Origin of the sequence: Stenotrophomonas terrae, assembly GCF_001431465.1 — a bacterium.
Taxonomy (GTDB): Bacteria; Pseudomonadota; Gammaproteobacteria; order Xanthomonadales; family Xanthomonadaceae; genus Stenotrophomonas; species Stenotrophomonas terrae.
The window spans coordinates 57672-114448 of sequence record NZ_LDJJ01000004.1 but is presented as its reverse complement, the minus strand read 5'-3'; the positions used below and the strand labels follow the sequence as shown (position 1 = coordinate 114448).

53 protein-coding genes and 3 pseudogenes (1 of these 56 only partly in view) are annotated in these 56777 nt (G+C 62.4%); 21 read left to right on the top strand and 35 right to left on the bottom strand.

Translation table 11 applies throughout. The features are described from left to right. From ABB27_RS19530 to ABB27_RS01115, 6 genes are all read right to left on the bottom strand, one after another. A protein-coding gene (locus ABB27_RS19530) for a hypothetical protein (RefSeq protein WP_152984372.1) crosses the window boundary here: on the bottom strand, window positions 1–173 show its 5' portion. Its footprint begins 88 nt before the window's first position; the window shows 173 of its 261 coding nt (coding positions 1–173); it begins with the start codon at window positions 171–173; the stop codon falls past the left edge of the window. Between the two features lie 76 nt (window positions 174–249). Continuing rightward, window positions 250–1440, bottom strand: coding sequence for a methyl-accepting chemotaxis protein (locus ABB27_RS01135; RefSeq protein ID WP_057626382.1), 1191 nt, complete (start codon window positions 1438–1440; stop codon window positions 250–252). A 128-nt stretch (window positions 1441–1568) separates the two neighbouring features. Beyond that, window positions 1569–2183, bottom strand: coding sequence for a high frequency lysogenization protein HflD (gene hflD / locus ABB27_RS01130; protein WP_057626397.1), 615 nt, complete (start codon window positions 2181–2183; stop codon window positions 1569–1571). A gap of 9 nt (window positions 2184–2192) precedes the next feature. Further along, window positions 2193–3314, bottom strand: a complete 1122-nt coding sequence (gene mnmA, locus ABB27_RS01125; RefSeq protein ID WP_057626381.1) for a tRNA 2-thiouridine(34) synthase MnmA — start codon at window positions 3312–3314, stop codon at window positions 2193–2195. Further along, complete coding sequence (locus ABB27_RS01120) at window positions 3311–3775, bottom strand: NUDIX hydrolase (protein WP_057626380.1); 465 nt, start codon at window positions 3773–3775, stop codon at window positions 3311–3313. Before ABB27_RS01120 ends, mnmA begins: the two co-directional genes overlap by 4 nt. Before the next feature lie 2 nt (window positions 3776–3777). Continuing rightward, window positions 3778–4254 (bottom strand): type III secretion system chaperone family protein, encoded by a 477-nt coding sequence (locus tag ABB27_RS01115; RefSeq protein WP_057626379.1) that lies wholly within the window; start codon window positions 4252–4254, stop codon window positions 3778–3780. 104 nt (window positions 4255–4358) lie between these two features. Here ABB27_RS01115 and clpS point away from each other — a divergent pair, with 104 nt between their 5' ends. Both clpS and clpA read left to right on the top strand, forming a co-directional pair. Continuing rightward, a complete protein-coding gene (clpS, locus tag ABB27_RS01110) occupies window positions 4359–4679 on the top strand; it encodes an ATP-dependent Clp protease adapter ClpS (RefSeq protein ID WP_057626378.1) in 321 nt (106 codons plus the stop codon). A 318-nt stretch (window positions 4680–4997) separates the two neighbouring features. Beyond that, entirely contained in the window at window positions 4998–7277 is a 2280-nt protein-coding gene (clpA, locus tag ABB27_RS01105) for an ATP-dependent Clp protease ATP-binding subunit ClpA (RefSeq protein WP_057626377.1), read from the top strand. Window positions 7278–7510: 233 nt separating this feature from the next. Here clpA and infA read toward each other — a convergent pair whose 3' ends face one another. The 5 genes from infA to trxB form a co-directional block, all read right to left on the bottom strand. Then, the gene (gene infA, locus ABB27_RS01100) at window positions 7511–7729 is read right to left on the bottom strand and encodes a translation initiation factor IF-1 (protein WP_005409596.1); all 219 of its coding nucleotides are present in this window, start codon (window positions 7727–7729) and stop codon (window positions 7511–7513) included. A gap of 99 nt (window positions 7730–7828) precedes the next feature. Continuing rightward, window positions 7829–8563 (bottom strand): leucyl/phenylalanyl-tRNA--protein transferase, encoded by a 735-nt coding sequence (gene aat, locus ABB27_RS01095; protein ID WP_057626376.1) that lies wholly within the window; start codon window positions 8561–8563, stop codon window positions 7829–7831. Continuing rightward, window positions 8560–9702 carry a GNAT family N-acetyltransferase gene (locus tag ABB27_RS01090; protein ID WP_057626375.1) on the bottom strand — a complete coding sequence of 381 codons (1143 nt, stop codon included), beginning with the start codon at window positions 9700–9702 and terminating at the stop codon, window positions 8560–8562. Before ABB27_RS01090 ends, aat begins: the two co-directional genes overlap by 4 nt. Then, a complete protein-coding gene (locus ABB27_RS01085) occupies window positions 9699–10580 on the bottom strand; it encodes a metallophosphoesterase (RefSeq protein ID WP_161809590.1) in 882 nt (293 codons plus the stop codon). The genes ABB27_RS01090 and ABB27_RS01085 overlap by 4 nt, the downstream gene beginning before the upstream one ends. A 38-nt stretch (window positions 10581–10618) precedes the next feature. Next, on the bottom strand, window positions 10619–11587 hold the full coding sequence (trxB, locus tag ABB27_RS01080) for a thioredoxin-disulfide reductase (protein ID WP_057626373.1): 969 nt from the start codon (window positions 11585–11587) through the stop codon (window positions 10619–10621). Window positions 11588–11876: 289 nt separating this feature from the next. On the opposite strand from trxB, the gene ABB27_RS01075 reads away from it, so the two are divergent. From ABB27_RS01075 to ABB27_RS01045, 7 genes are all read left to right on the top strand, one after another. Next, a complete protein-coding gene (locus tag ABB27_RS01075) occupies window positions 11877–14243 on the top strand; it encodes a DNA translocase FtsK (RefSeq protein WP_057626372.1) in 2367 nt (788 codons plus the stop codon). 93 nt (window positions 14244–14336) lie between these two features. Beyond that, on the top strand, window positions 14337–14975 hold the full coding sequence (lolA, locus tag ABB27_RS01070) for an outer membrane lipoprotein periplasmic chaperone LolA (RefSeq protein ID WP_057626371.1): 639 nt from the start codon (window positions 14337–14339) through the stop codon (window positions 14973–14975). A 125-nt stretch (window positions 14976–15100) separates the two neighbouring features. Further along, window positions 15101–16396: a replication-associated recombination protein A gene (locus ABB27_RS01065; protein ID WP_083491081.1), complete on the top strand. Its 1296-nt coding sequence runs from the start codon at window positions 15101–15103 to the stop codon at window positions 16394–16396. 36 nt (window positions 16397–16432) lie between these two features. Next, a complete protein-coding gene (gene crcB, locus ABB27_RS01060; protein ID WP_057626370.1) occupies window positions 16433–16819 on the top strand; it encodes a fluoride efflux transporter CrcB in 387 nt (128 codons plus the stop codon). Window positions 16820–16908: 89 nt separating this feature from the next. Then, on the top strand, window positions 16909–17949 hold the full coding sequence (locus tag ABB27_RS01055) for a glucokinase (protein WP_057626369.1): 1041 nt from the start codon (window positions 16909–16911) through the stop codon (window positions 17947–17949). Between the two features lie 23 nt (window positions 17950–17972). Beyond that, complete coding sequence (locus ABB27_RS01050) at window positions 17973–18980, top strand: glycosylasparaginase (protein ID WP_057626368.1); 1008 nt, start codon at window positions 17973–17975, stop codon at window positions 18978–18980. Next, window positions 18977–19714 carry a copper homeostasis protein CutC gene (locus ABB27_RS01045; protein ID WP_057626367.1) on the top strand — a complete coding sequence of 246 codons (738 nt, stop codon included), beginning with the start codon at window positions 18977–18979 and terminating at the stop codon, window positions 19712–19714. The genes ABB27_RS01050 and ABB27_RS01045 overlap by 4 nt, the downstream gene beginning before the upstream one ends. A gap of 182 nt (window positions 19715–19896) precedes the next feature. Here ABB27_RS01045 and ABB27_RS01040 read toward each other — a convergent pair whose 3' ends face one another. Further along, window positions 19897–21984, bottom strand: a complete 2088-nt coding sequence (locus ABB27_RS01040) for a TonB-dependent siderophore receptor (protein WP_244479098.1) — start codon at window positions 21982–21984, stop codon at window positions 19897–19899. A gap of 869 nt (window positions 21985–22853) precedes the next feature. Between ABB27_RS01040 and ABB27_RS20255 the strand changes: the two are divergent. Continuing rightward, window positions 22854–23006 (top strand): annotated as a pseudogene (locus ABB27_RS20255) (DUF3653 domain-containing protein); the annotation flags it as partial. A 174-nt stretch (window positions 23007–23180) separates the two neighbouring features. On the opposite strand, the gene ABB27_RS01035 reads toward ABB27_RS20255, so the two are convergent. The 9 genes from ABB27_RS01035 to ABB27_RS19870 form a co-directional block, all read right to left on the bottom strand. After that, entirely contained in the window at window positions 23181–23882 is a 702-nt protein-coding gene (locus tag ABB27_RS01035; RefSeq protein WP_057626365.1) for a TraX family protein, read from the bottom strand. Further along, the gene (locus ABB27_RS01030) at window positions 23879–25066 is read right to left on the bottom strand and encodes a zonular occludens toxin domain-containing protein (RefSeq protein WP_057626364.1); all 1188 of its coding nucleotides are present in this window, start codon (window positions 25064–25066) and stop codon (window positions 23879–23881) included. Before ABB27_RS01030 ends, ABB27_RS01035 begins: the two co-directional genes overlap by 4 nt. Beyond that, a complete protein-coding gene (locus tag ABB27_RS01025) occupies window positions 25063–25389 on the bottom strand; it encodes a DUF2523 family protein (protein ID WP_057626363.1) in 327 nt (108 codons plus the stop codon). The genes ABB27_RS01030 and ABB27_RS01025 overlap by 4 nt, the downstream gene beginning before the upstream one ends. Beyond that, a complete protein-coding gene (locus ABB27_RS19525; protein WP_152984371.1) occupies window positions 25389–26378 on the bottom strand; it encodes a virulence factor TspB C-terminal domain-related protein in 990 nt (329 codons plus the stop codon). Before ABB27_RS19525 ends, ABB27_RS01025 begins: the two co-directional genes overlap by 1 nt. Before the next feature lie 621 nt (window positions 26379–26999). Beyond that, entirely contained in the window at window positions 27000–27236 is a 237-nt protein-coding gene (locus ABB27_RS01015) for a hypothetical protein (protein WP_057626361.1), read from the bottom strand. 241 nt (window positions 27237–27477) lie between these two features. Then, window positions 27478–27771, bottom strand: coding sequence for a hypothetical protein (locus tag ABB27_RS01005; RefSeq protein WP_057626359.1), 294 nt, complete (start codon window positions 27769–27771; stop codon window positions 27478–27480). Window positions 27772–27945: 174 nt separating this feature from the next. After that, on the bottom strand, window positions 27946–28572 hold the full coding sequence (locus tag ABB27_RS01000; protein WP_083491079.1) for a rolling circle replication-associated protein: 627 nt from the start codon (window positions 28570–28572) through the stop codon (window positions 27946–27948). Further along, the gene (locus tag ABB27_RS20410) at window positions 28562–28687 is read right to left on the bottom strand and encodes a hypothetical protein (protein WP_275452859.1); all 126 of its coding nucleotides are present in this window, start codon (window positions 28685–28687) and stop codon (window positions 28562–28564) included. The genes ABB27_RS01000 and ABB27_RS20410 overlap by 11 nt, the downstream gene beginning before the upstream one ends. A gap of 413 nt (window positions 28688–29100) precedes the next feature. Next, a complete protein-coding gene (locus tag ABB27_RS19870; protein ID WP_161809589.1) occupies window positions 29101–29268 on the bottom strand; it encodes a hypothetical protein in 168 nt (55 codons plus the stop codon). 140 nt (window positions 29269–29408) lie between these two features. Here ABB27_RS19870 and ABB27_RS20250 point away from each other — a divergent pair, with 140 nt between their 5' ends. Next, window positions 29409–30029: a DUF3693 domain-containing protein gene (locus ABB27_RS20250; RefSeq protein WP_057626358.1), complete on the top strand. Its 621-nt coding sequence runs from the start codon at window positions 29409–29411 to the stop codon at window positions 30027–30029. Here ABB27_RS20250 and ABB27_RS00990 read toward each other — a convergent pair. Next, window positions 30004–30309: an alpha/beta hydrolase gene (locus tag ABB27_RS00990; protein WP_057626357.1), complete on the bottom strand. Its 306-nt coding sequence runs from the start codon at window positions 30307–30309 to the stop codon at window positions 30004–30006. The two genes, ABB27_RS20250 and ABB27_RS00990, sit on opposite strands and share 26 nt — an antisense overlap. A 121-nt stretch (window positions 30310–30430) precedes the next feature. Here ABB27_RS00990 and ABB27_RS00985 point away from each other — a divergent pair, with 121 nt between their 5' ends. Continuing rightward, the gene (locus ABB27_RS00985; protein WP_057626356.1) at window positions 30431–31423 is read left to right on the top strand and encodes a LysR family transcriptional regulator; all 993 of its coding nucleotides are present in this window, start codon (window positions 30431–30433) and stop codon (window positions 31421–31423) included. A gap of 118 nt (window positions 31424–31541) precedes the next feature. Here ABB27_RS00985 and arsN2 read toward each other — a convergent pair whose 3' ends face one another. From arsN2 to arsH, 3 genes are read right to left on the bottom strand one after another with little or no spacing between them, the layout of a single operon-like run. Then, window positions 31542–31970, bottom strand: a complete 429-nt coding sequence (gene arsN2 / locus ABB27_RS00980; RefSeq protein WP_057626355.1) for an arsenic resistance N-acetyltransferase ArsN2 — start codon at window positions 31968–31970, stop codon at window positions 31542–31544. Window positions 31971–32006: 36 nt separating this feature from the next. Further along, window positions 32007–32429 (bottom strand): arsenate reductase (glutaredoxin), encoded by a 423-nt coding sequence (arsC, locus tag ABB27_RS00975; RefSeq protein ID WP_057626354.1) that lies wholly within the window; start codon window positions 32427–32429, stop codon window positions 32007–32009. Next, complete coding sequence (arsH, locus tag ABB27_RS00970; RefSeq protein WP_057626353.1) at window positions 32426–33166, bottom strand: arsenical resistance protein ArsH; 741 nt, start codon at window positions 33164–33166, stop codon at window positions 32426–32428. Before arsH ends, arsC begins: the two co-directional genes overlap by 4 nt. A gap of 38 nt (window positions 33167–33204) precedes the next feature. On the opposite strand from arsH, the gene ABB27_RS00965 reads away from it, so the two are divergent. The 3 genes from ABB27_RS00965 to ABB27_RS19515 all read left to right on the top strand — a co-directional run bounded on the left by ABB27_RS00965 (window position 33205) and on the right by ABB27_RS19515 (window position 35303). Then, on the top strand, window positions 33205–33519 hold the full coding sequence (locus ABB27_RS00965; protein WP_057626352.1) for an ArsR/SmtB family transcription factor: 315 nt from the start codon (window positions 33205–33207) through the stop codon (window positions 33517–33519). After that, window positions 33519–34571, top strand: coding sequence for an ACR3 family arsenite efflux transporter (gene arsB, locus ABB27_RS00960; protein ID WP_057626351.1), 1053 nt, complete (start codon window positions 33519–33521; stop codon window positions 34569–34571). The genes ABB27_RS00965 and arsB overlap by 1 nt, the downstream gene beginning before the upstream one ends. 360 nt (window positions 34572–34931) lie before the next feature. Further along, a complete protein-coding gene (locus ABB27_RS19515) occupies window positions 34932–35303 on the top strand; it encodes a hypothetical protein (protein ID WP_152984370.1) in 372 nt (123 codons plus the stop codon). A 320-nt stretch (window positions 35304–35623) separates the two neighbouring features. Here ABB27_RS19515 and ABB27_RS00955 read toward each other — a convergent pair whose 3' ends face one another. The 3 genes and pseudogenes from ABB27_RS00955 to ABB27_RS00950 all read right to left on the bottom strand — a co-directional run bounded on the left by ABB27_RS00955 (window position 35624) and on the right by ABB27_RS00950 (window position 43570). Then, window positions 35624–42235 carry an autotransporter domain-containing protein gene (locus ABB27_RS00955; RefSeq protein ID WP_057626350.1) on the bottom strand — a complete coding sequence of 2204 codons (6612 nt, stop codon included), beginning with the start codon at window positions 42233–42235 and terminating at the stop codon, window positions 35624–35626. A gap of 287 nt (window positions 42236–42522) precedes the next feature. Continuing rightward, window positions 42523–42700, bottom strand: a pseudogene (locus ABB27_RS20245) (IS5/IS1182 family transposase); the annotation flags it as partial. A gap of 66 nt (window positions 42701–42766) precedes the next feature. Continuing rightward, on the bottom strand, window positions 42767–43570 hold the full coding sequence (locus ABB27_RS00950) for a TOBE domain-containing protein (RefSeq protein ID WP_057626349.1): 804 nt from the start codon (window positions 43568–43570) through the stop codon (window positions 42767–42769). A 182-nt stretch (window positions 43571–43752) separates the two neighbouring features. On the opposite strand from ABB27_RS00950, the gene ABB27_RS00945 reads away from it, so the two are divergent. From ABB27_RS00945 to ABB27_RS00920, 6 genes are read left to right on the top strand one after another with little or no spacing between them, the layout of a single operon-like run. Beyond that, a complete protein-coding gene (locus ABB27_RS00945; protein ID WP_057626348.1) occupies window positions 43753–45738 on the top strand; it encodes a TonB-dependent receptor plug domain-containing protein in 1986 nt (661 codons plus the stop codon). 2 nt (window positions 45739–45740) lie between these two features. Further along, window positions 45741–46280, top strand: coding sequence for a DUF2478 domain-containing protein (locus ABB27_RS00940; RefSeq protein ID WP_057626347.1), 540 nt, complete (start codon window positions 45741–45743; stop codon window positions 46278–46280). Then, a complete protein-coding gene (locus tag ABB27_RS00935; protein ID WP_057626346.1) occupies window positions 46277–47314 on the top strand; it encodes an ABC transporter substrate-binding protein in 1038 nt (345 codons plus the stop codon). Before ABB27_RS00940 ends, ABB27_RS00935 begins: the two co-directional genes overlap by 4 nt. A 2-nt stretch (window positions 47315–47316) precedes the next feature. Next, window positions 47317–48330: a FecCD family ABC transporter permease gene (locus ABB27_RS00930; RefSeq protein ID WP_057626345.1), complete on the top strand. Its 1014-nt coding sequence runs from the start codon at window positions 47317–47319 to the stop codon at window positions 48328–48330. Then, window positions 48327–49103, top strand: a complete 777-nt coding sequence (locus tag ABB27_RS00925; protein ID WP_057626344.1) for an ABC transporter ATP-binding protein — start codon at window positions 48327–48329, stop codon at window positions 49101–49103. Before ABB27_RS00930 ends, ABB27_RS00925 begins: the two co-directional genes overlap by 4 nt. Continuing rightward, complete coding sequence (locus ABB27_RS00920; protein ID WP_057626343.1) at window positions 49100–49900, top strand: class I SAM-dependent methyltransferase; 801 nt, start codon at window positions 49100–49102, stop codon at window positions 49898–49900. The genes ABB27_RS00925 and ABB27_RS00920 overlap by 4 nt, the downstream gene beginning before the upstream one ends. Window positions 49901–50184: 284 nt before the next feature. Here ABB27_RS00920 and ABB27_RS00915 read toward each other — a convergent pair whose 3' ends face one another. The 7 genes and pseudogenes from ABB27_RS00915 to ABB27_RS19505 all read right to left on the bottom strand — a co-directional run bounded on the left by ABB27_RS00915 (window position 50185) and on the right by ABB27_RS19505 (window position 56610). After that, complete coding sequence (locus ABB27_RS00915; protein ID WP_057626342.1) at window positions 50185–51549, bottom strand: hypothetical protein; 1365 nt, start codon at window positions 51547–51549, stop codon at window positions 50185–50187. Continuing rightward, window positions 51546–52604 (bottom strand): hypothetical protein, encoded by a 1059-nt coding sequence (locus ABB27_RS00910; protein ID WP_152984369.1) that lies wholly within the window; start codon window positions 52602–52604, stop codon window positions 51546–51548. The genes ABB27_RS00915 and ABB27_RS00910 overlap by 4 nt, the downstream gene beginning before the upstream one ends. 616 nt (window positions 52605–53220) lie before the next feature. After that, window positions 53221–54195 carry a DUF2268 domain-containing putative Zn-dependent protease gene (locus tag ABB27_RS19165; RefSeq protein WP_083491077.1) on the bottom strand — a complete coding sequence of 325 codons (975 nt, stop codon included), beginning with the start codon at window positions 54193–54195 and terminating at the stop codon, window positions 53221–53223. 203 nt (window positions 54196–54398) lie between these two features. Beyond that, window positions 54399–54788, bottom strand: a complete 390-nt coding sequence (locus tag ABB27_RS19160; protein WP_083491076.1) for a hypothetical protein — start codon at window positions 54786–54788, stop codon at window positions 54399–54401. 158 nt (window positions 54789–54946) lie between these two features. Further along, a pseudogene (locus ABB27_RS00895) lies at window positions 54947–55282 on the bottom strand (methylenetetrahydrofolate reductase); the annotation flags it as partial. 48 nt (window positions 55283–55330) lie between these two features. After that, complete coding sequence (locus tag ABB27_RS19510) at window positions 55331–55798, bottom strand: hypothetical protein (RefSeq protein ID WP_161809588.1); 468 nt, start codon at window positions 55796–55798, stop codon at window positions 55331–55333. A gap of 2 nt (window positions 55799–55800) precedes the next feature. Beyond that, window positions 55801–56610 (bottom strand): hypothetical protein, encoded by an 810-nt coding sequence (locus ABB27_RS19505; protein ID WP_152984367.1) that lies wholly within the window; start codon window positions 56608–56610, stop codon window positions 55801–55803. Window positions 56611–56777: the final 167 nt, after the last annotated feature.

Sequence of the window (56777 nt, the reverse complement as noted above, 5' to 3'; positions counted from 1 at the left end):
CGCGTGATCCGCAGCTGCGCCAGCTCCTGTTGCGTGCAGGATTCAAGCTGGGCAAGTTGCTGGCGCCGACTCAAACCAGCGCCGGCGCACTGTGCCGACTGTGGGCGATCGCTGCCTGCCTGTAGCGACGAAAGCGCAGTGGACGAGCTGCTGGGGCGGGGTAGGCTGGGCATGGTCAGTGCGGAAAGAGCAACGGCAAAGCCCCGGTCAGAGACCGGGGCTGGTGTGCAGGCCGAACGCTGCGTGCAATCAGAACAGCTCCACCGTGCCTGCGCCCATGCTCTGCTGCGACACCGGCTTGTGCGGCGGGCGCTCCCATTCCACGCGCATTTCGCGCAGGCGGCTGCCGGTGCGTTGCAGGGCGGTGATCATCTCGCCGTCGAACACGCCGCCATTGCGATGCAGCAGTTCCTGCAGGGCGACCGCTTCGCGGTTGATCGCACCCAGGCGGTCAAGATGGGTATGCACACCACCCAATGCCTGGGTGGCGATGTCCTCGAACTGCAGAGCGCGCACGGCTTCGGCGACGCTGCCGTCGATGGCACGGCCGCACTCGGAAATCTCGCGCATGCCGTCGCCGAGCGAGGCGTTGATCGCTGCCACGCTGTCCAGCATCGAGGCGGCTTCCGAGCGCGCTTCACGTGACCGGTCCATATCGCGCGAGGCCATGTGGGTGACGGTTTCGCGCACCTTGGCAATGGCATCCTTGGAGCTGTGGGCCAGCTTGCGGATCTGCTCGTTGAAGGTGGTTGAGCGCTCGGAGAGGTTGCGCACTTCGTCGGCCACCACTGCAAAGCCACGACCGGCTTCACCGGCACGCGCTGCTTCAATGGCGGCGTTCAAGGCCAGCAGGTTGGTCTGGTCGGCAATCGACTTGACGTCTTCGAGCAGGGCAAAAATGCCATCCAGGTGCTGCGCCATCTGATCGATGTGCTGCACGGTGTTGCTGCTTTGGCCGCTGACCTGTTCCAGCGCTTCCACCAGCTGTTCCATCTGGTGGCTGGCGTTCTGGGCGAAACGTGCCACGTCAACGCCGCTGCCGCCTTCATCGCCGGCACGGTCGACAATGCGCGCCAATGCCTGGCTCTGCTGGCGCGACTTGCGGCTCATCGCATCGAAGCTGCCACCCAGGCCGCCGACGGCCTGACGGATCAGCTCACGTGCGCGTTCGATCTCGCTGCGCGAGCCGTCGATCTCGTTGCTGACGAAGCTGCGCAGCTCATTGAGCAGCTGGTCCTGCTCTTTCAGCACCTTGGCGTGTTCGGGTGAGCGCTGGGCTTGCGTATGCACGCTCCACCAGGCGAACACCAGCCAGCTCAGCACCATGGTGGTCAAAACGGCCCACAGCGCTGCCGAAGGCCAGGACAGGGCAGCAGCGACCACGACCAGAAGGGTGAGGACCAACGGGGCTGCCAAACGGATTGCAATACGTGAATACATGGACGTTCTCGGGAGAGTCACGAATGCAGTATCGGCAGTAGCCGTGGGGTCTTTAGCCCGCTGCGGTGAATCCCCGGAGGTTTTGCGATGCTGGGCCCGCGCGCCTGCTGGCGGCGGGCCGGCACGTTTCAGCGCAGGCGGCGCTCGATGGCTTCGAGCATGGCCTTGCGGGAGAACAGGAAATCCCAGTAGGCACCGCCCAGCTGGCGCCACAGCACCGCCGAGCGCACCGCTGCCAACAGCAGTGCACGGATCTCCGAGACCACCATTGCCTGGCCCAGGTAGTGCGGATTGCCCTGCACCATGATCTTCGGCTTGAGCTGGCTGATGGTGTCGGCATACAGCGCGCCCATCGCACTGAGTACGTCCGGATGGCTGCTGTCGCCGCGTTCCTGGGCGATGGCGGCGGCGCGCTGGATGCCGGCCTCGACCTTGTCGACGGTGGCGCCTTCACGCACGAAGCGGCGTTCCAGCTGCATCACCGACAGCGCCAGCCGCGGCAGCAGGTCGTCCTTGCCCTGGTTGCGGAAGTAGTCACGCAACAGGCGCAGGCCGGGCTCGACCTGGGTGGCGCTGCCGTATACGGACGCCGGCGAGCTGGCGTCAATACGCAGCACGCTGTCCATCGCGGTGCGCACGATGGCACTTTCCGAATGGCCGGTTTCGGCGATGCGGCGCACCTGCTGCAAGGCCTGGGCAATGCCGGCCAAGGCGAGTACGCGGTCGTCGATTGAAAAAGTCATGGTCATCTCTCAAGGGGTAACAGGAGCCGCCAGACGGCGCTCCAGGGGTGCATCGGTTGCGGCGATCACCGCGCCGCCCAGGCACTCCATGCCGTCATAAAGCACCAGCGATTGGCCCGGGGTGACGGCACGTTGCGGGCGCGCGAAGTGCACATCCAGGGTGCCATCATCGCGCACCGTCACCGTGCAGTCCTCGTCCGGCTGCCGGTAGCGGGTCTGCGCAGTGCATTCAAACTGGCGCGCCGGTGGGCTGCCGGCAATCCAGTGCATGGTCTCGCTGCGCAGCCATTGTGACTGCAGCCAAGGGCTGTCGTGGCCCTGGTCGACGTACAGGATGTTGCGGGCCACGTCCTTGCCCACCACGAACCAGGGCGCCGCCGGGCGCCCGCGCACGCCGCCGATGTTCAGGCCTTCGCGCTGGCCCAGGGTGAAATAGAACACACCCGGGTGGCGGGCGATGACCTGGCCGTCGGGGTCCTGGATCTCACCTTCGCGGGCTGGCAGGTACTGGCCCAGGAACTCGCGGAAATCGCGCTCGCCGATGAAGCAGATGCCGGTGGAATCCTTCTTGGCATGGGTTGGCAGGCCGGCATCGCGGGCGATGCGACGCAGCTCGCTCTTCTCCATGTGGCCAATCGGGAACAGGGTGGCCGCCAGCTGGGCCTGCCCGAGTTGATGCAGGAAATAGCTCTGGTCCTTGCCGCGGTCGGCGCCGCGCAGCAGCCGCCAGCGGCCAGCGGACTGGTCCACCTGGGCGTAGTGGCCGGTAGCGATGCGTTCGGCGCCCAGCTCGCGGGCGGCGTCCAGGAAGTGCTTGAACTTGACCTCGCGGTTGCACAGCACGTCCGGGTTGGGCGTGCGGCCGGCGGCGTATTCGGCCAGGAAGTGCTCGAACACACCCTGCCAGTACTCCGTCGAGAAATCGCGGAAGTGGAAGGGGATGTCGAGACGGCCGCAGACGGCCACCGCGTCGCGGCGGTCATCCTCGGCGCGGCAATGGCCGCTGCCGTCGTCGGCCCAGTTCTGCATGAACAGGCCGGCGACATCCAGACCTTGCTGGACCAGGGTGAGCGCGGCTACCGACGAGTCGACCCCGCCGGACACGCCCACCACGATATTCGGATTACTCATGGTGCCACCTGTCGCACGATGGAAAGCGGATAGCGCTGGCCGGCCAGCCAATCGGAGATCGTGTGCCAGACCAAGGGGCTGCGCAGCCGCGCCATGTCGGCCTGCAGGGCCACCGGGCTCATCCACAACGCCTGCACGATGCCTGCATCGAGTGCTTGTTCGGGGTGGTGCTGCAGCGGCTCGGCGGAGAAGGCGAAGCGCAGGAACGGCGTGCCATCGCCTGCGGTCCACTGGTAGCTGCCGATGAAGCCGGTGAGACGGACGTCCCAACCGGTTTCCTCGCGGGTTTCACGCACCGCCGCCTCAAGCAGGCTTTCGCCCGGCTCCAGATGGCCAGCCGGCTGGTTCAATACCCGCCGGCCGCCTTTTTCTTCTTCCACCAGCAGCAGCTGCCCTGCGCGGGAGACCACGGTGGCCACGGTCACATGTGGCGCCCATCGCTGGGACTGCAAAGCATTCACGCTCAGTACTCGTCCTTCGACGTCATTTCCAGCTCGATCGCGTCGGCGCTCTTGGCGGCCGCATCGATGGCATCGGAGACGACTTCGGCGCTGGCGTTGGCATCCACCTTGACCACGAACATCGCCACGTCGCCCTGCTTCACCCAACCGCCGAGCTTGGAATCGTTGGAGTCCTCCAGCAGACGGTTGGCTACCAGCGCCGGGAACTGCGGGCTGCTGGACTTGTAGCCCGGCGACCAGATTTCGCGGACGTTGTGGCTGCCATAGGTTTCGACGTTGGAACGCACGAACACCAGCTGGGTACGGTCGTCATCCATTTCAAAGACCAGCTGGTAGTCACCATCGCTGTCCACCTCGTATTTGTACTTGAGGGTGTCCAGGACGCGGCCGATGGCGGCGTCCGGCTCGCCGGCGAACGCGCTGCCAGCGGCGGCGGTAGCCAGGGCCAGCAAGGCGATGCTGATTACAGACTTCTTCATGTGTTCCCCGTTGCAAGGTTGGTTAGCCTGCAAATTGTGCGGGGGCAAGGGGGGCTGCGTCCAATGGTCGGAGGCCTGCCATACAGACCGGCTATAATTGGCGGATGTCCCAGAAGACCCAACACGATAGCGAACACGCCCTGCTGGTCGCCCCCGGCAAGCCCGAGGTTGCGCCCCCGCCGCAGTACCAGGTGATGCTGCTCAATGACGACTACACCCCGATGGACTTCGTGGTGACGGTCCTGCAGAGCTTTTTCTCCATGGACATGGACAAGGCCACTCAGGTGATGCTGCATGTCCATACCCGTGGCCGCGGTATCTGCGGCGTGTATACCCGCGAAGTGGCCGAGACCAAGGTCGCGCAGGTCAATGAGTTCTCGCGGATGAACCAGCACCCACTGCTGTGCACGATGGAGCGGGCCTGAGCCTGCTGCCGGCGCCTGCACGGTGCCGGCGATCACCGCTGCGTCAGGGTTGCGCCCGGCCTACCGCGCAGGGCCCGGATCTGCGATAAAACAGCTGTGTTGCCTTGGATCGGGTTCACCGGCAGTGGAACGATTCGTCCCGCAGATCGTCAACAAGATGGGTTACAGGCCCGTTCTGGCGTCGAAACTGAATGCCGAATTCACGACGCTGGCCGTTTTATAGTCATTACTGACGCAGCCTCTACATCTTCGTGGTTAGGGTGCTGGAAAAAGCGATGCAAGGCCGCATATTGTCTCCAACCGTAACCGGAGTGCCTTATGTTCAGTAAAGACCTCGAGCAGACCATTGGTCAGTGCTACAAGCGCGCCCGGGAAGCCCGTCACGAATACATGACGGTTGAACATCTATTGCTGGCCCTGTTGGAGAACGCCTCGGCGCAGGCTGTGCTGAAGGCGTGTGGCGCCGATCTTGAGCGCCTGGGAAGGGAGCTGGAAAAGGCGATCAACGCCTCGGTCTCGCTGTTGGCCGAAGACGACGGCCGCGACACGCAGCCCACGCTGGGCTTCCAGCGGGTATTGCAGCGGGCCGTCTACCACGTGCAGTCCTCCGGCAAGAAGGAGGTCACCGGTGCCAACGTGCTGGTGGCAATCTTCGGCGAGAAGGAATCGCATGCGGTCTACTACCTCAATCAGCAGGATGTGACCCGGCTGGATGTAGTCAATTACCTGTCCCATGGGGTGGGTAAGTCTGGCGAAGACCCGGAGATGTCCTCGCCGCTGGAAGGCGAGGGCCGTGCCGAAGGTGCCGATGGCGAAGGCAAGGGCGATTCGCTGACCGAGTTCGCCAGCAATCTCAACGAGTTGGCCAAGGCCGGGCGGATTGATCCGTTGGTCGGCCGCCGCGACGAGATCGAACGCACCATCCAGGTACTGTGCCGCCGCCGCAAGAACAACCCGCTGTACGTGGGTGAGGCCGGCGTGGGCAAAACTGCCATCGCTGAAGGCCTGGCCAAGCGCATCGTCGATGGCGAAGTGCCCGACGTACTGGCCGATGCGGTGATCTACTCGCTGGATCTGGGGGCGCTGGTAGCGGGCACCAAGTACCGTGGCGACTTCGAAAAGCGCCTCAAGGGCGTGATCACCGCGCTGAAGAAGATCCCCAACTCGGTGCTGTTCATCGACGAGATCCACACCATCATCGGTGCCGGTTCGGCCTCCGGTGGCACCATGGATGCGTCCAACCTGATCAAGCCGGCGCTGGCGTCGGGCGAGCTGCGCTGCATCGGCTCGACCACCTTCCAGGAGTACCGCGGCATCTTCGAGAAGGACCGTGCATTGGCACGGCGCTTCCAGAAGATCGACATCGTCGAGCCGACCGTTGGCGAGGCCTACGAGATCCTCAAGGGTCTGCGGCCCAAGTACGAAGCCCACCACAGCGTCACCTATGCAGATGATGCGTTGCAGGCAGCGGTGGACCTGTCGGTCAAGCACATTGCCGACCGTCTGTTGCCGGACAAGGCCATCGACGTGATCGACGAGGCCGGTGCGCGCCAGCGCCTGCTGCCGGAAGGGCAGCGCAAGGAGCGCATCGATATCGAGGAAATCGAGACCATCGTTGCCAAGATGGCGCGGATCCCGGCCAAGCAGGTCACTGCCAGCGACAAGGATGTGCTGCAGCACCTGGAGCGCAACCTGAAGATGGTGATCTTCGGCCAGGACCAGGGTATCGAGTCGTTGACCTCGGCGATCAAGCTGTCGCGCTCGGGGTTGGCCAGCCCGGACAAGCCCATCGGCAACTTCCTGTTCGCCGGCCCCACCGGTGTTGGCAAGACCGAGGTGACCCGTCAGCTGGCACTGCAGCTCGGTATCGAGCTGGTCCGCTTTGACATGTCCGAGTACATGGAACCGCATTCGATCAGCCGCCTGATCGGTGCCCCTCCGGGCTATGTCGGCTTCGACCAGGGCGGCCTGCTGACCGAAAAAATCGTCAAGACGCCGCACTGTGTGCTGTTGCTGGACGAGGTCGAGAAGGCGCACCCGGACATCTTCAACATCCTGTTGCAGGTGATGGACCGCGGCGTGCTCACCGATACCAACGGCCGTGAAGCCAACTTCAAGAACGTGATCCTGGTAATGACCACCAATGCCGGTGCCACCCAGGCGGCGCGTCGTTCGATTGGTTTCACCAAGCAGAACCACGCCACCGACGCGATGGAAGTGATCCGCAAGAGCTTCACCCCGGAGTTCCGCAACCGCCTGGATGCGGTGGTGCAGTTCCAGCCGCTGGGCTTCAGCCACATCCTGCGGGTGGTGGACAAGTTCCTGATCGAACTGGAGATGCTGCTGCAGGACAAGCATGTGTCGCTGTCGGCTACCCCGGCTGCACGCGAGTGGCTGGCCCAGCACGGTTTCGACGCGGACATGGGCGCACGCCCGATGCACCGGGTGATCCAGGACAAGGTGAAGCGCCCATTGGCCGACGAACTGCTGTTCGGCAAATTGGCCAATGGCGGCAAGGTCAGCATCGACGTCCGCGACGGCGAGCTGATCGTGGAAACCGAGTCCGAGCCGGAGCACCTGTTGCCGGCAACGGTGTAAGGCCGCGCGGCCGGGCCGCAATCTGTGCACACAAACCCCGCATCGAAAGGTGCGGGGTTTGTTTTTGCGCGGCCCGCTCGGCAGGGCAGGGGCCACATGTAATGCCGAGCCATGCTCGGCAAGGGGCTTTCCCGATAACGCCCCTGCCGAGCATGGCTCGGCACTACAAACCTTCAGGCACGCGAAAAAGCCAGCACGATGGCTGGCTTTCCTGCAACGCTCTACTTACCGCATTACTTCATGCGGTAGGTGATACGGCCCTTGGTCAGGTCGTACGGCGTCATCTCAACCTTGACGCGGTCGCCGGTCAGGATGCGGATGTAGTTCTTGCGCATGCGGCCGGAGATGTGGGCGATGATTTCATGCCCATTTTCCAGACGAACGCGGAAAGTGGTGTTCGGCAACGTCTCGCTGACGGTGCCTTCGAACTCAATGGAGTCGTCTTTCGACATGTAGTCCTGTGCGGTTCTGCGGACGGCCAATAGGGCCTAAGGGCGGGCATTTTACGCTTTCGCGGGCAAGGATGCAAAGTTTGCGTTAAGCACTGGTATTCAGGCCAGCGCCGAGGCCGCCAGCTCGCCGTATTGCCGGGTCCAGCTGCCTGTTTCGCCCGGCAACTGCACCAGTTCGCGCACCTGGGCCAGGAACTGGTCGCGCGGCAGGTGGGTGGCGCCCATCGTCAGCAGGTGCGGGTTCTCCACCTGTGCATCCATCAGCGGCCAGCCCCGATCCGCCAGGCTGCGCGCCAAGGCCGCAAGCGCCACCTTCGAGCCGCCGCTGCGGCCGCTGAACATGCTCTCGCCGAAGAACATCCGGCCGATGGCGACACCGTAGATGCCGCCAACCAGTTCCTCGTCATCAAATACTTCCAGCGAGTGCGCGTAACCTAGCTGGTGCAGCTGCAAGTAGGCGGCAAGCATGTCCGCGGTGATCCAGGTGCCGTCCTGGCCGGGCCGTGGCGCCTGCGCGCAGGCCTGCATGACCTCGGCGAAGGCGGTATCGGCGCGGATCTTCCAGCGGCTGTTGCGCAGGCTGCGGCGGAACCGCGAGGACAGGTGTACCTGATCGGTGCGAAACACCATGCGCGGGTCCGGCGACCACCACAGCAACGGCTGGCCCTGCGAAAACCACGGAAAGATGCCGCCGGCATAGGCATTGAGCAGGCGTGCCGGGCTCAGGTCGCCGCCGATGGCCAGCAGGCCATCCGGGTCCGTCAGTGCCAGCTCCGCAGGAGGGAAGGGCGCATCGCTGCCGGTGTCCAGCAGGAAGGGGCCTTTGTTGGTCATTGCGATGGATCTTCCTGTTTGAACGGCGAATGGCGCAGCAGGTCTGCCTCGTAGTGGGCAAGATCTTCGCGCTCGCGGCGGCACCAGTCGCGCGCAGCCTCGCGGAACTGCGGATGCGCAAGCCAATGATGGCTTTGCACCCGGGTTGGCAGGAAGCCACGCGCCAGTTTGTGCTCGCCCTGCGCGCCGGGTTCGAAGCGCTGCAGCCTCTCGCGCAGGCAGTAGTCGATGCCCTGGTAGTAGCAGGTTTCAAAGTGCAGGCCGGGCAGGGCGGCGCCGCCCCAGTAGCGCCCGTACAGCGTATCGGTGCCGCGCAGGCAGAGTGCGCCGGCGATGGGTTCGCCGCCCTGCAGGGCAAGGAACAGCACCAGCTGGCGCGGCATCTGCGCCGCCATGTGACGCAGGAAGGCCAACGTCAATGCAGGTGCATTGCCGTACTCGGCGAAGGTCTGCAGGTAGAAGCCGTGCATTGCCCGCAATTCGTCCGCACTGGCGTCGTCACCGTGACGCGTCACGAAAGTGATGCCGGCCTGCGCGACCTTGCCGCGCTCCTGGCGGATGTTCTTGCGCCGCTTGTGGTCCATCGCGGCAAGGAAGTCGTCAAAGCTGTTCCAGCCGGGACGGCGCTGCCATTGGAACTGCAGATCGTCGCGTTGCAGCCACTGCGCGCCGAACAGCGAGCTTTCATCCGCCAGATGGAAGTTGATGTGCGCCGAGGACAGCGCCTCGTCCTGCACATGCGCAACGATGGCCTGCAGCAAGGCCTGGCGATCTTCGTCGCAGCAGGCCAGCAGGCGCGGCCCGGTAACCGGCGAGTAGGGCACACCGCCCAGCCATTTCGGGAAGTACTCCAGTCCATGGCGTGCGTAGGCATTGGCCCAGGCGTGGTCGAACACGAACTCGCCGTGCGAGTTCTGCTTCAGATAACCCGGCGTAGCGGCGACAAGCGCATCGTCGCGCCACAGGCTCAGGTGCTGCGCCTGCCAGCCCCATTCCGGGCGCAGGCAGCCATGCTGTTCCAGCCCACTGAGGAAGGCATGGCTGATGAAGGGGTTGCTGCCGTCGTGCAGACCATCCCATTGCGAGGCGCTCAACTCGGCAAGGCTGTGCAGGACGCGCAGCTGCAATGGCAGACTCATGGCGACAGTTGCAGTATGTCGATGGTGGGCGGGTTGAACAGGCGCATTGGCAGTCCGATCTCTCCAGCACCACTCGTGGTGAAAACACGTATCGGGCCACAGGCGCCCTGCATCACCTGCTCTCCGCGGTCGAAACCATACGCGCTCGGGATGACCTTGCGATACAGCCAGGGGATGCGGATCTGTCCGCCATGGGTATGCCCGGCGAGCACGATGGCCACATTGCCCGCGCACACCTGCATGGCACTGTCGGGGTTGTGGGCGAGAATGATTGTCGGGCCTTGCAGCGCCTGGCCGCCTTGCAGGAACCGCGAATCATCCCGGCCTGCCCAGCGATCTCCGAGGCCGGCCCAATGCACGCCATTGGCGTCCCTGAGCAGGCGTCCTTCGATGACATGCACGCCGTGCGCGGCAAGTGCGGCACGCAATGGCTTGTCGATGTCTGGGCCGGGTTGCTGCTGGTCGTGGTTGCCGAGCACCGCAAAAGCCGGCGCACGCAGGTTCGCCAATGGTGCGAACAGGTCCTCCAGCGAACGTCCTTGCGGCTCGTATGTCAGGTCACCGGCGATCGCAACCGCGTGCACATCCTGCTCATTGATGCGCTCCACCAGCCGCTCAAGGAAGCGCCGGTCCTTGTAGACACCCAGATGGATGTCGCTGACCAGTGCGATACGGGCAGCGGTGCCGGTGCCTTCCAGCCCGGTGTACTTGATCACGATCATCTGCGGCTCGATGAAGCGTGCCCAGATGAACACCCCGCAGCCGAGCAGCAGCACCGCTATTGCTGCGCGATGCTGCCGTTTGCGCCAACGCCACAGCAGCCAGACGATGGCTGGGAATACCAGCCAGCTGCCATGGAACAGCAGCTGCTTGATCATTACCTTGTCCATTCGTGCTGGCTGGCAGGGAAGGGCGCTCAGGCGCCCTTTTCGTCCAGGAAGCGTTCGGCGTCCAGTGCGGCCATGCAGCCGAAGCCGGCCGAGGTGATGGCCTGGCGGTAGTGCTGGTCGGCCACGTCGCCGGCGGCGAATACGCCTTCGACCGAGGTCATGGTGGCGTTGCCGCCCAGGCCGGAGCGGATTTCCAGGTAGCCGTTGTTCATGGCCAGCTGGCCGGTGAACAGTTCGGTGTTGGGCTGGTGGCCGATGGCGACGAAGAAGCCATGGGCTTCGATATCGCGGGTGCTGCCGTCCAGCGTGGACTTCACGCGCACGCCGGTGACGCCAGCGTCATTGCCCAGCACTTCGTCCACCTGGTGGTGCCAGACGGTCTCGATCTTGCCGGCGGCAACCTTGGCGAACAGCTTGTCCTGCATGATCTTTTCCGCCTTCAACGTGTCGCGGCGGTGGACCAGGTAAACCTTGCGGGCGATGTTGGACAGGTACAGGGCCTCTTCGACCGCGGTATTGCCGCCGCCGACCACGACCACGTCCTGGTCCTTGTAGAAGAAGCCGTCGCAGGTGGCGCAGGCTGACACGCCGCGGCCCTTGAAGGCTTCCTCGGACGGAATGCCCAAGTACTTGGCAGTGGCACCGGTGGCGATGATCAGCGCATCGGCGGTGTACTGGGCACTGTCACCAGTGAGGGTGAACGGGCGCTTGGACAGGTCGGCGGTGTGGATGTGGTCGAACACCACTTCGGTGTCGAAGCGCTCGGCATGGGCCTGCATGCGCGCCATCAGGTCCGGACCCATCAGGCCGTGGGCATCGCCCGGCCAGTTGTCGACTTCGGTGGTGGTCATCAGCTGGCCACCCTGTTGCAGGCCGGTCACCACCAGCGGCTTCAGGTTGGCGCGCGCGCCATAGACAGCGGAGGTCCAGCCGGCGGGCCCGGAGCCCAGAATCAACAGACGGGTGTGCTTGGTCGGGAGGCTGGAAGTGCTCATGTATACTCGCGAAAGTCAGGATTGGTGGCCCGAACGCGACATTCCGCAACTGTCCGGGCAAGCCAATAGAGTGGCGGTCTGACCCCTGTGAATCAAGGCACGTGAATGGAAATGCGCGGCCCGTTGGATACACCTTCGCTGTTTCCTGCATTGCCGCTGCCAAGATCTGGCGGCTTTTTGGCGTTTTCTGTCTGTCAGCCGTACCGCAATGCGCTGCAAGCGGGTGAAACCCGGCGATCTGTCGTTTAATATCAATCACTAACCGTGCATTTTTAAGGTCTGGTCAAAGGTGGCGAAACAGGTCCCGGAACGCGACAAGAGCCCCAAGGCTGCCGCTGATGCGCGCAAGCAGGCGGCTGCAGCAGACAATCCGCGTCGACAGAAGTTATGGCGTGACCTGGCGTTGATCGCGATCGCGCCGGCCTTGCTGTACCTGCTGGCCAGTCTGTTTACCTATTCCCCGACCGATCCGGGCTGGTCACAGTCGGGCTCGGTGGTTGCGCCCGTGCACAACATGGGCGGCAAGGTCGGCGCATGGATTGCCGATGTGCTGCGCCAGCTGTTCGGCTATGTGGCCTACCTGATCCCGCTGATGCTGGCGGCGGTGGCGTGGATCGCCATGTTCGGCCTGAAGAAGAACGACGAGCGTGCCCAGGACGACCTGGGCCCGGCATTGCGCCTGGTCGGCATTGTCGGCTTCCTGATTGGTGCCACCGGTTTCCTGTACCTGCGCCTGCCGCCAGGCGACGTGGCCCGCGCGGGTGGCGGCTTGGGCGTGCTGGTGGGCAAATCGCTGCAGACCGGTTTTGGTCCGGTCGGCAGCAATCTGTTCCTGCTGGTGCTGCTGCTCACCTCGATCACGCTGGCCACCGGCCTGTCGTGGTTTGCGGTGATGGAGAAGATCGGCAAGTGGGTGCTGGCACTGGGTCCGGTGCTCAACAAGAAGAAAGAGCAGGCCAACGAATGGCAGCAGACCCGCGTGCTGCGCGAGGAGCGCGAAGAAGTGCGCAAGGTGGACGCCGAGGTGCGCGCCAAGCGCGAGCCGGTGAAGATCGAGCCACGCCCGGCACCGGTGATCGAGAAAAGCGACCGCGCCAAGCGCGAGACCCAGATTCCGATGTTCCAGGGCGTCAATGGTGATGGCTCGGACATCCCGCCGCTGGCGCTGCTGGACGATCCCAAGCCGCAGCCCAAGGGCTATGACGAACAGACCCTGGAAACCCTGTCGCGGCAGATCGAATTCAAGCTCAAGGATTTCCGCATCGATGCGCAGGTCGTCGGCGCCTATCCGGGCCCGGTGATCACCCGTTTCGAGATCGAGCCGGCGCCGGGCATCAAGGTCAGCCAGATCAGCTCGCTGGACAAGGACATCGCGCGCGGCCTGTCGGTCAAATCGGTGCGTGTGGTCGACGTGATTCCGGGCAAGTCGGTGATCGGCCTGGAAATCCCCAACGTCACCCGCGAGATGATCTTCCTCTCCGAGCTGCTGCGCTCCAAGGAATACGACAAGTCGGCCAGCCCGCTGACCCTGGCCTTGGGCAAGGACATCGCCGGCCGCCCGACCGTGGCCGATCTGGCGCGCATGCCGCACCTGCTGGTGGCCGGTACCACCGGCTCGGGCAAGTCCGTGGCGGTCAACGCGATGGTGCTGAGCCTGCTGTACAAGGCCAGCCCGAAAGACCTGCGCATGCTGATGATCGACCCGAAGATGCTGGAACTCAGCGTCTACCAGGGCATCCCGCATCTGCTGGCGCCGGTGGTTACCGACATGAAGGAGGCCGGCAACGGCCTGCGTTGGTGCGTGGCCGAAATGGAGCGCCGCTACAAGCTGATGAGCGCGGTGGGCGTGCGTAACCTGGCCGGCTTCAACAAGAAGGTGAAGGACGCCATCGACGCCGGCCAGCCGCTGATGGACCCGCTGTTCAAGCCCAACCCGGAGATGGGCGAGGCGCCGCGTCCGCTGGAACCGCTGCCGTTCATCGTCATCTTCATCGACGAATTCGCCGACATGATGATGATCGTCGGCAAGAAGGTCGAAGAGCTGATCGCGCGCCTGGCGCAGAAGGCGCGTGCGGCCGGCATCCACCTGATCCTGGCCACGCAGCGACCGTCGGTGGACGTGATCACCGGCCTGATCAAGGCCAATATTCCGACCCGTATCGCCTTCCAGGTGAGTTCGAAGATCGACTCGCGCACCATCCTGGACCAGTCCGGCGCCGAGGCGCTGCTGGGCAATGGCGACATGTTGTACCTGCCGCCGGGCACGGCCATGCCGGACCGCGTACACGGTGCCTTCGTCTCCGATGAAGAAGTGCACCGCGTGGTTGAACACCTGAAGGCCAGCGGTCCCACGGATTACATCTCCGGCGTGCTGGACGAAGTGCAGACCATGGGCGATGGCGTGGTGGTCGGCGCCAACGGCCTGCCGGAAAGCAGCGCCAGCGCCGGCGACGAATCCGATCCGCTGTACGACGAGGCGCTGCGCATCGTTACCGAAACCCGCCGCGCCTCCATCTCCGGTGTGCAGCGTCGCCTGAAGATCGGCTACAACCGCGCCGCGCGCCTGATCGAGGCGATGGAAGCCGCAGGCGTGGTCACCGCACCGGAACACAATGGCGACCGCACCGTGCTGGCACCGCCACCGCCCAAGCACTGAACGGAAGGGCGGCATTCAGCGACTGATTGCCGCCCATTCAGTTTAAAAGAGGCAGACTCTGCCTCACCACAGACACCACTATCTCAAGCCGCCATGACTGCATTTCTGCGCCACTTCGTTCTCGCTGTTGCCTTGGCTTGCGCCGGCCTTGCCGCGGATGCCCATGCCGGCGCCCGCGATGACCTGAAGTCCTTCACCAATGGCCTGCGTGGCCTCGATGGCCAGTTCGCGCAGCAGGTGGTGGACTCGCGCGGCCGGGTCAAGGAGTCGTCCAGCGGCCGCGTGGCGCTGTCGGCGCCGCGTCAGTTCCGCTGGGAATACACCCGCCCGCACCCGCAGCTGATCATCGCTGACGGCAGCAAGCTGTGGGTTTATGAGCCGGACCTGCAGCAGGCCCGGGTCAGCCCGCAGGGCGATGAAGAGCAGAACAACCCGCTCACCGCCCTGATCAACCCAGCCTTGCTGGAGCAGCAGTACGACATCAGCGAGGAAGCCGCGCCGCGCGATGGCATGCAGTGGCTCTCGCTCACCCCCAAGCGCGATACCCAGGCCAGCTTTGATGTGGCGGCGCTGGGCTTCTCCGGCGGTGGCCTGTCGCGGATGGAACTGGTGGATGCCGTCGGCCAGCGCACCATCATCACGTTCAGCGGCTGGAAGAAGAACCCCAGCTTCGCTGCCGGTACCTTCCGTTTCGTGCCGGGCAAGGACGTCGACGTCGTCGGCGAGCGCTGAACCCAAACCCCGCGTTTTGAGACGAGGGCAGGGGGCCACGCTGTTAGAATGCAGGCGTGGCCAGATCCCGAAATATCTTTCTTGATGAAGCTCCCGCCGACCTGCTGACAGCGGACCGGGACAGCATGCGTCCGCTCGCCGAGCGCATGCGCCCGCGCACCCTGGACGAAATGGTCGGCCAGAAGCGTCTGCTGGCGCCCAATACGGCGCTGCGCCGCGCGGTTGAATCCGGGCGCGTGCATTCGATGATCCTGTGGGGCCCGCCGGGTTGTGGCAAAACCACGCTGGCCTTGCTGCTGGCGCAGTACGCCGACGCCGAGTTCAAGGCGATATCTGCGGTGCTGTCCGGCCTGCCGGACGTGCGCCAGGTGCTGGCCGAAGCGGCGCATCGCTTCGCCGACGGCCGCCGCACGGTGTTGTTCGTCGACGAGGTGCACCGTTTCAACAAGGCACAGCAGGATGCCTTCCTGCCGCATATCGAGCGCGGCACGATCATCTTTGTCGGCGCCACCACCGAGAATCCGTCCTTCGAACTGAACTCGGCGCTGTTGTCGCGCTGCCGCGTGCATGTGCTGGAGTCGGTATCGCCCGAAGATGTGGTGGAAGCACTGCAGCGCGCACTGGCCGACACCGAGCGTGGCCTGGGCGAGCAGGAAATCACGGTCTCGCCCGAGTCATTGCTGGAAATCGCCCGCGCCGCCGATGGCGACGTGCGCCGCGCATTGACCCTGCTGGAAATCGCCGCCGAACTGGCAGCGGGCGAGGGCGGTGAAATCACCCCGGAAACCCTGCTGCAGGTGCTGGCCGACCGCACCCGCCGTTTCGACAAGAACGGTGAGCAGTTTTACGACCAGATATCAGCCCTGCACAAGTCGGTGCGCAGCTCCAACCCGGACGGCGCCATCTACTGGCTGGCACGCATGCTCGATGGCGGCTGCGATCCGTCCTATCTGCTGCGCCGGCTGACCATCATGGCGGTGGAAGACGTCGGCCTGGCCGATCCGCGGGCGCTGGAAATGGCGATCAATGTCTGGAACGCCTACGACCGCATCGGTGCCCCGGAAGGCGATATCGCACTGTCCAACCTGGTCGTTTATCTGGCCAGCACGGCCAAATCCAACGCCGCCTACATGTCCTTGCACGCCGCCCGTGCCGACATCGCCAAGTACGGCACCCAGCCGGTGCCCATGCACCTGCGCAACGCGCCCACCCGCTTGATGAAGACCCTGGGTTACGGGCAGGGCTACCAATACGACCATGACGTCGAAGGTGGTATTGCCCTGGATCAGACCGCGTTCCCCGATGACATGGGAGAGCAGGTCTATTACAAGCCGGTGGAACGCGGGTTGGAGATCAAGCTGAAAGACAAGCTTGACCGCCTGCGCATCGCCCGCGAACAGGCTCGCGCGCAACGCAAATGACCATTGCCGCCCAACCCGTGCCTGGAGCTTGAACCCATGTGGCTTTCCTTTCTGGCCATCGGCGTAGGCGCGGCACTTGGGGCATGGTTGCGGTACGGACTGAGCCTTTGGCTGAACCCGCTGCACAACACCGTGCCGCTGGGTACCTTGACCGCCAACCTGCTGGGCGGCTACGTGATCGGCTTGGCCCTGGCGTTTTTCGCCAGCAGGCCGGAGCTGTCACCGCAATGGCGGCTGTTTGTGGTCACCGGGCTATTGGGCGGCCTGACCACTTTTTCGACGTTTTCGGCTGAAGTTGTGTACCTGTTGCAGCGCCAACAGCTGGGCTGGGGCCTGCTCACCATAGGCCTGCATCTGATCGGCTCGTTGTCGATGACCGCCTTTGGCTGGTGGACCTGGCGTGTCCTGCGGCACCTGACTTGAAGCCGCTTTCAATGCCGCGGGTGATCGAGCATCATGCGCCCACCACAAATCGAGCGTTCCCCGGATATGCAGCAGAAACGGGCAAAAAAATGAGTACTCCGGCGTCGTCAGACGCAGCCCGCACCGATGCAGTCGCAGGTTCGCCCCCCGCAAGCACCATCATCGGCGCCGATGTCGGCGGCACTTACGCCCGCCTGGGTTGGACCCGGCTACAGCCCGATGGCAGCGTGAGCGTCAACGGCTTCCGCAAATACGCCTGTGCCGAGTATCCAAGCCTGGCCGCGATCCTGCGTGACTATGCCGATTGGCTGGCGCGCGAAACCGACGCGCCACCGATCGCGCACGCAGTGGTGGCGATCGCCGGCGTGATGGATGGCGACAACCTGCTCAATACCAATCTGGCCTGGCCGGTATCGCTGGCGGCAACCCAACGTGATTCCGGCCTGCAGTCGTTGGAGCTGATCAACGATTTCGTCGCCGTGGCCCAGGCCATGGCACATGCGGAAGCGGACGCGCTGCACCTGATCTGTGGCGAACCCGAACGGGTGACTGCAGGACCTGCGGTGGTGCTGGGCCCGGGTACCGGTCTGGGTGTTGCCGTCTACCTGCCGGGCGGCACCCCGTCGGTGCTGGCCAGCGAAGCCGGGCACGCCGCATTGGCCGGCTCCAATGCCTTGGAACACGATGTGCTGCGGCTGCTGTCGCAGCGCTACGAGCACATCGACAACGAGCGGGTTCTGTCCGGCCCCGGTTTGATCACCCTGTACACGGCGCTGTGCGAACTGCGCGGCAGCACGCCACGCTGGCAATCGCCGGCCGAGCTGGTGGATGCGGCGCGCAGCGGCAGTGACGTGCTTGCGAGCCAAAGCGTGGACGTTTTCTGTGCCTGGCTGGGCAGCCTGGCCGGCGATCTGGCGCTTACCTTTGGCGCGCGTGCCGTCTATCTGACCGGTGGCATCACCGGCCATTTGAGCGGGCCGCTGCATGCAGGCGGCTTCCAGCAGCGCTTCCTCGCCAAAGGCCGGCTGTCAGCGGCGCTCAAGCACGTTCCCGTCTGGCGCGTTGAGCATGGCGAGCTGGGAGTATTGGGTGCCCTGGCCTGGCACGTGGACAAGCGCACAACGCGCTGAGCGCAACCGAGGAGATTCCAGCGATGACGACCCGACGACAGTTCCTGCAGACGTCCACCTTGCTCGGCGCCTTGGGCACGACGGCGCCCGGGTTGCTCGCATCTCCCGCTGCGCACAACGGCGCGCGCGTGGTTTCGACCTGGGATTTCGGCGTGGGCGCCAACCAGGCCGCGTGGAAGGTATTGGCCGCAGGTGGCAGTGCACTGGATGCGGTGGAAGCCGGCGCACGCTGGGCCGAGAGCGAGCTGTGCAATTCCACGGTGGGCCACTGCGGCAACCCCGACCGTGACGGCGTGCTCAGCCTGGATGCCAGCATCATGTCTGGCGATGGCCGCTGCGGTTCGGTTGCGGCCATCGTCGACATCCTGCATCCCATCACCGTGGCCCGCGCGGTGATGGAGAAAACACCGCATGTGATGCTGGTGGGCGAGGGTGCGCAGCAGTTTGCGATACAGCAAGGCCATGAACGCCGGAATCTGCTGACGCCGGCAGCGGAAAAAGCCTGGCGCGAGTGGCTCAAGACCGAGCACTACGCACCGCAGATCAACGCCGAACGCCGCGGCATTCCCGGCGACAAGGACAACCACGACACGCTGGGCATGATCGCCATCGATCACAAGGGCGAAATGGCCGGTGCCTGCGCCACCAGCGGCATGGCCTTCAAGATGCACGGCCGCGTCGGCGACAGCCCGATCATCGGCGCCGGGCTATATGTGGACAACGAAGTGGGCGCCGCCACCGCATCCGGCATGGGCGAAGAGATGATCCGCAACGCGGCGTCATTCCTGGTGGTCGAGCTGATGCGGCAAGGCCGCTCACCGGCCGAAGCCTGCCGCGAAGCCATCCAGCGCGTGGTTCGCAAACGCCCCGAGGCCAGCCGCACCTTGCAGGTCTGTTTCCTGGCGATGAACCGCAGTGGGGAAGTGGGCGCCTATGCGCTGCATCGCGGCTTTGTGTATGCGGTATGCGACAGCAGCAAACAGGATGCCTTGCTTGAATCAGTCTCGGTGTACACGAGCACGCAGGCATGAGTTCGCCGTATCTGCTGGAAATCGCCTGCAATTCGGCGATGTCGGCGCTGGCCGCGCAACAAGGTGGCGCCAACCGCATTGAACTGTTCGAGAACCTGGAGCAGGGCGGCACGACACCGTCGTACGGCAGCATTGCGGTAGCGCGTGACCACGTGCAGATCCCGCTATACGTATTGATACGACCACGACCGGGTGATTTCCATTACGGACCGATGGAAACGGAGATCATGCTGCGCGACATTGCCCATTGTCGGCAGCTTGGCTGCGACGGTGTGGTGATTGGAGCATTGAATGCAGATGGCGAGATCGACGTAGCGTTGTGCCGCGAACTGGTGCGTGTTGCCGGGCCATTGGACATCACCTTCCATCGCGCCTTCGACGCCGCACGTGATCTGCCTGCAGCACTGGAACAGATAGCCGGCCTGGGCATCAAACGCATCCTCAGCTCGGGCGGCCATACCGGCGCCGCCGAAGGCAGCGCAACGCTTGCCACGCTGGTCAAACAAGCCGGATCACGGCTGCAGTTGATGGCCGGGGCAGGGTTGAACGCCGAAAATATTGCAGAAGTAGCGCGGCAATCGGGCTGCCTGCAGCTGCATGCCTCGGCCAAGGCCAGGCAGCGATCAGCGATGCGTTATCAGAACCCGGCGCTGAAGGGACTGGACAACGATTGGATTCAAACGGAAAGCGCCCAGGTCAGCGCTTTGCGTCAGGTCTTGGATCAGCTGCGCTGAGGCTGCTTTTCTTTGATGCCCATTAATTAAAGTGACGCGCCACTTTAATTAATAAAGTGCGGCCTGAAGCCCGACCGCGTGGTTCAAGGCCGACATCTCGGATCAGGCGCCACAGGCGGCAACCCGCGTCTGTCGGCAGACATCAGCGGATGCCTGGACCGCCGCAGGCATTGAACCTTGGCTTACCAGTCAATGCGCAGATCCAACGACGCGTTCCGTGCCTCGCCGAGCATGTCCAGGTTCCAATATTTACGATTGAACACGTTGTTGAGATTGCCCGTCAGCGTGGCATCGCGCCCCGCGAGCCTGGCGCGGTACTGGAAGCCGAGGTCGGTGACTGTGCGCCCTGGGATCAGGATGCGATTGGCATCTTCGTAGTACTGCTCTCCGGAATAGCGGACCGTGCCATGCAGACTGAAGCCCGTCAGCGGGGCAGGGCGGTACTCGAAGTTGCCGACGTAGCTTCGCGGCGCAGAACCTGCCGGGCGATTGCCGCGCAGCGCGGCGTTCTCCGGCGAGAGATCCTCAAGACTGGCATCCAGCCACAGGCCACCCATGCCAATATCCAGATTCTCTGTTAGGCCATAGCTGGCAATTGCTTCAAAACCGCGATACAGGGTGAGGCCGTCCTGCATCAGATAACGTTGGCCGTCACGCCATTGGTCGATCTGCGCGCCACGTTCGACGCGGAATGCAGCTGTGGTGAAGCCGAGCTTGCCGCTCTGGTACTTGGCGCCTATTTCGTATTGTTTGCTGATGGTGGCGTCCAGCACCTGACCGGCATTGGCGTAGGGTGGCTCACTGTCAACGCCCACGCGCCCTGCGGATTCCAGCGACTCCACGTAGCTGCCGTAGATCGATACCGCCTCCACTGGCTTGTAGATCAGCGCAAGTGTTGGGGTAAGTGCCGAGGTTGCGTAGCGTGAATCCACCGTCGGTTCGCCGTCCTTGTCGCGCTGTTCGTAGTCCACGTAGCGCGCGCCGAGTACCGCCTGCCATTTTTCACCGAAGTGCAGCGTGTCGCTGGCGAACACCGACTTCTGCCGCTCATCCGAACTCACTGCTGCAAAACTGAAGTCCGGAACGTGGTGGGAGATGAAATCCTGACGCCGGTAAAGATTGCCGGAGAAGTCATTGCTCCAATACCAATCGTTGCCCCATCGGTCCCAACTGCGCTGCATCGCGGCGCCAAACACCAGCTCATGACGGACCGTACCGGTTTCGACGCTAACGTTGACCAGGACCTGGGCGACGCTGCTGCGCAGATCGGCAGCAAAGTTGTAAACGCTGCCCTCGTAATCACCTGCTTCATTGAGCAGATTGCCGAACATCTTGTTCGAGTAGTGTTCGCGTCGGCTGCCACCAACGGTGAAGTCCACGTTCCAATCCTCACTCACACGCCATTGCAGGCCAGTGGTGGCGTTGGTGGTCTTTGCACGATAGTAGGAGTTGCGTACGCGAACATTCTCGTAATCGTAGGTGGGGCGTGGCAGGCGATCACCCGCGTAGCTGTCCCAGTAGAAGTACATCGGTTCGTGCTTCAGCTTGTTGTCCTCGCGTAGCACTTCGGCATGCCAAACCAGCGCGTCGCCGATCGGTTGCTCAACGGCTATCGCCAATACCTCGCGATCCAACCCGGCGCCGTTATAGGCATCACCACCATCCTTGCCCAGATTGACGCGTACGCCTAATGAATCCGGCCCATTGAAACGGGTACTGGCGTCCACGCGGGCGGACCAGGCGCTGTCATTGCGCCAGCCCAGCGTGGTGGAGAACATCGGGCTGGTGGTAGGCTGTTTGGTCCGGTAGCTGATGATGCCGCCAGGCGAACCAAAGCCGTACATGAAGCCACCGAGGCCCTTCAGTGCCTGCACCGATTCGACCGCTTCAAGCGGATACTCGCCGCCCCATTCCATCATCATCGGCACCCCATCCACATAGTGGTTGGTCACGCCGATACCGCGGATCTGCGTGCCCCACCAAGCGGTGGTGGCTGAAGGCTCTGCTGCATACACAGACGGATCATTGATGAAGACATCGCCCAACGTGGTTGCGGCGCGTTTTTCAATGTCTTCCTGTTCCACCACGGTTACCGAGAACGGCGTATCCAGGAGCCGCTTGGTGCCCAAGGCCCCCGCACTTGCATCGAGGTTGAGGTTCAACCCCAGGCGCTCGCCTTTGACCTGAATCGCGTCGAGTTCGGTTGCCTGCTTGGCAGTTTGGCCGGAGACGGCGCTCTCTGTGGACTGCGCCTGTGCGTTCAGGCACACAGCGCTAAGAAAGACGTACAGGGCAGAACGGCGCGGAAAACGCACGCGTAGGAGACGAGGCAGCAAGAAGGTGGCCTTGGCGAGAAACGCAGAATGGGGCAGGGCGGCGGCAGCCTGCCAGCAGAAGCACGGCAGCGATCCTATTGCGAACGCGTCTCAATAGCAATATTCCGCTGGAGGTGCGAGGTATCTTCCATAGAGACGCAGTGGGTGTTCGATTTGGAGGTTTTGGGTTGTTGATGCAGCTACCTGGTTCTAGCCGCACTGGGAGGCCTGGGTCGCCGCTTGCCATAAAAGTGACGAGTCACTAAATTAACGGCCGTCCATTTTGTCGATTTCCCGCAGCGCACGATCATCGGACCATTCACTGCATCTTCGAAGGCGTGACCCGGGCGCCTCAATCCGATTTCGATTCCGATTTCGGTGACCTGCAGCATCCGGGTTGCTGGAATATCAAGTAAGGCAGCCATGAACGGGCTGTGGCTTCATGTACGCCTTCGGGCTGTCAGTGCCGTGAGTCGTATCGGGCCGCCAACGAAATGCTTAGCTCTGGACTGACGAGATCTGAGGAGGAAGCCTGGTCCAAGTACGCCAGATCTGTCCAGAATCTGGCTCCAATCAATGCTGCTGCTGCGCACCGGGAATCCAAGACGGCTATTGCCCAAGCTAGCGCAGCAAGTAGTGAGCACACTAGATCACCAGGCAGAGCTACTGATAGGGATGAAGTTCTAGGCTCTACGGCAAGACGGTGCGCCTTTTTACATAATATACATTATGCGAAATAGAGTCATGTCCAGGCTGAGCTGGGTCTGGCTCTGGATCAGCTCTTGCCTGCCCCAGCGGAAACCCCGCAAGGATGAAGTACAGGCATGAAGCTTGACGGATACGACCGGCTTGAATTGACCGGGCAATGGGAAGGATTCGGATTCCAGGGCGGCCACTTCTGGACGCCCGAAGGCCACAGCATCTGTCCGGAAGATCTGCGGTGGCTCTCCCTGACCTGCAATATCGCCCGGGAATGGCGGTCGATGATGGCAGCTGGTCGACCAGGTGTTAGTCGATCGGTACTTTTTGAAAAGCCTTGCGGCACAAGCGATTCCAAGGTGATTTTCCTGCAGGACGTGCTCCGGCGCCGAAATGAAGAGCGGTCAGCAGGTAAAGACCTGGTCAACGCAGGGGCATCGCCCCTGCACCCCTCAGGCGACCACCACGGCGATGAGTGCCAGCAGCGCAAGGTGACCAACGTAGTAGCCGTAGAAGCCCCAGCGCGAGCGCCTGACGCCGTTCCAGAACCCAAGCTCCCGGGTAAACACATCAACGAAGCCGATAACCGGCAGAGCCAGCAGAGCCCAGCCACTCCCGTTGAAATAACACAGCCAGCCCAGGGCGAGCCAGATCCAGATAGGCACCATGGCGTAAAGACGTTCCCTACGCCAATCCCAAGAACCCAGCAGCCAGAACGCTCGGCCGTGCCGTCGGAAGAACAGCCACGCAGACAGCACCAGGGCGATGCCAGACCACTGGTAGTCCACCAGCATCGGCATTGGGCCACAAAGCACCACCAGCAGCCCCCAGCGGCGATTCTGGACCGCCCAGCAGCACGCTACAGCCAGCGCGAACGAGAACAGGACGTTGACCGGCAGCATGGTGTCGAACGTCCAGGCATAGACCGGTTGAGCGACCAGGCCCCAGATGGAAAGACGCCGAAACGATTTCGCATAATCGGCACGCGGCTGGGCCAAGTTGTAGGCCATTACCAACGCGAACAACGGGAACGCGATGCGGCCGAGTTCAGAGACGACCGGAACGTAACCGCCCGCCAACACTTTTACCGCGTGGTCTCCTGTCATCAGTACAAGGGCGAGCCATTTTAGGATTTCACGTGCCGAGCTGGTCATAGCTGGAAGTCCGTTGAAGGCACCGTTGTGGGTGTGTTGTACGACTGCACCTCGGGAAACGTGCCCTGCGAGCGCTGACCACGATTGATAACGACGCTCCCCTGCCCTCGTTCGGCAATAGATTCCTTATTGCGCTCAATCTGCGTAGGCCCATCGACGAACCGGTCGTTTCGCTCATCGCGATAAGGCTCGTATTGCCCACGTCGTGCGACAAAGCGACAGGTAGGTTCATCAACTACGTAATTGGTGCCCTGCTCTGTCAAGCAGGTGCACGAAGGCTCGGCGTTCTTGCCCTGGGCATTAGTGCCACCCATAGAAGACATGCAGAACAGCCGCGGCGCTTCACTCGGCAAAGAGAGACTGTCGTCGTAGGCAGGTGCGCTCCATGGTTCAGATGGAATGCGTGGAATGAAGCGCTTCGCATACTCGGCTGCTGTCATCGGAGAGCCCGCCGCAACACCGCCTCCCGCCGTCGCATTCGCTCCGTCGCGCGGCGTTGTCGCCGTGCCCACTTGATTGGCAGGCGGTAACGTTTGCTCGTCGCCACCAAGCCGCTTTCCCATTGAACCGAACGTGTAGTACATCATGAACAAACCAAGGGCAATGCCGATAGGAAACGCGATGTAGTACCAAGGAATTCTGCGCTCAGTCGTGTCGAGCTCAGTTGATTTATAGGTGCCCATAGGTCGCTTGGGCAACTTCTTGCGCCTGTTGACAAGCGGTATGGCCTTCTCGGCCTGCGCTTCAAACTTGTCGAACTCACGGAGCTGCACGAACTGCGTACCGAAGCGACGGCGCACGTGGATGTGGCGTTCAATCAGATCGTGTACGAACTGATCGCATTGCTTGTCAGGTGACTGGCTGACAAAGATGAAATCCAAACCACGGTGACGGTGCTTCGCCAATTGCTCAACGTGATTGGGGACCTTTGAGCCTGACGGGCGCTTCGGAAGCATGCCATGCTCATACGCTTCGTCCACCAGAGCAACAGCACCATCAGGCAAAAAATTCGGCCAGTCTCTGAACTGCTCGGGCGTCATTTCCAACACGCCGGTTTTCGCGTAGTCGAATTCGCGGATATTGCACGCGTAAACCATTCGGCCTTGATCCTTGAACTCAAGAAGCCGTTCGATTGCGTGTAGCGTCTTGCCGTGTCCAGGCTGACCCGTGAACCAGTAAATCATGACCCACCCCCGGCAAGCTGATCAGCAACCGATTTGGGGACTATGAAGACCTTCCAAGCGAGTCGTACGGTAAGCGCTGAAAGAATCATCGACATCACAGTTCCTACCTGCAAATAGCCAAGCACCTGTAAAGCGGGGCCGTCCAATCCATTGACCTGAGTCAAAACAAATGACTTCAAGTTCGGCAAGACAGCATTAAAAGTAACGGTCGTTAAGCCGAACGTTGCAAGCACCTTCCCAACAATTCCAGAGGCGGCCTCTTTCAGCTTGCCAAGAAGATGGGTGATGCCGCTTACGATCCAACCCCAAACCATGCCGCTCATTAGAACCCCCATCCCATCAGGATTTTTAATGCAGTGAACGCACCGAACAGAAGTATCAGTGCACGAAGAATTGACATCGCTTTGCACCAGTACGGGAAATCAGCACCGCTGATCGTTACGCCCATAAGCTGGAACGTAGGGGGCTGCGGACAGGAGCCACCGCCGAAAATGTTGTCCTGGTCGAGCATGTTTGTAGAGACGCCGAGGCCGAACTTCTTTGCACCTTCAACGTCACCGGTGCCGTCACCCGGTCCAGTCACCTCACCAGTGCCTTCCAGAACGTCAGGAACGCCGTTTCCGTTTGCATCAGATGAGTCACCAGCACCCTCACCCGTACCGTCCTTAGCGAGCTTCTCCAGCGCACAGGCTGACTTCCATTGCTGCAACAACGACGCATACTCCATTGCGTCGCATTTATCGCCTGTGCAAATCGGAACCGCTGTGCACGTGCCACCGGTAACATTACGGTTCTTTCGGGTATTGCAATCAATGCGCCATTGCACCTTGACCTGCATGCACTGAATGGCATTGCCGCTACAGCTCGGGGGCGCGTCACAGCTGTCACCACCTGACGCAGAATCTTTGTTGGGATCTTGCTCGCCGTCTTCTTCGTCGGGCTTTCCATCTCCGTTGCTATCCTTCTTGCAAGTACCGTCCTTGCCCTTAGCTTCACCTGCGGAACATTGACCATCACCGGGTAAGCACTTGCCAGCAGCAGATTTAACATTGCCTGCCGGGCACTCGCTTTTTTCAGGGCTGCAATACAAAGAACCCTGCTGGATAGCACCCGGAGTAGTACCAGGCGTGGCAACCATTCCTTCAGGGCACTCGCCATCAGGGACACACTGCCCGTCCTTCTTCTTCTGGCCTTCCGGGCAGGGTTTGTCTACCGGCTCGCAGACGCCCATATAGCCGTTCCAATAGCTACCACTCGGGCAGTTCTTTTTCAGATCCTCGTCTGAACAAACACCACCGGTTGCCGAGACCACACTAGTCTCATCAGCATTCTGAGCGTATTTGACAACGCAACCTCGGTTGCACCCTGTAGACCCGCTGACAGGCAAGAAAGAAGTTGTCTGAGAAGGTCGCTTGTCACATGTCAGGGTGCTCAACCAATAGAACTTGTTTGGCGACAATGTGCCCGAAAGATTTCCGAGCGTGCCGCCATCCGTCAAGAACGCCTCAAACGCGCCGTGACCACTAGCACCGGCAGCAGATGTAACCGTGCACGTTGAACCCGTCCAACGAGTGCCTGCGGACGTTGCATTTCGTTTAACCTCAGCAAGGCCCACTGCTGCTCCAGCCAAGCACATCGAAAATGCTGTGCCCTGGTCGCAACCGTCCCCAGCTCGGCACCCAGTAGGACCCTGCACAACTGCGTGTGCGGAACTCATAGCAATGAGCGACATGGCGATGTATGCGAGCACGGACGCTGAAAGGCTCGACAGTAGCTTGCGAAGAGTTGCGTTATTCAGAAGCATCACACGCCCTCAAATGCCAGCCAACACGCGCCGCATATGGCAACGATAATGAAGTAACCCATAACCCCTCCTTCAATAAAAAAGGGGCGACCATGACAGTGCGCCCCTCCCGATCCCCTGCCCCGCCCCTTAGCGGGCGCGCTTGATATAACCCCACAGGATGATCACACCGAGGATCACCGCAATGGCTGCGATAACCAGGTTGACATCGGCCTTACCACCGGCCATTTCACCGGCGATAGCTGCACCCGGGGAACCACCACCGCTTGCGAGAGCGGCACCGGAAGCCATCAGGGCAGTTGCACCGGCACTGACCTTGCCCGGAATCGAAGCGCCGAAACGACGCAGCTTGTTCATGTACTTCATATGCAACACCTCTCTTTCAATAGACCCCTAGACGCGCTGCACGGAACACCAGACGCGCTTTCAAGCCCATGGCCCACACACTGACAATCGCGAAGGCCACAATGCTTCCATCAGCCAGACTCAGGGGCGGCAAAACTGGCTGGTGGTACGGAACCCAAACCGGAACCGTGCACGTGCCGTCCTGCTGCACATTCGCAGCAGCGCAACCGACGACGTACAGGGCTTCCGGCTCGGCCATTCGTTACGCAGCCTTGGATTGCTGCTGCTGCGGCTTGGCCGGATCGACCAGGGTCATACGACGCGCCAGTTCGATACCGAAGCGACCCGGCACCAAATCCTTCACCACATCCCATTCCTTCACCGCGCCCACCGGATAACCCTTGTCCGGGCCATCCACCTCTACCTCGATCTGGATGCGCATTTCCTCGGTTTCCAACGTCGCCTGCTGGTTGTAAATCGACTTCGGCATGCCCTTGCTGGTGGTGACAGTGCGGCTCTGGACTTCGCTCTTGATCGTGATCTTCGGTGCGTTCATTTCGTTTCTCTCTGGTTGGTTGAAAAGCGTTCTTTAAAAGCTGCTGCGGCAAAATTCGGGCGGTACTGTGGGGTCAAGCCAGAGCCCCCCTACCCCCCACACGCGTGAGGTTCAGAGGCCGCTTGAATCCCCATAGCGCGTTGGATTTCCAACCGTCCGCCCGGTCATCCGGTGTTACTTGGTCGGCTGGATGAGGCCGTGTTGCTCTGGTCGGGCGGTGTAGTCGATTCGCGGGGGCTGCCATGCCCCAAAGTTCTTGCTGAAATCGACCGTGCCGCCCTTTGAAACGTATTTGCTCAAGTAACCGCTGATGTCGTGCTGGCTACGCGGTATCTCCAAGCGTGCTATGCCAAATTCCTGGTACCAAAACTCTTTCCACCGATGTCGGCTCATCCGTCTGGAAAGATCGTCATCTGGCGCGGCAACAATCGCGTGGAAGTGGATACGGCCGTCGCGGTGAAACTCTTGACCGCGCGCCCACTGAATTCCGCGATGCCAGTGCCTGCCCCATGACTTGCCGTAGAGCTCCGTGTTGATGCAACTGACGAAGAATCGGAACGCTTTATCAGCCTTCTCTTCGTGGACACCGCCGTTACGGCCGGTTTCGCTTCTGCGGAACGTGAGCGTCCAGAACTGATGCCATGGAATGCGCCCGAGGAACTCTGCATAGGCTTGCGCTTGCTGATCAACGAGCCGCACTGGATGCAGCAGGTCAGGTACGCATCCGATGCCGAGAGGCTCTGGAAGCTCCCCCCGCACTGATAGCAAGGGCTGTTCGGGAAGTGACTGTTCATGGCTCATCGACCTGCCCCGAGCCGATCCACCTGATTCGTTCCTCAATCAGTCGGTCGTACTCGCGGCGTTCTTCTTCGGTCGTGGCTTTCTTCTTCGCATCGATCAGCTCAAACAGCTTCATTGCAAGCCACCTTTCAGCGCGGTACGCGCTGCGCGGCATTCGTCCACTTGCTCCTGCGCCACACGCTTGATGCTGAGCCACAACTGACGCTGCTTAGGTGTGATTCGCAGCGGGAATAGGTCTGCACCTGGTGCGGCGGCGGCTAGAACTGCGCTCGCTTGTTTCAGCGCGATATGTGCGCCGCGCTCGGTGTCTGATGTGCGGCTCATAGGATGCACCGCTTACCGAATCTCGCTTCGTACACCCGGCATGCGTTCTCGTTGCCTTGGATGCAGAGCGTCTGAATCTTCTGTTCTTCGGTGGGCTCAGCAAGAAGCTTTAGGAAATCGTCGGTTACATTGGGAGGAAGCAGAAATAAAAACGCAGAGCCAACGATTACCGCAAAACACCCGCCAAGTAGCGCCAAGGAGGAATCAGACACGGCGCACCTCCGCTGCTGCACAAGCGGCGAATTTCTTTTCGCGGAAGGAACGATTGCGGGAAGCTCCCCGCATCTTGAGAACGGCACTTGAGATGCCGACTAAACCGAATGCCAGGGCCATTGCGGCACCTAGCAAGACCAGCTGAATGATTGTTGGCATTGCCAAACTCCCCTGCCCTAGCGCCCTAGAACCCGCTCACCCCGCCTAGGGCGGCGGGGGGCGGGGGCATGTCAAGACTCTGTTGACGTGCGGGGCGGAATGTATGCTGGGTGCTGACATGGTGTCAATAGGGTAAAGACATGAGCCAGAGCTACGATCTTTTCTGCCGCTGGAAACACGTACAAAAGATCCAAAGTGACAACGCCGGTGCCATTGCCCTGGGCGTTACGCGGGCTGCTGTTTCCAGCTGGAAACAAGGCAAAAATGCTGAAATCCAGTACATCGAGAAGATGGCGCTGGACATAGGCGACAGTCCGGAATCGTGGTCAGCGCTGGTGATGGCCGAACGCAGCAATTCAGAGGACGAGAAGGCTGCTTGGACGCGAATTGCGCGAAAGCTTGGCGCAGTTGCGATGGCCTTGGTGGTATCGGTTGGGCTCGCCTCCCCTGCCCCCGTGCAGGCATCGGAAAGCGGTCATAACGAGCACGGTTTATACATTATGCGAAATGGCGTAGGCGTCCCCGGAAGAGCCATCGCGGCCCCTATCTGCAGGCTGCATAGCCACCGCACGGCCCGGCTCACGAAACGGATTGTAAGCTGGACCATACCGTGCAATCCGCTGACACCGGGCCAGATCCAACCGATAGCGCGTGCCTTGTTCGGTCAGGCATGTGCAGCTTGCGTCCCGACCCTCGCCAGACGCCATGCAATACAGCTCCGGCTCAGCGCGCACCTCACGACCATCCAACGCCGGCATTGACCGCACTCACATCTTCGGTACTGACATACGGATTCTCCAGCTGACGAGGCTCGCCGGTGCTGGCACCCTGGTAGGAACGATCAAACGCGATCGTGACCAGGCTCGTTTCGGCCAGCTTCTTCGCATACAGGCCTGCCGTCTGTTCCTTTACGCCGCCACCCGGGTGGGACACCACAACTGCGGGGTACTTGCGGGATTCGTCGAACCCGTCGGGGAAGTACAGGGTGGCGGCCATGGTGACGCCCTGGCCGTTGAGATTCTTGAACGTGACGTTGCGCATGTGCGTGCTCCGCTATAGGTATGAGGTGGCCGGCGCTTGCGCCGACGAAGCCCATCCTATTGACCGCATTGGGCCTGATAAATAGTCTTCCGGATACATGAGCCGTAAGTTGAGCTAAACAATGCCCATCGAACCCTCTCTCGTCAGCTCCCTGACCTGGTTCGCCCACATCGCTCGGCACCGCAGCTTTACCAAGGCTGCCACCGAGATGGAGATCACCCGGGCCGCCCTCTCCCAGCACCTGAAAGCACTGGAAGAACGGCTGGAAGTCAGGCTGCTGCACCGCACCACGCGCAACATGTCGCTCACCGAGGAGGGGCAGCAGCTGCTGGACGTGCTGCTGCCGGCACTGACCGCGATCGAACGGGCGGTGGAAGAGTTGGGTGAAGTCCATGCGGAACCCTCCGGTGTGATCCGGATGAATTCTTCGCGGATCGCTTCACGCCTGCTGCTGGAACCGCACATGGGCGAGTTCCTGAAGCGCTACCCCAAGCTGCGGCTCGAACTGATCATGGATGACGGCTTCTCCAACCTGGTAGCCAACGGCCTCGACGCCGGTATTCGGCTGGGTGAGAGCCTGGAAGAGCACATGGTTGCGGTTCCCATCACGCCTCCTTTGGAGATGGCGATTGTCGGCTCTCCTGCCTACTTCCAGCAGCACGGTGTACCAGAGAGTCCTTCAGACCTGATCAGGCACAACTGCCTGGCTTACCGGTTCACGTCCAGCGGCACGATCGACCATTGGACGTTCGCGTCGCCCGATGGTCAGGAACGAAAGCTGGTGTTCGAGCCACATGGCAACGCTGTGTTCAACGACGATGACAGCATGCTGCGGGCCGCGCTGCAGGGCGTGGGATTGATTCGTCACATCGACCTGTGCGTCCGCGAGCACCTTGAGAGCGGTGCGCTTGTGCGCGTCCTGGCCCCGTGGTGCCGCCCCTTCCCGGGCTTCTTCCTTTACGTGCCGTCACGCGCGCAGATGCCAGCGAAGATCCGCGCGATGATGGACTTCCTGGTAGAGCGGCGCGAGCATTTGGCCTTATCCCAATCCCGGCATGTCGCCGCCGAGGATCGTCGCGTGAGGAAAAGGCACGGCAGCCGCCGCAAGCCATAACGGGCGACTGAGGAATGCCCGGCTTCGATCAGAAGGTAACACTCCCTACCCTCCCCCGATACAGATTCCTTCCGCTCCTCGCTCAATGTCCGCTCTCGGCCACAAGGAGACATTGACGCTATAAATGCTTCATCATGAATTCCGCAGTTCCAGGACATAAGCCAGCGAACTGCTGAGACTTGCGGATTGATTCCGGCGCTGCCGCCCGGGGCAGACATCTGTAGCCGCAGCGCTCGAACAAGGCAGCTGCCGTGGTCGTCATTAGAAACAGTTCGGTTATGCCGGCATTGATTGCTAGCTGTTCTGCATGGCGCACCAGCACCGAGCCGTAGCCGAGTCCTCGATGACACTGCGCGACCGCCAAGGAACGTAGCAAGCCTGCCGGTGGGTGCAGCTCTACACCCACTACACCGATGAGTTCATCTTCTTCGTAGAGACCACCGAAAACCCTATGCACACTGTCCTCAAGGTCGCTTACAGGCAGCGCGGCGTCCTTCAGCAAGGACAAGACAGCAACGTTCACGGAAATTGTCTTGAAAGTTTTCATCGTCTGCTCCGCAGCGGCTGCGCCTATCAGTGAAGATCAAAATGCGGGTCTGTTCCCGTTCGCATCGATGACCACCTCGCCGTCTTCCTTTACGAAGGGAGTGGCTACCGCCGGAAGGATTGCAAGGACGGCCTCTGACGGGCGAGCAAGCCGCACACCCAGGTCAGTTTCCACGAACGGTCTGTTGATCAGGACGGGATGCGCCAGCATGGCATCGATCAACTGATCGTCGGTAAGTTCCGCATCGTCCAGGCCGAGGTCCGCGTAGGGCGTTCCTTTCTGGCGGATTGCTTCTCTCACGGTCAATCCAGCCTTGCTGATGAGCTCAGCCAATCGCGCTTTGGATGGCGTGTCGGTCAAATAGTCGACAATCACCGGCTCGATGCCCGCATGCCTGATCAGTGCCAGCACGTTCCTGGAGGTTCCGCAGCTGGGGTTGTGGTAGATGGTTGCCTTCATGCTCCGGCTCCTGCGGCCGTTTGGGGAGAATCGGCGCCAGAGGCCGCCGCAAGAACCGCCACCGCGGCATCACCCTTGCGCTCACTGTAGCGATCAACCAGATAGTCACTGCGATCTCTGACCAGCAGGGTGAACTTCACCAATTCCTCCATCACGTCGACGACCCGGTCGTAGTACGCCGATGGCTTCATCCGGCCCTGCTCATCAAACTCCTGCCAGGCCTTCGGTACCGACGACTGTTTGGGGATGGTGACCATGCGCATCCAACGCCCCAGCACGCGCAATGCGTTCACCACATTGAAGGATTGCGAACCCCCGCTGACCTGCATCACCGCCAGCGTGCGGCCTTGGGTGGGACGAATGCCAGCCTCCTCCAGCGGCAGCCAGTCGATCTGGTTTTTCAGCACAGCGGTCAATGTCCCGTGCCGTTCCGGGCTGATCCAGACCTGACCTTCGGACCACAGCGAGGCCTCGCGCAATTCGCGCACCTTGGGGTGATCGGCCGGCACCGCGTCCAGCATCGGCAGCTCATGCGGATCGAACAACCGGGTCTCGGCACCGAAGTGTTGCAGCAGGCGCTGTGCCTCCAGGGCCAGCTTGCGGCTATAGGACTGGGGACGGAGCGAGCCGTAAAGGATAAGGATGCGCGGCCGGTGGGTGCTCGGGCTGATGACGTCCAGAGCGGAGCGGGCGGGTTGCTGCAGGGAGCCGGCGTGGATATTAGGAAGGTCGAGCATGGGTTGTCCCTGGAAATCATTTCCATTATTCTAGTTTTATGGAACATAAGTCTGCAACACTAGCTCTGGCCGCGCTTGGTCATGGGACGCGGCTGTCGATCTACCGTCTATTGGTAGAGGCAGGTCGCGGTGGCAAGTTGGCCGGCGAGATCGCCCAGGCACTGACTCTCCCCGGCGCCACCCTATCCTTCCACTTGAAGGACCTGGCTGGCGCTGGCTTGGTCACTTCCGAGCAGCGTGGCCGCACCGTTTGCTATCGCGCCAACTTCGACGTGATGACCAGCCTGGTCGACTACCTGACCGAGAACTGCTGCGCGGGCGATCAAACCTGCGGCACACCGACACGCTGCTGATGAAGGACAAGGCAGAGGTGCCTGCCGAGCGCCTGTCATTCCTTGATCGCTTCCTGACGGTCTGGATCTTCCTGGCAATGACGGTCGGCGTGGGCCTCGGCGTCGCCTTCCCAGGCCTGCAGCACCGAATAGACGCACTGACCGTCGGCACCACCAATTTGCCAATCGCCATCGGCTTGATCCTGATGATGTTCCCGCCGCTCGCCAAAGTGGATTACGGGCAACTAGGCGTGGTGTTCAAGGACAGGCGTGTGCTGGCGTTATCCCTGGTCCAGAACTGGCTGATAGGCCCGGCGTTGATGTTTGTCTTGGCGGTGATCTTTTTGCGCGACCAACCGGGGTACATGACCGGGCTCATTCTGATCGGTCTAGCCCGCTGCATCGCGATGGTACTGGTCTGGAACCAGCTGGCAAAAGGTGACAATCAATACGTCGCCGGATTGGTCGCATTCAATTCACTGTTCCAGATCGCGTTGTTCAGCGTCTATGCCTGGTTCTTTCTCTCCTGGCTGCCGGCTGCGCTGGGGTTGCAGGGAGTCGTACTCAATGTTGGATTCTGGCCAGTTGCCGAGGCCGTCCTGATCTACCTGGGCATCCCGTTCGCTGCCGGGTATCTGGTGCGCCGGGCGTTGACCAGATCGAAGGGGCTTCATTGGTATGAGCAGACATTCCTGCCTGCCATCAGCCCGATAACCCTGGTCGCCCTGTTGTTTACGATCACGGTGATGTTCGCCATGAAGGGCGGCGATGTGGTCAAACTCCCATGGGACGTTTTGCGAATCGCTGTTCCGCTGGCGATCTACTTCCTGGTCCAGTTCGCCGTCAGCTTCTTCATGGGAAAACTGATAGCCAAAGACTATCCGCGCACTACTGCAATCGCTTTCACAGCTGCCGGCAACAACTTCGAGCTTGCGATCGCTGTGGCGGTAGCTGCGTTCGGCATCAGCTCGCCCGTCGCATTCGCCGCCGTCATTGGCCCTCTGATCGAAGTTCCGGTCCTGATCATCCTGGTGAACGTCGCGCTCCGGCTGAAGCAACGCTGTTTCGCGTAGAAATCCCTCAAAGAGATGCGCGTAATTTGAGCGCCCGCTTTCGGCCAGAAGCGGACATTCGCCCTACCCCCGATAAACATCCCTAATCCCCACTAAGCCTTATGGCATATGCCAGTCCTCCCGTGATCTGGATAGAGCACTGTTTCTTAGGAACGACCAAGACGACGTCTTGACCTGTTCTGGGCGCATGCCCCCCCGCATTAAGTGACGAAACACGTAAATCGTCAAAGTCGTTGCCGTAGACTCGGGCGAATGGCGGGAACGCCCCTTCGGAACCCGCGCAGGTCGAAGGCGCATCATCCGTAGGGGTTGGCCTCTACACCGCTTGGTATCGGCGCGGGATGAAACTCAGGGGGATTCATGGAACGGGAACGACCGGATTACCTGCCGCCTATAGAAAAGCCACGATGGAGTTTCCCTTGGCTAACTGCCATCGGAATCACAGTGCTGGTACTAGCCGTTTTTGGTGTGAAGCAGCACTTGGACACTCAGGCCGCGTGGAATAAGCGCTTCACGAAGGCCCCCGCCACGCAAGATGCCACACCAACGCGGGCACCGATTGACCTGAAAGCACAAGCGAGGCGCGACGCGGAAGTAGCGGAAGCAAGACTTCGGCGCGTAGTTGAAGATCGCGAGATCGAGAAAGAACGCGAAAGTTGGCGCTGCATAAATCACATACCCTTCCGCAAGATAGACGGCGGATGGGAAAACGTTGTGGGAGAGAGCTGCTGATTCAAAGCGTGCTGGTCGGTGGCGTGAAGCTGCAAATTGTCTTGGAGGGTAGACGGGAACTGACTGCACATCCGCTCGATGTCCTGGCGCGTAGCAGAGCCAGATCCGCCACGAGCAACAGGCTGTGCATCGATATGATTTGCCTGCTGCCCCCCCCTATCCGCCCCCGAACGTCAGTGCCTGGGTCGTTGTTGCGGCGTGTGAAGCCTTGTATTGCTCACCATCCCAGGCTACGTCCCAGCAAACCCCATCACGCAGCACAACACGCATGTTGTGCTGCGTTCTCATTGAGGCGGCCAGGGTCGGGGTGATGTCTGCGATCAGAATCGATAGCGCACATCCAGCGCGCCCGAGTGCTGCTTATTGCCGTCGCCGAACTGTCCGCCGTAGGTCACCCCCACCGTGGTGCGTCTGCTGACCTCCATGTTCACTCCCAGCTCGACCAGCGCGGCGTCGCGCGCGATTGGCACGCCGTTGGTGGTGAACGACTGGCCGCCCTGCACGAACGACATCCTGCTGGCCGGATCGACATCGCCAAAGGCATGATGCCACCCGAGCGTGCCAAACAACTGCCCTTGGGTGCCGGGGCGCTTGAAGGCGCTGCGGGCGTGCAGGCCAAGTGTGGAGGTGGTGACGTTGTTGCGGCCGACATCGCCGCGTAACGCAGCGTCGCCGCCGGATTCGGTGAAAGCGCGCGTGCGCAGGCTGCTGAAGCCGGCGCCGACAAAAGGCTCCAGCGTGAGGCCATCGTTCAGCGGCATGGCATATCCGAGCTCACCGAACACCTGGGTGGTATTGCCGCCGTAGTCAGCCTTCAGCGTCTGCGGCAGCCCTGCCGCGTCGGCGTAGCGCTGCGTATTGATGTCGTGCCAGGTGTAGGACGCACCCAAGCTTAGATTGAGCTTGCCGCGGCCGGCATCGAACGCCTTGCCGCCATACACCGTCATGCTGTAGCTGTCTGCCTGCGCGCTGGACGCACGGGCGCCGGTGCGACTGCGGCTATTGGAATGGCCGAGCGCGCCACCCAGGCGCCAGCCGCCACTGATCGCCACGTCGCCACCCACTGCCAGATCGCTGTGGCTCTGCGTGCTGCGGGCGGCGTTGCCGTTGCCGCCCAGCGAGCTCCGGTTGCCAAGAACTTGTATCCACAAAGGTTGCTCGTCCGATTGCGGCAACGCGGCTAAGCCTGGGCCGAGCTGCGCCGTCAGCACGCGGGGCAGCATATGCGCTGCAAGATTGGCACGCAGGCGGTTCATTGGGGCCTGCACAAACCTGTTGGCCACGCTTTGCGTCACCGATACCGCAGTGGCGTGCATTTCGCCGGACAAGCCATTGAACACCTCGCCCGGCGCGCCGTTGGGCAGGTTCAATACCCGGCGGAACAATGGACTGTCGGTGGGCAGGCTTTGCAACGCCCGCGCGACCGAACGCTGATTGCCCGTGGAAGCGGCGTCAACGAATTCGATCGGACGCTCGCCGCCGTTGCCGTCATCGGGCACGTCCTTGAGCTGTACGCTCAGGTCCACCTTGTTGCTGCTATACGTCAGCGATGGCGTCAGGAACGCCAGGTTGCTGGAGACATCATCAAACCGCCCCTGCACCCCGCCACCCGCGGTGACGATGGTGTAGGTCGTGGACGGCGCGTAGGTGCCGTTCTGGCCCATGTGCAGCACCGAACCCGCCAGATTGGCGACGCCGCTGACATTGACGCTGCTGTGCCCGCCATCGGCCGCTGCCGCGACGCGATACGACGCACCCTGCAACAGATTCAAGTCACCCAGCACATTCAAGCGGCCGAACGGCGTGACGCTGTTGCCTGGCGACAAGGTGGCGCCCGAGCCCACGGTCAACTGGTTCAGGGTGCCGACGCCCGAAACCGTGCTGCCTGCCATCGCAAGCACCGTACCGCCCAGCTTGCCATCCACTTCCAGCTCGCCGAGCGACACGGAGGTCATGCCCGTATAGCCGCTGCTATCGCCCTTCAGCACCAGCGTGCCGTTGCCTTCTTGGCGCAGGTTGCCCGAACCGGAGATCGCGCCGCTGTAGACAATCTGGTCGCTGCGCTTGAACGCCAGCGTTGCACCGGCCTGGATGTCGGCATCGCCGGCGATGCTGCCACCCATGGCGCCATCGCCCACCTGCAACCTGCCACCAGCCACCGTGGTGGTGCCCAGATAGGTGTTGGCGCCGGTCAGCACCAGCGTGCCTGCACCCAGCTTGGCCAGGCCGCCATTGCCGGTCAGGGATTGCGCCAGCGTGAAGGTGTTGCCGGCATCGGCGATGTCCAACCCGCCGCCTGCCGCGCCCAGCGTGATCGTGCGCGCTGTGTTCTGGAAGGCGGTGCCGGTGACCCGCAACGTGCCGCCTTGGAAGTCCAGGCCGCCCGAGGCCGCGCCCAGGTTTGCATCGGACGACACCGACAGCGTGCCCGCGGAGAGGCGCGTCTGTGCATAGGTGTTGGCGCCGGTCAGCACCAATGTGCCCAGCCCCGTCTTGTCGACGCCGTTGCCGGCCACGACATTGTCCAGCGTGGCGTTCCAGCCGGCCGATGCGGTGCTGCCGTCACCCACCCGCAACTCGCTCAGCACACCGGTCGCTGGCGCCACCAGATTGAGCGTGTCGCCATTCAAACGGTAGCCATCGCTGGCGAACTGCACGCCGCTGGCGCTGACGTTGCCGGCGCCGCTATCTACCGCGACCGTACCCGCCGTGCCGCCGAAGATGGCGAATGCATTGTCGGGCGAGAACGCCGACGTCACAGAGGCGCCAGCGTCCGTCCAGTTGGCGCTGTTCCTGGACCAGATGCCGGAACCGCCACCCAGTTGATTGGGCGTCGCGGTGCGATCGGCGTTCCAGAGATTGAGCGTCAGTCCCGCCGCGTTGATCAGGTTGATCTGCTTGGACCCGCCGAGCATCTGCAAGGTCTGTCCGGCCGCCAGGCCGGTGATGCCTCCGTTGCTCGTCGTCAACGAACCGGTGTAATCGAACAGCCGGTACAGGCCGATGCCGAAGCCACCCGCGTCGTTGACGTTGAGCTGCGCGCCGTTCAACGCCAGGTCGCCGTTGACCTGCACGCTGTGGCCAGCGCCCGCAGCACCCGAGCTACCGGGCGCACCGAAGAAGAAGTCCATCTGGCTGCCCTGCGCCAGCGCCAGGTTGCCATTGACCGTGAATATGCCGCCTGGCGCCCCGGGCGCCAAGCGGCCACCCGTCTGCACGGCTACATTGCCGTTCACCTGGCCGAAGCCGCCAATCGAGGCGCCGTTGGCCACCGTCACCACGCTGTTCAAGCGGGCGCCGACATTGCCGGCGGACCCGCCAACCAGCAACGCGCCCGCGCTTACCTGGGTTGCCCCCGTGTAGGTATTGACGCCATTGAGCGTCAAGTTGCCCGTCGTGTTCTTGCTGATCCCGCCGGTGCCAGCGATCACACCGTCATAGGTGCCCGCCCCCAGCGTAAGGGTGTTGGCACCCAACGCAACGTTGCCGCCCGCGCCATTGAGCGCGGCCAGTGTCGTGTTGGATGCCGCTGAGATATCAAACGTAGCCTGCGCGTCGACCGTCACCATCGAGCCGACGGCCAGGCTGCCGCCCGCGCCCAGAGCCAGCTTGCCACCGGCCACCGTGGTGGTGCCCAGATAGGTGTTGGCGTCGGTCAGCACCAGGGTGCCTGCGCCCAGCTTGGCCAGGCCGCCGTTGCCGGACAGCCATTGCGCCAGCGTGAAGGTGTTGTTGGCATCGGCGATGTCCAGCCCGCCGCCTGCCGCGCCCAGCGTGATCGTGCGCGCCGTGCTCTGGAAGGCGGTGCCGGTGACCCGCAACGTGCCGCCTTGGAAGTCCAGGCCGCCCGAGGCCGCGCCCAGGTTTGCATCGGACGACACCGACAGCGTGCCCGCGGAGAGGCGCGTCTGCGCATAGGTGTTGGCGCCGGTCAGCACCAGGGTGCCCAGCCCCGTCTTGTTGATACCGTTGCCAGCCACGACGTTGTCCAGCGTGGTGGTCCAGCCGGCCGATGCGGTGCTGCCGTCACCCACGCGCAACTCGCTCAGCACACCGGCCGCCTGCGCCACCAGGTTGAGCGCGTCACCGTTCAAACGGTAGCCATCGCTGGCGAACTGCACGCCGCCGGCGCTGACGTTGCCAGCGCCGCCATCCACTGTGACCGTACCCGCAGTGCCGCCGAAGATGGCGAATGCATTGACCGGCGAGAACGCCGACGTCACGGAGGCGCCAGCGTCCGTCCAGTTTGCAGTGGTCTTGGACCAGATGCCGGAACCGCCACCCAGTTGATTGGGCCTCGCGGTGCGATCGGCGTTCCAGAGATTGAGCGTCAGTCCCGCTGCGTTGATCAGGTTGATCTGCTTGGACCCGTTGAGCATCTGCAAGGTCTGTCCAGCCGTCAGCCCGTTGATGCCGCCGTTGCTCGTCGCCAGCGAACCGGTGTAGTCAAACAGCCGGTACAGGCCGATGCCGAAGCCGCCCGCATCGTTGACGTTGAGCTGCGCGCCGTTCAACGCTAGGTCGCCGTTGACCTGCACGCTGTGGCCAGCGCCCGGGGCGCTCGAGCTGCCGGGCGCGCCGAAGAAAAAGTCCATCTGGCTGCCCTGCGCCAGCCCCAGGTTGCCATTGACGGTGAAGACGCCGCCTGGCGCCCCGGGGGCCAGGCGGCCACCCGCCTGCACGGCCACATTGCCGCTCACCTGGCCGAAGCCGCCGATCGAGGCGCCGTTGGCCACCGTCACCGCGCTGTTCAAGCGGGCGCCGGAATTGCCGGCGGACCCGCCAACCAGGAGCTTGCCGGCGTTCACCTGGGTCGCCCCCGTGTAGGTATTGACGCCATCGAGCGTCAGGCTGTCCGCCGTGTTCTTGCTGATGCCGCCGGTGCCGGTGATCACGCCGGCGTAGGTGCCCGCTCCCAGCGTAAGGTTGTTTGCACCCAACGCAACGTTGCCGCCCGCGCCATTGAGCGCCGCCAACGTCGTATCGGAGGCCGCCGAGATATCGAACGCGCCCTGCGCCCCCACCGTCATCACCGAGCCCGCGGCCAGGCTGCCCCCCGCGCCTAACGCCAGCTTGCCTCCCGTGATGTTGACGCCGCCGGTGAAGATGTTGGCGCCCGTCAGGGTCTGCGTCTGGAGTCCGCTTTTGACCAGGCCGCCACTGCCTTGGATCACGCCGTTGAACGTCGTAGCGTTTGTATTGAACAGGCTCAGCGTATTCCCGCCCAACACGACCGTGCCGCCCATGCCGGCCAGTCCGTTGATGCTCTGATTCGCGGCTCCCGACAGGTCCAGCGCGGCGCCGGTGCTCAAGCTCACCGTCGCCGTTGGACTCAGCGATCCGCCTGTGCCCAGCCGCAGGGTGCCGGCTTGGATGGCCGTACTACCCTGATGGCCCAGCAGGCTGTTGACCGTCAGTGTGCCGCTGCCTTCCTTGAACAGGCTACCGCTGCCCGACACGATGCCGCCGTAGCTGCCATTGACCGCGTTGGAAAAGGTCACCGTGCCGTTGTTGACGATATTGCCCTGCAGGCTGGTGGTGTTTCCCCTGAGCGCGGCCCCCGCATTGACGACCGTGCCACCCGTGTAGTCGTTGGCACCCGTCAAAGTGACCGCCTGGGTGCCGCTCACCCGCAGCCCCCCGGTGCCCGTCAACAGGCCCGACACCGTGAATGCCTGGGTGCCGTCCAACGTCAGACCGCCCGAGCCCAGCAGGAAGGTATTGCCCACCGACACGCCCATCGCGGATGCGCCGACGGCGCCGCCCGCTGCATCGATCGCCCCCATGCCCAGCGCGCCGCTGCCATCGACGCGCACCGTACCGCCATTGAGCGCGATGCTGCTGCCCGTGGGCAGCAACGGACCGCCCGACAGCTCCCAGGTGCCCCCGGTGACGGTCAGGCTGTTGAAATTCAGATAGGTGCCGGCGGCCACGCCGGTGGTCAGGCCACGGCTGAAGGTGTCGGCGAACACCAGGGAATTGTTGCCGCCGGCGCCGCCATCCACCGTGCCCGGCTGGGCGAACAGCAGGCCAGGCACGGACGTGACGCCGATGGTTCCGGTCGTCAGGCCCGCCGCGCTGATCGAGGAGCCGGACTCGGCGATGAACGTATTCCTGCTACCCGCCCCCAGCGACACGCTGCCACTGATGAGGCCGCCGTTCCTGAAGTAGTTGCCGATGGGGTTGCCCGACTCGAAAGCCACCCGGCCGGCAATGGTGCCGGTGCTGTTGTTGGTAAAATTTGTCACACCGCCGCCATAGATCGCGACGGCCGCGATGTCCGCGCCGGGCCGGCTGCCGCCGTTCAGCGACGTGGCGCGGATGATGCCGTTGTTGGTGACGTTGGTCACGCCGCCCGTGCCGTTGTGGATGGACAGCGCCATCCCGGTCAGATCTGCCAGCTGCGCTTCGTAGGTATCTCGGCCCGAGCCGCCGATAAGGCCGGAGGCCCCGTTATGGACGGTGTACGTGCCGACCGTGGGCGTGCTCCCTTCCGGCTTGCCCAGAACCAGGCCCGACGACAACACGGCCAGGCCGCTGCCCAACGCAAACACGTCGACACTACCGTTGTTGGTCACCGACCCGCTGTTGCCCTGCAGCAGCATCGCTGTGCCGCCCACGCCCAGCAGTACGCCCACGCCGCCGTTCGGCCCTACCGTGACGCTCAGGCTGTCACTCGAGTTGACGTAGTGGGGCGTCAGCGGATAGACGGCCGTGTTGCAGGTCACCGTCACACCAGCAGCGGTGCAGGCCGCCATGGCAGCCGGTCCCCAAGCGGCTAGTCCCAGCCCCACGGCCACGGACATCACGTTCAAGCGCCACCGCATCGGCGCGTAGACCGCCGTGCGCGCCGCTCCGCCACGCGCCTGGGTCGCCAGCTCCGAGACGGGCTGCCACATGCGCATGGCGCGGTTCCATACCAAACGGTACACGTGATTCAAGGCCTACTTCTCCAGGATGAGCAGTGATTGCTGCCTTGCGCCCACGGCGCGGAACAGCCAGGGACGGCAGCAGATTAGGACACGGACGATTTCCACCAGGGGCGAGACTATACCGCTGCCCAACGTTTTTCTTACAAAGATGGAACGTAAGAGTTGATTGTTTCGCAGCGATTCAAGCGAAACAGCTGATAGGCGGATGAAAACCCGCAGTCTTCAGTTGAAACTTCGCACCCAGGACGGATTCTCCAGTCCTGCAGGCATGATTTCCTTATTGTCAGCAGCAGTTGCCGCCGCGCCATCCGCAAATCGATAGCGCAAACAGTGCCATGACCTGCGCTGTGTTCTTCGCCATGCCGCGAGAGCGACCTTGGTGTAACCAGACGGTCATTTCACCATTCGGAAAGGCTGTTCGAAGTTCGCGTGCACACTTGCCTTGAAGTGCTCCCGACGACGCGCCCGCTTCCAGCTGCGCTTGTCCTTGATGGGATGAGCGAAGGCGCGTCAGTTGCGGATTCCGCCAAATCAGGGGGCGATGCCCACGATCACAGACGATGCTTTGAACAGCATCGTCGCCCTGCCGCCCTCGCGCAGTTCCAGCGCTGCGGTACTGGCGCGGGTGATCACCGCCACCACGCTACAACCATGGCCGATATCCACCACTACTTCGTCATTCACCGCTCCCTCGGTGATTCGTTGCACGGTGCCGCTGAACTGGTTGCGTGCCGAATAGCGCCCCTCGCCTTGCGCCACGATCACCGACGACGCCTTCACCAATGCATAGGCTGGTACGCCCACCGCCAACCCCAATGACTCCACGCTGCCATGGGTGATCGTTGCCACCAGCGCCAGGCCTGGGGCCACTTCGATCTGCACTTCATCGTTGACCGCGCCGATGGCCAGCGCGCTGACCCGGCCATGGAACTGGTTGCGTGCACTGGTGATCATGCCGATTCTCCGGATCAGGGCCAGATCCTCGTCCAGCCCAGGGGTGGCCTGCAGCGACTGCAGGAAAACACGGTGCGCACGCTCGACCTCCTCGAAACGGGTGATCAACTGGCGGCCACGCTCGGTCAGGCGTGCACCACCACCGCCACGGCCGCCCACACTGCGCGCGACCAGCGGCTCGCCGGCGGCAGTGTTCATGGCGTCCACTGCATCCCAGGCGTTCTTGTAGGTCATGCCCATGCGTTTGGCGGCCTGGCTGATCGAGCCACAGGCGTCGATCAGGCCCAGCAGCGCGAAGCGGCCGTGACCGCCCACACTCTGTCCGGCAACGCTAAGCCATAGGTTGCCCTGCAGTTCCAGCGGCGGCCCGGCCTCACTCATCGTGCTTCGATCCCTGTGTTCACGCGAGCCGCCAGTGTACGGCGTAGCCATCCTGCACCGGGCTTGATATCGATCAAGGTGGCCGTACCGGCCAGCGTCGAGAATCTCCCTGTCGGTCATCAAGTTGACCCCTGCCAATCGTTATATCATCTTGGATATAACGAACCCGAGGAATCGCGAGGATGCGTACCTGTCGTTTCGTTCTACCCCTGTCGGCTCTATTGCTGCCGTTGACCGCCGCTGCGGCCGACGTTGCCTCGCCACCGCCCGTGTTCACCTTGGGCACGATCGACGTGCATGCCGAGCGTGGCACCTCGCCCGCCGTAGCCGAACGCAGCCTTGATGCCGAACGCATCCAGCAACTCGACCGCAACACCGTCGGAGATGCGGTCAGCGTATTGCCGGGCGTGAGCCTGGCGCGCAATTCGCGCAACGAGGACATGGTCTATCTGCGAGGTTTCGACGCACGCCAGGTGCCCGTGTTCCTCGACGGCATCCCGCTATATGTGCCTTATGACGGTTACGTGGATTTCGGTCGCTTCACCACCTTCGACCTGGCCGAGATCCAGGTTGCCAGCGGCGGGGCCTCGCTGCTATACGGACCGAACATCCTGGGTGGTGCGATCAACCTGATCAGCCGCCGCCCGGAGCGGCCGCTGGAAGGCGACATGCGGCTTGGCATCGCCGATGGTGGCGAGCGCAAAGCCGCATTCAACCTCGGCGGCCGCCGCGGCGATTGGTACTTCCAGCTGGGCGCGTCGATTCTGAAGGCAGATGAGTTCCCGCTGCCGGATGGCTTCGTCGACTACAAGCGCGTGCCCACCGATACCGGCAAGAACCGCCGCAACGCCTCGCGCGACGACCGCCGCCTGTCCCTCAAGCTCGGCTATACCCCGCGCGAGGGCGACGAGTACGCAATCGGCTACGCGCGCCAGGACGGCGAGAAGGACAACCCGGTCTACACCGGTACCGCACGCAGCGGTATCCGCTACTGGCGTTGGCCGTGGTGGGACAAGGACAGCCTGTACTTCATCGGCAACACCCGCCTGGGCGAGCACACCACACTGCGCACCCGCGCCTACCGCGATACCTACGGCAACGGCCTGGACGCCTATACCGACGGCACCTACCAGGTGGCGATCGACAACAGCAGCTTCCCCAGCATCTACGACGACAGCACCGTTGGCGGCTCGGTGACCCTGGCCACGACGGCCCTGCCCCGCCAGGAACTGCAGTTCGCTATCCACTACAAGCAAGACCAGCACAGCGAGCGCAACCCGCACTCGCCCAGCAAGGACTTCCGTGATGTCACCACCTCGGTGGCGATCGAAGACCGTATTGCGCTGACCGATACCTCGCACCTGCGCGTGGGCATCGGCCATGACCGTCGCGATGCCAAACGCGTGTACTTCTGGCCGACCGGCAGCACCGATGCCACCAATGCGGTGCTGGAGTACGTACAGCAGCTGGCGCCGGACCAGCAGTGGTATGCAAGCGCCGCGCAGCGCACCCGCTTCCCCACCATCAAGGACCGCTATTCGGCGCGCATGGGTGCGGCCCTGCCCAACCCGGACCTGAAAGCCGAACATGCCCTGCACTTCGAGGTGGGCGTGCGCGGCCGCTGGTGGGAAGGCGGCCAGCTGCAGGCGGCACTGTTCCAGAGCCGCATCGATGACCTGATCCAGAACGCCGTGGTGGCCTCGCGCGAATGTGGCGGCAGCACCTGCAACCAGGCGCAGAACATTGGCAAGGCCCGCCACCAGGGTGTGGAACTGGGCTTGCGTCAGCGCCTCGGTGACGACTGGGACCTGCAGACCAGCTACACCTGGTTGCGCCGTACCAACCTCGAAGACCGCAGCGTGGCCCTGCTCGACAGCCCGCGCCAGCGCCTGTTCTTGGCCGTGGGTTGGCAGCTGCTGCCGCAGCTCAAGCTGCAGGCCACGTTGGAAGCCGAGCAGGGCCGCAAGGTCAGCTATGCCGACGCAGCGCGACCGGTTCGCGACCTGCCCGGCTATGGCAGCGCCGGTTTCAAGGCCAGTTGGAGCCCGCACGAGGCCTGGGACTTCGATCTCGGTGTGCGCAATATCGGTGACAAGTGGTACGAGCTGGCCGACGGCTACCCGATGCCGGGCCGCACCTGGTTCGCCAATGCCAACTGGAGGTTCTGAACATGATCCCGTCCTCGCCACCGCGCATCGCGGCGATCGTGCATGACCACAGCGGCGCGCCCGATGGCCTGCTGGCGGCATTCGCCGCACGCCAGCTGGCCGCCGGCCAGCGTGTGCGCGGTCTCGTGCACTTGCCACACGAATCCACTTCCAATGGCAAGCGCATGGTGCTGATGGACGTGACCGACCCTGCCTCGCGCTATCCGATCAGCCAGGCGCTGGGCCCGGCATCCTGCGGCTGCAACCTGGACCCGGGTGGCATCGCCGATGCCAGCGTGGTGTTGCGTCGCGCGTTACAGGAACATGCCGAACTGGTCATCGCCAACCGCTTCGGCACACTGGAATCGACAGGCAGCGGAATGGCCGATGAGCTGCTGGCACTGATGCTGGCCGGCATCCCGTTGTTGACGGCAGTGAAGCTGCCCTACCTCGACGCCTGGCGCCAGTTCACCGGCGGCATGGCCATCGAGCTGCCCGCCGAGGATGCGGCAGTGCAGGCATGGTGGGACGCCTGCCGCAACGCACCGGAGGCTGCCGCATGAGGCGGCGCACCCTGCTGCAGGCGTTCGCCCTGGCGCCACTGCTGGCCGCCAATGCCAAGTTGCTGGCCATGCCGGCGCAGCGCGTACTGCGGCTGGGTGCACCCAAGGCCACGCCCCAGCGTGTGTTCGCGGCAGGTCCACCGGCGGCGGTGCTGCTCGCTGCGGTGGCACCCGAGCGCCTGTTGGGTTGGCCAATGAAAATCTCACCCGAAGCGCTGGCGCAGCTGCCAATGGCGGTGCGCGCCCTGCCGGTGGTCGGCCGCCTGGCTGGGCGCGGCAGCACGGTCAGCCTCGAGCGCCTGCTCGCGATGCAGCCAGACCTGGTTCTGGATGCAGGCGACTTTGATGCCAATTACCGCGACTCGGCCGAGCGGACCTGGAAGCAGACCTCAATTCCCTTCGAGCTGATTGCCGGCCGCCTGCCTGATCATCCGGCGCAGTTGCGCCATGTTGGCAGGCTGCTCGGTGTTGCCGCACGCGGCGAGGCGTTGGCGCAGGCCGCCGAGGCGCAACTGGCGTTGGTACGCGAAGTGTTGGCGGTGCGGCCGGCAGCGACGCGTCCCAGCGTGTACTACGGGCGTGGCAGCGACGGCCTGGAAAGCGGCCTGTCCGGCTCGATCAACACCGAAGTGATCGAGTTCTGCGGCGGACGCAATGTGGCCGCAAGTGTCGGCGCCGGCGGCTTGGCCCGCGTGTCGTTCGAACAGCTGCTGGCTTGGGATCCGGACGTGATCCTGACCCAGGATGCCGGGTTCGCCGCCAGCGCGGCACAGGATCCGCGCTGGCGCGCCCTGCGTGCCGTGCGCGAGCGCCGTCTGCATTGCGCACCGGTACTGCCGTTCGGTTGGCTGGATGGTCCACCCGGCATCAACCGCCTGCCTGGCCTCCCGTGGCTGTTGTCCAGACTGCATCCCGGCACGACACCCGTCTTGGCTCCCGCCGCCCTGCGCGGCCGCATCAGCGCGCTGCATCAGCTGTTGTGGGGCCAGCCACTGCCCGCCGCGCTTTCGCGCAGCCTGGATGCGAACGTCTGAGCATGCGCGCGCTTCCACGTTGGGCCCTGCATGTTGGTGGCTGGAGCCTGTTGCTGGCGATGCTGCTGCTGGCGTTCTCGGTCGGCCAGTTCCCGGTACGACCGACGCAGCTGCTGCAGGCCATCGGCTGGCAGCTGCTCGGCATCGGTGAACCCAGTTCCCCTGCGCTGCATGCCGCGCTCTGGCACATCCGTCTGCCGCGCGTGCTCGCCGCCGTGCTGATTGGCGCGGTGTTGTCGGCGGCCGGTGCGGCCTACCAGGCAATGTTCCGCAATCCATTGGTATCGCCGGATATCCTGGGCGTCTCCGCCGGCGCCGGCCTTGGCGCCTCCTTGGCCCTGTTCCTCGGCCTGCCGATGCTGCTGGTGCAAGGCATCGCCTTTGCAGGCGGACTGGCTGCCGTGGGGCTGGTATGCCTGGTAGCAGCACTGGTGCGGCGGCACGATCCGGTGCTAATCCTGGTGTTGGCCGGCGTCGCGGTATCGGCGCTGCTTGGCGCAGGCATCTCGCTGCTGAAGCTACTGGCCGACCCGTACACGCAGCTGCCGTCAATCACCTTCTGGCTGCTGGGTGGCTTGAACGCAGTGGTGATGGATGATCTCAAGGTTACTGCGCCACTGCTGCTGATCGGACTGTTGCCGCTGGTGCTGCTGCGCTGGCGGGTGAACCTGCTGGGCCTGGGCGACGAGGAAGCCAGCGCGCTGGGCGTAGCAGTCGCCCCGCTGCGCTGGACACTGATCGCGGCGGCCACGCTATGCACTGCGGCAGCGGTATCGCTGGCAGGCATCATCGGTTGGGTCGGGTTGGTTGTTCCGCATATCGCACGGCTGCTGGTCGGTGCCGATTTCCGTCGTCTGCTGCCGGCCAGCCTGCTGCTCGGCGCCAGTTTTCTGCTCGCCGCCGATACGCTGGCGCGCACGCTCGCTCCGATCGAACTGCCGCTCGGCATCCTCACCGCCTTCGTCGGCGTGCCCTGCTTCCTGCTGGTGCTGGCCCGCAGCGAGCGCGGCCCATGAGCGCCGCCACACCGCTGCTGGAAGCACGCGGGTTGGCCATCGGCCATGCCGGTGTGGCCCTCGGTGCACCGTTCGCATTGTCGGTGCAACCCGGTGAGGTGCTGTGCCTGCTCGGCCCGAATGGCTGTGGCAAGACCACCTTGTTCCGCACCCTTCTCGGCCTGCTACCCGCTGTGCACGGCGAGGTGGCTCTGCAGGGCAAGCCATTGCGCGCGCATGACCGTGCGGCGCGCGCGCGGTGCATGGCTTATGTCCCACAGGCCTCACCCCTGCCCTTCGCCTGGCGCGTTCGCGAGGTGGTGGCAATGGGCCGCGCCGCGCACCTGGGCCTGCTAGCAGCCCCGGGGCGCGCCGACCACGCCATCGCCGATGACTGCCTGCGCGAACTGGGCCTGCAAGCCTTGGCCGACCGCACCGTCACCACACTCAGCGGTGGCGAACGTCAGCTGGTGCTGATCGCCCGTGCATTGGCCCAGCAGGCACCGCTGCTGGTGATGGACGAACCCACTGCCAGCCTCGACTTCGGCAACCAGCTGCGCATCCTCGATACCATCCGTCGCCTGGCCGAACGCGGTATCGGCGTGCTGCTGTCCACCCATCAACCGCAACACGCGCTGCAGGTAGCCGATCGCATTGCGTTGATGTCGGGCGGCAGCCTGCAGGCGCTCGGCCCTGCCCACGAAGTCGCAACCCCCGAACACCTCGCCACCCTGTATGGCGTCGATGTCGCACGCGTCGCCGCTGCCCTACCCGCTTCTGGAACTTCGACATGAGTACAGCGGTACCCACCCCGATCGACCACAGCGCACGCTACCGCCAGCACCTGCGGGCCTGTGGCTTCCAGGCCAAGCCGGCCAGTGCCTGGGATGCGCGGGCTGCACAGTCCAGCTGGAAGCGGCGCCACGACGACTACAGCGAGGCCTTCCTCGCCCGGCTTGATCTCAGTGGTGTAGACACCGCGCTGGATGTCGGCTGCGGCCCCGGGCTGTTGAGCCTGCCGATCGCCATGCGGGTCGGCCATGTGCACGCGCTGGACTACAGCGCTGGCATGCTCGAAGGTCTGCGTGCAGCGATCAACCGCGACGGTGCCTCCAACATCACGCCGTGGGCGCTGTCGTGGACCGATGACTGGCACGACGTGCCACGTTGTGACCTGGCGATTGCCTCACGCTCCTTGATGGTACCGGACCTGGAGGCTGCACTGCACAAGCTGGACGCACACGCCCGCCAGCGTGCCTGCATCACCTTCGCCACCAGTCCACGTGCTGGCGTGCCCGAGCTGGCTGATCTGCTCGGGCGTGACTGGGTGCCAATGCCCGACCATCGCTACCCGATCAATATGCTGCTGGACATGGGCCGCGAGCCGCAGGTCGATTACCTGCCCGAATCGGTGCGTGACGTCGCGCAGGATGCGGATGGCCTGGTCCGCCAGACGGTGGAACTGTTCGGTGCACTGGATGTGGATGAGGAAGCGCGCGTGCGCGAGTGGCATGCACGCTCGCCACAGCATCGCTTCGGCACGGCACCGACGCGGCGCTGGGCGTTCATCCAGTGGGCCACGTCTGAATGATGGAGGCGGATCGTCCTGACCCGAGTTGAGTGGGGATTTTCCCGCAAACAGCCTTCCACGATGCTGCTGGGACCTGAGCTTGATGGTCAGCCCGATTAGCCCGCCAAGCAGGACGCTGCAACCGCTCCAAAGCAAGATGCAACGAGTTGCTCTTTTTTCAATCGGGCAGCCAGCAGACCTACCTACGACCGAGCCAGTGAACGCGGGATGCTGGCCTCCTAAAAGTTCAATCCCGGTGGTGCCGATGGCTGCTGCCGAGCAAGATACGGGCGGAAAGAGTCCCCTCAATCGTTGCCGTGCACGAGGTAATCGATGGCGCGGTCGTTCTCCTTGAATCCACTGGAGTGTGCTTTGGCCAAGTCGCTATAGGCGAAGAACCATCGCAGCCTTGAGTTGGGCAGCGTGACGTTGATGATTTCTAGAGCCTTGCTGCCGCTCTCCGGCTCCTGACTTGGAGCAGCGCCTTGGGTTGCCGCTCCTATGGCCCCTGCTGTGTTTCCTGCGGACGCGCAGCGCTCCTTGAATGCATCGGTAAGGTGGTAGCTCAGCGCGTCGTTTACGTCGGTGAACGCGACTATCTGGACGTTGCCACGGTTCTTGCTGAGAGCAGAAGTATCTGTAAGAACGTGCTTTGTCCCTATTAGTGGCCCGAAACATTGGGTCGTCCCAGCAATCATGTCCTCCAACGATGTCCCATCCGTTGGCGGTTCCACGTAGGCCAGCTCAAGCAACGGGAGCTGGTTGGCGAGCATGTAGACGCTATGGATGGAAACCCTAAGCCGACGGACAAGCAGCTCGTCCAAGGCGGCGTTCCGCGCGAGCTGGGATGCATTGCGCTCCCGTTCCGCTGCCAGTTCCAGTCGATCGGCGCCTTGGCAATCTGCGCCGCCCACGGAGCACAGGACATCGAAGACAATGCGGCTACCCAGGCTATCGCTGATGACGGCCGTGGCTCCTTCGTGAAAGAACCCGTCGAGTCCTTTCTGGAAGGCCGGTGTGTCTGTGGATGCAAGCGAAACCGTGGATTGGAACTGGACATGCCGGACGACGGATTCCTGGATGCCCTTCCAGACCACGCTGCGGATATAGGGACCCATGTTGCCCAGGTAGATGACGGGATCGGAAAAGCTTCGATTGACGAAACGCTTGGCCGCGCGGTTGACAGGGGCGCGGTGGCGTTCGTTCTCGTTTGTTTCGAGGAACTGATCGTCCAATTCAAGGATGCCCTGCTTGAGGATCCGGCCCGTCTCACCCCAGGTCACGCATGAGAACAAAAGCTGACCGCCGCCGCGAGCGGATGGGTCCACGAACTTGCTCACCGAATAGGTGCCAGCCTTTGTTCCGTGCAGGTCTATGGTCTCCGCCTTGGGGCGGGGATACTCGTTGCTACGAACGTAACCAAGGCGGTCCGCAATGGCCTCCTGCAGCTTCAGGTTCTCGGAACCCACGTCGCAGTCATTCTCGAACGAATGTTCGCCCATGCCATGCACCTGCATGACATGCAACGTCCGTCCGTCGCGCAAATAGTCCTCGATACCCCGGAATCTCAGTGGATCGGGGCTGTTGGGCGCGGTGTCCACGTGGGTGTACAGGTTAGCGCAGCCCGACATCCCCAGCGCCAGCAGCGCGACTGCCAGGGGCCGCCTCACTTCGAGTTCTCCATTGCGCGGACCGCGGCAAATTCACCCGGTCCAGCATCCTGCACGTCATCGTCGACACAGAAGACAATGTCTCGCAAGTAGTCCCTTACCGTAGTCCAGTCGGTCTTCTGCTGGATATGGGCCAAAAGCGTGGCGCTGACATTCACCGGATCCTGCGCGCCAGTGAACTCACCGGTTTGCCAGGCAATCCGGCCATCCTCGTCGGCATGCAGCTCAGGGCTCTGATTGATATAGGAGTAGAACTGCACGACCCGCCCTGCCGGACATCGCGCCGTCGCGCCGAAGTCACGCCTCGAGTGCGCGGCGGCGTACGAATCCTGCACCATGTGCAACAACGAGCCTGCGGCCATGTTGCGGGTATATTGGGCGTTCTTGAGCCGGTACTTGGGCGCGAACAAATAATTGACTGTCCAACCGCTCTGCTGCTCGAAGTACTCCTGCAAGCGGGTAGGACCGGCCTGATTCATCTTGGTTTCCGGATCGAGGCGCCCCGTGGCGACGGCGAAAGCGAACTCGGCCCAATCCAGTATGTTTTGCTGGGTAACTTGGGCGGGCTCGCCATCCTCAGATGCCATCGCGTGAATGAACTGGAGGTCGCCATAGTGACCCCGATAGGTCATGTTGTAGTCCGGGCCAATTGTGGCCTTCCTGCCCTTCCAGTTGACGCCGGTGACTGCGATGCGTTTCGCATCGTCCATCCACGCGGCGAACTCTGCTTGCCGAAGGGCGAACAGCAACTGATTGGGGTCGTCATTCCACCAGACGCCCCTGATCAGCGAGTCGTATTTGTTGCCGCCGGGTTCCTTCGAAGGCGTGGAGCGATCGTTACACACAAGCGCCGCCAAGACCGGTCCAGCATTTGCTTGTTGGCACGCACGTGCAAGCTGCGTGACCTCTTCGTGAATCGGCTCGGACGCCTTTCGCAGGATAGTCCTGGAATCCTGACGGTATTTGTTCTGAAGAGGATTGATCTTGTATGCAGCCGCATTGCCGCATACGAATAGCCAGCCGAGCAAAATCGTGAAGAATATCTTCGCGTGCATCGCATAGCCCTCGAATATATTGGATCGAATCCGACCGGGCCGATCGGCGAACCAGCCAGCGCTGAAGCCCAACAGTAAGTGCTTTCAATAAATGGCTTGAGGCCGAACCTGACGTAAACTCGATGGCACCCCGAACCGCCAGATAGGCTGCTTCCCCAAGCTACCTGTCTTTAGTTTGCCGCTTCAACAATAGGGCGAAATCCTTGCCTTATGGCGACGCGATTCTAGTTCGCCTTCATTCAATAAAACAAGCGAATGAGAGCGTGCCATGCCGTACGGCGCAAAGATGCATCTCCAATAATTTTCATTACACTTTTTTTATTGCCCTTTTGCGAGCGCAGCGCAAAAGCCCGGCGCCATTCGAAGACCCAAGCCTGGATTGGATGGCAGGCTGCAGCCGATCGTCGCCCTCAGCAGTGCGCAGATCCCGATAGGTCGGCTATACCCCCTAGTTTGTAGTACGACGTCGCTGATTCATGCGATTCGACAAAAGGAGATCAAGACTCCTCGAGGCACGCTTCAGCGGTCCATGTTCCAGACCTTTGCTCTGGCAAATGATAGCGTTACAACGAATCCATTGTGAAAGCTGAGTATCACTACAGCGAGCCAGCTCGCTTCACGGAGACTCAAGCTTGTTCTGCGCTGACAAACGTTCTGGCCCCCAGCCACTCATGGCCAAGAACTCCTTCGCATCCCTCATCGAGATGATTGCCTTCAATGCCTGCCGCTTGTCAGCAGCCTTGGAATAGTAGGTTTTCGCAATACGATAGCCCACCCAATAGCCAAGATCACCGGGTTTCGAAGGAGTTGAGTTGTACAACCATTTGGACAACTCGGTCGCGTCCATGTCGGGAACGAACGCCTGTTCGATCTCCGCTTCACGCCCTGCCACCAGATCTGCCATGTAGGCGTAGGCAACGTCACCGGTGAGAAGCTCGGTTACAAACTCGGCCGAACCTTCGACAAGCGACAACTCGAGCACGGTCGGGGCAGGCTTATCAGTGAGTTCCGGCACCTGCTGCACATGCACAAACTCATGCACCATTACGCGCACAAATCGGTCTTCAATATCTGGGTTGATGAACGCGGTTGCACACAGCGCTTCAAGGCCAATATTGATTCCATCGTTAGGGCCCGCCACCGCTACAGGTCGCCCTCGCCCCACAGAAACAGTGACTGCTGGAAAGCTTGCATCTGAGTACAGCTCAGAGAAGCGGCTCAATGCGGCTCCGACTCTGGCCTTCACCTGCGGCAGTGCGACAGCGCATTGACGGGCTTGATCATAGATTTCGGGTCGTTCGGCAATCGCCTTTGCGATGCGTTCCCCCGTGATATTGCGAATCTTTGCAAAATGCTTCAGGCCGTCCGAGCCTTGATCCAGATACTCGCGCTGCAGCAGGTCCGCTGCTGGATGCCCATCAGCGGCGTCATAGATCCTGTAGAAACGCTCGACATCGTCGGTAACGACGGTGGGCTCAGCGTTGGCCGACAGCGCCGATACCAGCAAGGCACACAGCCCGGCGACTTTAAAGATGCGGCGTCCCCTGCTGGAGTGGCGATATAGACGTGGACCATGATCAGTCAGTGACATCTGCGCTGCTCTACCTTGAGACATAGGGATCATCCTCGTCCTCCCCCACCCATCCGAGCATGTGCTAGAGGTAATAGTCCGTCCTCCCACATGCAAGTATATGGAACAGACCGCTTCAAAGCTTTGATCACTTCCCAGCTTGTGAGTCATCCGAAAGTTGAAACGCTGAGCCGCATCTGCAGATCTTTTCCCCGCTGAAACCCTCATTTACAGGCGTTGTGAACGAGGTTGTCCCAATAACTGGACATAGCAAAGTCGCGTTTGACCCCCGCCACCTCATAAGCAGCTGCGCGTCCTCGCCGCGCTGATTCACAAGCGTTTGAGCGGTTGGGGCTGACCGTGCCGCCAGACGCCGATGCGCCGCGATCATTCGCGTACCGCTGGTCCAATTGCCGTCGCATACGATAGATCCGCCATTGCTCGGCATTTGACGGTTCGGATACAGGCGCCGCGTCCCATGATTTCACGGCAGCGCCTGGACACGGATCAGACTGGTAGGAAACATCCTTGCCGTTGACGCATTTGAAAACCTGCTGTGCCTGGCCGTAACCCGCTACCAGAAAAAGACATGCCCCCAGAATCCACCGGTACATTCCGTGCTCCCTGCCGAACGTTGGCTGGAATCATAGGGTGCTCGCCGGCGCCCAGCCAGCGATGGCTCCGGGCCGGGTTTTTGACGAATGCCTCACTGCACTACCCGAGGCGGTACCCGAACACTCGCTGTAGCTGCCCTGCCCCTAAGTCCTCGGTTTTATGCGTGCCTGGAATGGCCGCGAGCGCGGTAAAGCTCCATCCATTCCAGCGTCTGCGCAATGCCTCCGAACGGAAAGAAATGCAGACTCACCTCGCCATGCGCCTCAGTCAGGTTGTTGACCAGGCGATCAATAAATTTATCTGGTCCTGCCGCGCCCAGAAGCTTGCCGATCGAAATGCCGCATTTTGACAAGACCGACGCGCTTGCGCTGACGCCGCACATTGCCGCGTAGCGCGCGAGCGCGGCGACACTTGCAGGGCTTGGCACATCCACCCGCACCGGGTGCTGGATACCGCGCTGGCGCAGGTCTTCCAGCCAACTCAACACAACGTCGCCCTGTGCTTCCGAGGACATCTTGACCAACTGGCCAGATAGCCTGTTTTACATCTGCTGAACTTCACCAACTTCACCGTAGGGGGGCTGGCAATTACCGACGCATCCGCCAGGGGGATTCCAACCTCCGATGCCACCTCCCGTACCGCCACCGCCGGTACCACCACCACTCGGTGGCCCCTGCGCGATGGCGCCGGTCCCGCCGGACTCTTCGGCGCTTTCGCCGCAAGGCTTCTCGACATATTGGATGTTGGTTCCAGTCATCGTCAGCCGCTTATGGACCACTGTTACATAGCCAACGAACGCTCTCTCACGCCAGGTTGACTTGCCGACAAGGTTCTCGCCTGCAGAATCCAGATTGCGCAGGAATGCCTTCAGTGGAGTGCCTGCCTTGGCAATGTCATTCAATGTCACAGTAATTCTGAATGGTGGTAGCGAGTGAGTGACGCATTCCGCCGCGAACAGGCCACCCGCCGAAAGAGCTAGGAAAATTGCCGCTAAAGTCCGTTTTTGCATCATCAAATCCCTTTATTCTCTATAGAGAAAGGCCGTGCATCGACCCGATATTTCACTCCGTACTTCTTCTCGTACAATGCGTTCAACGTTGAAACGAGCTTCATCGCATCCGCCTCGCCCTTCATTCGCTGATCCGGCGTCAAGGATTGAGCGAACATTGCTTCCCTGCCAACGGCCGCCGACGTGTTGCCCCTGATCTCCGATACACGGGCAACCGCATAGGCATCGATCAAGTTTTGCTCCCCTGGCAAACTGGCCAGACGTGCAGAAAGCAAGGACAGAGCGAAGTCATCACCGTTGGCTGCGGATAGGAGAAGCTTGTCGGTCGCGTTTCTTGAAGGAAGCCCGCGCGCATCAAGCATTGTTTTCGCCACTGAATCACCAGAGTCCGCAGCAACCTGCAGCAAGCCATCTGGGAGTTGGGAGTAGGTCTCCCACTGCCGTGCATTGGGATAGCCACGTCTATCCAGCCAATGCTGCTCTTCAACGCTCTGCGCGCCAAAGGGATCATCAGCCAGGCTCAAGCCTGCCCGTGACCTTGGAACATTGGGAAACGGATTGGACAAACCTGGGCTCCTGGCACTTGGCGATGTCATGGATCCAGTTGCTGGCTTGCCTCGCGCTGCCCCGCCCTCTCCCGTCAACTCATTAGCCTGCCGCGCAATATGGCCAACGATGGCCGTTTCCGCGGCAGGATTCGTTGATTTTCCGATCTTTTTGATTGCTGTTACGACTACTGCGCCCACGACCACCAACATCAGCGAATAACTGAGCAACCTCACTTTCTTCTGCGTCATTTCACCAAAACTCATTCTGCCTACAAAGGGGGAACCAACAACAGGATAAGGAGATCAGCGCCGCAACACATGCAAATTTCCATAACTAATGCCTTTCCTTGTGAGTCATCAAAACGTAGAGGTGATGAGCCGCATTCGCAGGTTATTTTCCGCCACAGCCCTCATTTGCAAGCGTTGTGAAC

Coding starts and splice junctions, on each gene's coding strand:
- ABB27_RS01000 (WP_083491079.1), bottom strand. CDS start 28,572: ATGAGCCATGAACAGTCACTTCCCGAACAGCCCTTGCTATCAGTGCGG.
- mnmA (WP_057626381.1), bottom strand. CDS start 3,314: ATGAGTAATCCGAATATCGTGGTGGGCGTGTCCGGCGGGGTCGACTCG.
- ABB27_RS20410 (WP_275452859.1), bottom strand. CDS start 28,687: ATGAAGCTGTTTGAGCTGATCGATGCGAAGAAGAAAGCCACGACCGAA.
- ABB27_RS01055 (WP_057626369.1), top strand. CDS start 16,909: ATGAGTACTCCGGCGTCGTCAGACGCAGCCCGCACCGATGCAGTCGCA.
- ABB27_RS01090 (WP_057626375.1), bottom strand. CDS start 9,702: ATGAGTCTGCCATTGCAGCTGCGCGTCCTGCACAGCCTTGCCGAGTTG.
- ABB27_RS00965 (WP_057626352.1), top strand. CDS start 33,205: ATGGAACATAAGTCTGCAACACTAGCTCTGGCCGCGCTTGGTCATGGG.
- ABB27_RS01115 (WP_057626379.1), bottom strand. CDS start 4,254: ATGAAGAAGTCTGTAATCAGCATCGCCTTGCTGGCCCTGGCTACCGCC.
- ABB27_RS19510 (WP_161809588.1), bottom strand. CDS start 55,798: ATGCAAAAACGGACTTTAGCGGCAATTTTCCTAGCTCTTTCGGCGGGT.
- ABB27_RS00910 (WP_152984369.1), bottom strand. CDS start 52,604: ATGCACGCGAAGATATTCTTCACGATTTTGCTCGGCTGGCTATTCGTA.
- ABB27_RS01015 (WP_057626361.1), bottom strand. CDS start 27,236: ATGAAGTACATGAACAAGCTGCGTCGTTTCGGCGCTTCGATTCCGGGC.
- ABB27_RS01050 (WP_057626368.1), top strand. CDS start 17,973: ATGACGACCCGACGACAGTTCCTGCAGACGTCCACCTTGCTCGGCGCC.
- arsB (WP_057626351.1), top strand. CDS start 33,519: ATGAAGGACAAGGCAGAGGTGCCTGCCGAGCGCCTGTCATTCCTTGAT.
- ABB27_RS00920 (WP_057626343.1), top strand. CDS start 49,100: ATGAGTACAGCGGTACCCACCCCGATCGACCACAGCGCACGCTACCGC.
- arsC (WP_057626354.1), bottom strand. CDS start 32,429: ATGAAGGCAACCATCTACCACAACCCCAGCTGCGGAACCTCCAGGAAC.
- crcB (WP_057626370.1), top strand. CDS start 16,433: ATGTGGCTTTCCTTTCTGGCCATCGGCGTAGGCGCGGCACTTGGGGCA.
- ABB27_RS20250 (WP_057626358.1), top strand. CDS start 29,409: ATGAGCCAGAGCTACGATCTTTTCTGCCGCTGGAAACACGTACAAAAG.
- infA (WP_005409596.1), bottom strand. CDS start 7,729: ATGTCGAAAGACGACTCCATTGAGTTCGAAGGCACCGTCAGCGAGACG.
- ABB27_RS00985 (WP_057626356.1), top strand. CDS start 30,431: ATGCCCATCGAACCCTCTCTCGTCAGCTCCCTGACCTGGTTCGCCCAC.
- ABB27_RS01085 (WP_161809590.1), bottom strand. CDS start 10,580: ATGATCAAGCAGCTGCTGTTCCATGGCAGCTGGCTGGTATTCCCAGCC.
- trxB (WP_057626373.1), bottom strand. CDS start 11,587: ATGAGCACTTCCAGCCTCCCGACCAAGCACACCCGTCTGTTGATTCTG.
- ABB27_RS00945 (WP_057626348.1), top strand. CDS start 43,753: ATGCGTACCTGTCGTTTCGTTCTACCCCTGTCGGCTCTATTGCTGCCG.
- ABB27_RS00935 (WP_057626346.1), top strand. CDS start 46,277: ATGAGGCGGCGCACCCTGCTGCAGGCGTTCGCCCTGGCGCCACTGCTG.
- ABB27_RS19165 (WP_083491077.1), bottom strand. CDS start 54,195: ATGTCACTGACTGATCATGGTCCACGTCTATATCGCCACTCCAGCAGG.
- ABB27_RS19160 (WP_083491076.1), bottom strand. CDS start 54,788: ATGTACCGGTGGATTCTGGGGGCATGTCTTTTTCTGGTAGCGGGTTAC.
- ABB27_RS19505 (WP_152984367.1), bottom strand. CDS start 56,610: ATGAGTTTTGGTGAAATGACGCAGAAGAAAGTGAGGTTGCTCAGTTAT.
- ABB27_RS01045 (WP_057626367.1), top strand. CDS start 18,977: ATGAGTTCGCCGTATCTGCTGGAAATCGCCTGCAATTCGGCGATGTCG.
- ABB27_RS01135 (WP_057626382.1), bottom strand. CDS start 1,440: ATGTATTCACGTATTGCAATCCGTTTGGCAGCCCCGTTGGTCCTCACC.
- ABB27_RS00930 (WP_057626345.1), top strand. CDS start 47,317: ATGCGCGCGCTTCCACGTTGGGCCCTGCATGTTGGTGGCTGGAGCCTG.
- ABB27_RS01030 (WP_057626364.1), bottom strand. CDS start 25,066: ATGATTTACTGGTTCACGGGTCAGCCTGGACACGGCAAGACGCTACAC.
- ABB27_RS00925 (WP_057626344.1), top strand. CDS start 48,327: ATGAGCGCCGCCACACCGCTGCTGGAAGCACGCGGGTTGGCCATCGGC.
- aat (WP_057626376.1), bottom strand. CDS start 8,563: ATGACCAACAAAGGCCCCTTCCTGCTGGACACCGGCAGCGATGCGCCC.
- ABB27_RS00940 (WP_057626347.1), top strand. CDS start 45,741: ATGATCCCGTCCTCGCCACCGCGCATCGCGGCGATCGTGCATGACCAC.
- hflD (WP_057626397.1), bottom strand. CDS start 2,183: ATGACTTTTTCAATCGACGACCGCGTACTCGCCTTGGCCGGCATTGCC.
- lolA (WP_057626371.1), top strand. CDS start 14,337: ATGACTGCATTTCTGCGCCACTTCGTTCTCGCTGTTGCCTTGGCTTGC.
- ABB27_RS01035 (WP_057626365.1), bottom strand. CDS start 23,882: ATGACCAGCTCGGCACGTGAAATCCTAAAATGGCTCGCCCTTGTACTG.
- clpS (WP_057626378.1), top strand. CDS start 4,359: ATGTCCCAGAAGACCCAACACGATAGCGAACACGCCCTGCTGGTCGCC.
- ABB27_RS01025 (WP_057626363.1), bottom strand. CDS start 25,389: ATGAGCGGCATGGTTTGGGGTTGGATCGTAAGCGGCATCACCCATCTT.
- ABB27_RS00990 (WP_057626357.1), bottom strand. CDS start 30,309: ATGCGCAACGTCACGTTCAAGAATCTCAACGGCCAGGGCGTCACCATG.
- arsH (WP_057626353.1), bottom strand. CDS start 33,166: ATGCTCGACCTTCCTAATATCCACGCCGGCTCCCTGCAGCAACCCGCC.
- arsN2 (WP_057626355.1), bottom strand. CDS start 31,970: ATGAAAACTTTCAAGACAATTTCCGTGAACGTTGCTGTCTTGTCCTTG.
- ABB27_RS01005 (WP_057626359.1), bottom strand. CDS start 27,771: ATGAACGCACCGAAGATCACGATCAAGAGCGAAGTCCAGAGCCGCACT.
- ABB27_RS01065 (WP_083491081.1), top strand. CDS start 15,101: ATGCGTCCGCTCGCCGAGCGCATGCGCCCGCGCACCCTGGACGAAATG.
- clpA (WP_057626377.1), top strand. CDS start 4,998: ATGTTCAGTAAAGACCTCGAGCAGACCATTGGTCAGTGCTACAAGCGC.
- ABB27_RS19515 (WP_152984370.1), top strand. CDS start 34,932: ATGGAACGGGAACGACCGGATTACCTGCCGCCTATAGAAAAGCCACGA.
- ABB27_RS19870 (WP_161809589.1), bottom strand. CDS start 29,268: ATGCCAACAATCATTCAGCTGGTCTTGCTAGGTGCCGCAATGGCCCTG.
- ABB27_RS00950 (WP_057626349.1), bottom strand. CDS start 43,570: ATGAGTGAGGCCGGGCCGCCGCTGGAACTGCAGGGCAACCTATGGCTT.